Origin of the sequence: Pseudomonas sp. AFG_SD02_1510_Pfu_092 (assembly GCF_003331055.1) — a bacterium.
Lineage (GTDB): Bacteria > Pseudomonadota > Gammaproteobacteria > Pseudomonadales > Pseudomonadaceae > Aquipseudomonas.
In genome coordinates this window covers 1-48,525 of the sequence record NZ_PUQD01000038.1, presented here as the reverse complement: position 1 = coordinate 48,525, position 48,525 = coordinate 1, and the positions used below count along the sequence as shown (strand labels likewise).

The 48,525-nt window shown below is 61.0% G+C and carries 42 protein-coding genes, 2 tRNA genes, 1 other RNA gene and 1 pseudogene; 16 read left to right on the top strand and 30 right to left on the bottom strand.

Going from position 1 to position 48,525, the window contains the following annotated elements; translation table 11 throughout:
- Positions 1-197: 197 nt before the first annotated feature.
- Positions 198-611, bottom strand: a complete 414-nt coding sequence (locus C6A77_RS16600) for a VOC family protein (RefSeq protein WP_010955354.1) — start codon at positions 609-611, stop codon at positions 198-200.
- 60 nt (positions 612-671) lie between these two features.
- On the opposite strand from C6A77_RS16600, the gene C6A77_RS16595 reads away from it, so the two are divergent.
- Positions 672-974 (top strand): putative quinol monooxygenase, encoded by a 303-nt coding sequence (locus tag C6A77_RS16595; protein ID WP_114170432.1) that lies wholly within the window; start codon positions 672-674, stop codon positions 972-974.
- A 79-nt stretch (positions 975-1,053) separates the two neighbouring features.
- On the opposite strand, the gene C6A77_RS16590 is transcribed toward C6A77_RS16595, so the two are convergent.
- From C6A77_RS16590 to rlmE, 16 genes are all read right to left on the bottom strand, one after another.
- Positions 1,054-1,404 (bottom strand): BON domain-containing protein, encoded by a 351-nt coding sequence (locus C6A77_RS16590; RefSeq protein WP_025340697.1) that lies wholly within the window; start codon positions 1,402-1,404, stop codon positions 1,054-1,056.
- A 264-nt stretch (positions 1,405-1,668) separates the two neighbouring features.
- On the bottom strand, positions 1,669-3,774 hold the full coding sequence (pnp, locus tag C6A77_RS16585) for a polyribonucleotide nucleotidyltransferase (RefSeq protein ID WP_114170431.1): 2,106 nt from the start codon (positions 3,772-3,774) through the stop codon (positions 1,669-1,671).
- 249 nt (positions 3,775-4,023) lie between these two features.
- The gene (gene rpsO / locus C6A77_RS16575; RefSeq protein ID WP_003249971.1) at positions 4,024-4,293 is read right to left on the bottom strand and encodes a 30S ribosomal protein S15; all 270 of its coding nucleotides are present in this window, start codon (positions 4,291-4,293) and stop codon (positions 4,024-4,026) included.
- A 147-nt stretch (positions 4,294-4,440) separates the two neighbouring features.
- Positions 4,441-5,358, bottom strand: a complete 918-nt coding sequence (gene truB, locus C6A77_RS16570; RefSeq protein WP_114170429.1) for a tRNA pseudouridine(55) synthase TruB — start codon at positions 5,356-5,358, stop codon at positions 4,441-4,443.
- A 3-nt stretch (positions 5,359-5,361) separates the two neighbouring features.
- Positions 5,362-5,760 carry a 30S ribosome-binding factor RbfA gene (gene rbfA / locus C6A77_RS16565; protein ID WP_025340699.1) on the bottom strand — a complete coding sequence of 133 codons (399 nt, stop codon included), beginning with the start codon at positions 5,758-5,760 and terminating at the stop codon, positions 5,362-5,364.
- Positions 5,761-5,877: 117 nt separating this feature from the next.
- Complete coding sequence (gene infB, locus C6A77_RS16560) at positions 5,878-8,406, bottom strand: translation initiation factor IF-2 (RefSeq protein ID WP_114170428.1); 2,529 nt, start codon at positions 8,404-8,406, stop codon at positions 5,878-5,880.
- Positions 8,407-8,433: 27 nt separating this feature from the next.
- Positions 8,434-9,915, bottom strand: coding sequence for a transcription termination factor NusA (nusA, locus tag C6A77_RS16555; protein WP_009685349.1), 1,482 nt, complete (start codon positions 9,913-9,915; stop codon positions 8,434-8,436).
- Positions 9,916-9,974: 59 nt separating this feature from the next.
- A complete protein-coding gene (gene rimP, locus C6A77_RS16550) occupies positions 9,975-10,433 on the bottom strand; it encodes a ribosome maturation factor RimP (protein ID WP_003249960.1) in 459 nt (152 codons plus the stop codon).
- Positions 10,434-10,563: 130 nt separating this feature from the next.
- A tRNA-Met gene (locus tag C6A77_RS16545) sits at positions 10,564-10,640 on the bottom strand.
- Between the two features lie 100 nt (positions 10,641-10,740).
- Positions 10,741-10,826, bottom strand: a tRNA-Leu gene (locus tag C6A77_RS16540).
- Between the two features lie 21 nt (positions 10,827-10,847).
- Positions 10,848-11,246, bottom strand: coding sequence for a preprotein translocase subunit SecG (gene secG, locus C6A77_RS16535; RefSeq protein ID WP_015271857.1), 399 nt, complete (start codon positions 11,244-11,246; stop codon positions 10,848-10,850).
- 4 nt (positions 11,247-11,250) lie between these two features.
- On the bottom strand, positions 11,251-12,006 hold the full coding sequence (gene tpiA, locus C6A77_RS16530) for a triose-phosphate isomerase (RefSeq protein WP_114170427.1): 756 nt from the start codon (positions 12,004-12,006) through the stop codon (positions 11,251-11,253).
- 65 nt (positions 12,007-12,071) lie between these two features.
- Entirely contained in the window at positions 12,072-13,412 is a 1,341-nt protein-coding gene (gene glmM, locus C6A77_RS16525) for a phosphoglucosamine mutase (protein ID WP_114170426.1), read from the bottom strand.
- A gap of 16 nt (positions 13,413-13,428) precedes the next feature.
- The gene (gene folP, locus C6A77_RS16520; protein WP_114170425.1) at positions 13,429-14,280 is read right to left on the bottom strand and encodes a dihydropteroate synthase; all 852 of its coding nucleotides are present in this window, start codon (positions 14,278-14,280) and stop codon (positions 13,429-13,431) included.
- Between the two features lie 8 nt (positions 14,281-14,288).
- Positions 14,289-16,193: an ATP-dependent zinc metalloprotease FtsH gene (gene ftsH / locus C6A77_RS16515; protein WP_112250010.1), complete on the bottom strand. Its 1,905-nt coding sequence runs from the start codon at positions 16,191-16,193 to the stop codon at positions 14,289-14,291.
- A gap of 203 nt (positions 16,194-16,396) precedes the next feature.
- Entirely contained in the window at positions 16,397-17,023 is a 627-nt protein-coding gene (gene rlmE, locus C6A77_RS16510) for a 23S rRNA (uridine(2552)-2'-O)-methyltransferase RlmE (protein ID WP_114170424.1), read from the bottom strand.
- A 102-nt stretch (positions 17,024-17,125) separates the two neighbouring features.
- Between rlmE and yhbY the strand changes: the two genes are divergently transcribed.
- Positions 17,126-17,434, top strand: a complete 309-nt coding sequence (gene yhbY / locus C6A77_RS16505) for a ribosome assembly RNA-binding protein YhbY (RefSeq protein ID WP_003249945.1) — start codon at positions 17,126-17,128, stop codon at positions 17,432-17,434.
- 141 nt (positions 17,435-17,575) lie between these two features.
- Here yhbY and C6A77_RS16500 read toward each other — a convergent pair whose 3' ends face one another.
- The 8 genes from C6A77_RS16500 to grpE all read right to left on the bottom strand — a co-directional run bounded on the left by C6A77_RS16500 (position 17,576) and on the right by grpE (position 27,991).
- Positions 17,576-18,016, bottom strand: coding sequence for an MFS transporter (locus tag C6A77_RS16500; RefSeq protein WP_114170423.1), 441 nt, complete (start codon positions 18,014-18,016; stop codon positions 17,576-17,578).
- Positions 17,994-18,476, bottom strand: a complete 483-nt coding sequence (gene greA, locus C6A77_RS16495; protein WP_161959675.1) for a transcription elongation factor GreA — start codon at positions 18,474-18,476, stop codon at positions 17,994-17,996. The genes C6A77_RS16500 and greA overlap by 23 nt, the downstream gene beginning before the upstream one ends.
- Positions 18,473-21,694 carry a carbamoyl-phosphate synthase large subunit gene (carB, locus tag C6A77_RS16490; RefSeq protein WP_114170422.1) on the bottom strand — a complete coding sequence of 1,074 codons (3,222 nt, stop codon included), beginning with the start codon at positions 21,692-21,694 and terminating at the stop codon, positions 18,473-18,475. The genes greA and carB overlap by 4 nt, the downstream gene beginning before the upstream one ends.
- Positions 21,695-21,799: 105 nt before the next feature.
- Positions 21,800-22,936, bottom strand: coding sequence for a glutamine-hydrolyzing carbamoyl-phosphate synthase small subunit (gene carA, locus C6A77_RS16485; protein WP_016391781.1), 1,137 nt, complete (start codon positions 22,934-22,936; stop codon positions 21,800-21,802).
- 327 nt (positions 22,937-23,263) lie between these two features.
- Positions 23,264-24,070: a 4-hydroxy-tetrahydrodipicolinate reductase gene (gene dapB, locus C6A77_RS16480; RefSeq protein ID WP_112250001.1), complete on the bottom strand. Its 807-nt coding sequence runs from the start codon at positions 24,068-24,070 to the stop codon at positions 23,264-23,266.
- A gap of 13 nt (positions 24,071-24,083) precedes the next feature.
- A complete protein-coding gene (gene dnaJ / locus C6A77_RS16475; RefSeq protein WP_012274254.1) occupies positions 24,084-25,208 on the bottom strand; it encodes a molecular chaperone DnaJ in 1,125 nt (374 codons plus the stop codon).
- Positions 25,209-25,404: 196 nt separating this feature from the next.
- Positions 25,405-27,330, bottom strand: a complete 1,926-nt coding sequence (gene dnaK / locus C6A77_RS16470; RefSeq protein WP_114170421.1) for a molecular chaperone DnaK — start codon at positions 27,328-27,330, stop codon at positions 25,405-25,407.
- Positions 27,331-27,433: 103 nt separating this feature from the next.
- The gene (gene grpE / locus C6A77_RS16465) at positions 27,434-27,991 is read right to left on the bottom strand and encodes a nucleotide exchange factor GrpE (protein ID WP_114170420.1); all 558 of its coding nucleotides are present in this window, start codon (positions 27,989-27,991) and stop codon (positions 27,434-27,436) included.
- Between the two features lie 191 nt (positions 27,992-28,182).
- Here grpE and recN point away from each other — a divergent pair, with 191 nt between their 5' ends.
- Entirely contained in the window at positions 28,183-29,856 is a 1,674-nt protein-coding gene (gene recN / locus C6A77_RS16460) for a DNA repair protein RecN (RefSeq protein WP_114170419.1), read from the top strand.
- Positions 29,857-30,080: 224 nt separating this feature from the next.
- Here recN and fur read toward each other — a convergent pair whose 3' ends face one another.
- On the bottom strand, positions 30,081-30,485 hold the full coding sequence (fur, locus tag C6A77_RS16455) for a ferric iron uptake transcriptional regulator (protein ID WP_012274258.1): 405 nt from the start codon (positions 30,483-30,485) through the stop codon (positions 30,081-30,083).
- Between the two features lie 97 nt (positions 30,486-30,582).
- On the opposite strand from fur, the gene bamE reads away from it, so the two are divergent.
- Positions 30,583-31,116, top strand: coding sequence for an outer membrane protein assembly factor BamE (bamE, locus tag C6A77_RS16450; protein WP_114170418.1), 534 nt, complete (start codon positions 30,583-30,585; stop codon positions 31,114-31,116).
- Positions 31,117-31,176: 60 nt separating this feature from the next.
- Here the strand turns inward: bamE and C6A77_RS16445 are convergent, their stop codons facing one another.
- A complete protein-coding gene (locus C6A77_RS16445; protein ID WP_114170417.1) occupies positions 31,177-31,611 on the bottom strand; it encodes a type II toxin-antitoxin system RatA family toxin in 435 nt (144 codons plus the stop codon).
- 163 nt (positions 31,612-31,774) lie between these two features.
- Between C6A77_RS16445 and smpB the strand changes: the two genes are divergently transcribed.
- The gene (gene smpB, locus C6A77_RS16440) at positions 31,775-32,257 is read left to right on the top strand and encodes an SsrA-binding protein SmpB (RefSeq protein ID WP_013974300.1); all 483 of its coding nucleotides are present in this window, start codon (positions 31,775-31,777) and stop codon (positions 32,255-32,257) included.
- Positions 32,258-32,380: 123 nt separating this feature from the next.
- On the opposite strand, the gene C6A77_RS16435 is transcribed toward smpB, so the two are convergent.
- A complete protein-coding gene (locus C6A77_RS16435) occupies positions 32,381-33,148 on the bottom strand; it encodes an FCD domain-containing protein (RefSeq protein ID WP_051101249.1) in 768 nt (255 codons plus the stop codon).
- Between the two features lie 255 nt (positions 33,149-33,403).
- Here C6A77_RS16435 and C6A77_RS16430 point away from each other — a divergent pair, with 255 nt between their 5' ends.
- From C6A77_RS16430 to C6A77_RS16400, 7 genes are all read left to right on the top strand, one after another.
- Positions 33,404-35,074, top strand: coding sequence for a lactate permease LctP family transporter (locus C6A77_RS16430; RefSeq protein WP_063911803.1), 1,671 nt, complete (start codon positions 33,404-33,406; stop codon positions 35,072-35,074).
- 62 nt (positions 35,075-35,136) lie between these two features.
- On the top strand, positions 35,137-36,282 hold the full coding sequence (lldD, locus tag C6A77_RS16425; protein ID WP_114170416.1) for an FMN-dependent L-lactate dehydrogenase LldD: 1,146 nt from the start codon (positions 35,137-35,139) through the stop codon (positions 36,280-36,282).
- A gap of 71 nt (positions 36,283-36,353) precedes the next feature.
- Positions 36,354-39,164, top strand: a complete 2,811-nt coding sequence (locus tag C6A77_RS16420; RefSeq protein WP_114170415.1) for an FAD-binding and (Fe-S)-binding domain-containing protein — start codon at positions 36,354-36,356, stop codon at positions 39,162-39,164.
- 213 nt (positions 39,165-39,377) lie between these two features.
- Positions 39,378-39,674: a hypothetical protein gene (locus C6A77_RS16415; protein WP_114170414.1), complete on the top strand. Its 297-nt coding sequence runs from the start codon at positions 39,378-39,380 to the stop codon at positions 39,672-39,674.
- Between the two features lie 99 nt (positions 39,675-39,773).
- Positions 39,774-40,172, top strand: a transfer-messenger RNA (tmRNA) gene (gene ssrA / locus C6A77_RS16410).
- Positions 40,173-40,533: 361 nt separating this feature from the next.
- Positions 40,534-40,776, top strand: coding sequence for a hypothetical protein (locus tag C6A77_RS16405; protein WP_114170413.1), 243 nt, complete (start codon positions 40,534-40,536; stop codon positions 40,774-40,776).
- 23 nt (positions 40,777-40,799) lie between these two features.
- On the top strand, positions 40,800-41,063 hold the full coding sequence (locus C6A77_RS16400; RefSeq protein ID WP_114170412.1) for a DUF3077 domain-containing protein: 264 nt from the start codon (positions 40,800-40,802) through the stop codon (positions 41,061-41,063).
- Between the two features lie 284 nt (positions 41,064-41,347).
- Here the strand turns inward: C6A77_RS16400 and C6A77_RS16390 are convergent, their stop codons facing one another.
- Positions 41,348-42,349 carry a restriction endonuclease gene (locus C6A77_RS16390; protein WP_114170410.1) on the bottom strand — a complete coding sequence of 334 codons (1,002 nt, stop codon included), beginning with the start codon at positions 42,347-42,349 and terminating at the stop codon, positions 41,348-41,350.
- Positions 42,350-42,441: 92 nt separating this feature from the next.
- A complete protein-coding gene (locus tag C6A77_RS25365; RefSeq protein WP_133295894.1) occupies positions 42,442-43,101 on the bottom strand; it encodes an HNH endonuclease in 660 nt (219 codons plus the stop codon).
- A 183-nt stretch (positions 43,102-43,284) separates the two neighbouring features.
- On the opposite strand from C6A77_RS25365, the gene C6A77_RS16380 reads away from it, so the two are divergent.
- From C6A77_RS16380 to C6A77_RS25520, 4 genes and pseudogenes are all read left to right on the top strand, one after another.
- Positions 43,285-43,668, top strand: coding sequence for a nucleotide pyrophosphohydrolase (locus C6A77_RS16380; RefSeq protein WP_114170408.1), 384 nt, complete (start codon positions 43,285-43,287; stop codon positions 43,666-43,668).
- A gap of 24 nt (positions 43,669-43,692) precedes the next feature.
- Entirely contained in the window at positions 43,693-45,561 is a 1,869-nt protein-coding gene (locus C6A77_RS16375; protein ID WP_114170407.1) for a DUF2075 domain-containing protein, read from the top strand.
- A 430-nt stretch (positions 45,562-45,991) separates the two neighbouring features.
- A pseudogene (locus C6A77_RS26000) lies at positions 45,992-46,203 on the top strand (hypothetical protein).
- Positions 46,204-46,382: 179 nt separating this feature from the next.
- Positions 46,383-47,585 carry a hypothetical protein gene (locus C6A77_RS25520; protein ID WP_161959674.1) on the top strand — a complete coding sequence of 401 codons (1,203 nt, stop codon included), beginning with the start codon at positions 46,383-46,385 and terminating at the stop codon, positions 47,583-47,585.
- The last annotated feature ends 940 nt before the right edge of the window (positions 47,586-48,525 follow it).

Genomic DNA, 48,525 nt, shown 5'->3' with positions numbered 1-48,525 from the left:
GCCCCCCCGCCGCCGCCGCGCGGGGCGCGGGCCGCGGGCGCCTGGTTCCCCCTCCCACCCCCTCCCCCCCCCGGGGGGGGGGGCGCGGGGCGCCCCCCCCCCCCCGCGGGGGGCGCGGGGGGGGGGCGCCCCCCCCCCCCCCCCCCGGGGGGGGGGGGGGGGGGGGGGCCACCCCCGCGAAAGGGCCGGTACAGGCCTCAGACCAAGCGCTGCCCCGACACCGCCGGGTGATACAGCGGCTGCACCTTGTTACCTGCCGGGTCCAGCAGATGGAAACTGCGCGCCCCGTCACCATGATTGAACGGCCGATCCAGCAAGGTCACGCCATGGGCCTTGAAATACTGGTACCAGGCTTCCAGCTCCTCCACGCTATCGACGATGAATCCATAGTGATCCAAGGTCTGCAAACCATTGGCCGCCCCGGCCCCGCGCCCCAGCGACAGGTTGTCGTTACCGCAAGTAAGGTACACCAGGTCTTCATTGGCGCGGTTCAGCACTTCCATACCCAACACATCGACGTAGAAGCGTTCGCACTCCTCCAGGTTGGGTACCAGCAAGGCGATATGGCGCAGGCCGTTCAGGCGACCAGGGCGGGCAGGCAATTCGGACATTGGCGAAGCTCCATTTTTGTATACAATTCACAATTGAATTTAAAACAAAAGGAACGCCTTGTGTATAGCCTGTTCATCAAGACCCGGGTGAAGCCCGGTTGCGCAGAGGATTTTCTGAACGCGATCAAGGTCAATGCCGCAGCTTCGGTCGCCACCGAAGCCGGTTGCCTGGTATTCGATGTGTCGCAGGACCGGGTCGACCCGGAGCTGATCTACCTGTACGAGATCTATCGCGATGACGAGGCCTATGAAGCACACACCCAGACCGCGCATTTTCGTGACAGCCGGCCATTGGTCGAACCGCTGATAGTCGAACAGGAATGCTTCGAAAGCGATGTGGTTGCGCGTAATCCGGTGTTCTAGCAGCACAATGAAAAGCCCCGGCAAGAAGCCGGGGCCTGGAGCAAAGGTGGCCAAATCCGTTTGGCCGACGGGACATTCCTTACTCGGCTTTCAGGCCGTCAGACATGACGCTCTTGACGCCTTTGATGTTCTTGGTGATGCGCACGGCTTCTTCTTTCTGGGACTGAGTCACTGCCACATCAGACGACAGCGAGACGACGCCTTGGCTGGTTTCGACTTTGATGTCGCTGCCTGGAATACCTTTTTCAGTCAGCAAGTCCGCTTTCACCTTGGTGGTGATCCAGGTGTCAGAACCTTCCTGCTTGGCGTTGTCCACGGTGTTGGCGGCCAACATGACTGGAGCCTGGGTTGGCTCTGCAGCGAACGCGCCGTTGGCCATGGTCAGGGTCAGAGCGGTAGCAGTAGCGGCAGCAATGGCGAACTTCTTCATGTGAGTCACTCCTGTTTATCGAAAGGTCTGCGCCGTATGTCCTGGCGTCAGGTATGAAGGTAGTTGCATGCGCTGTGCCAGCTTTGCCGTTTCGCTTGTTTCCTTTTAAATCAATGAGTTAGGAAATTACTCAGCTTGGCGGCGTCGTGCATTCTGCAATCCGCACGATAAACCTGCATGCAAGATGCAAGTCCGCAAAAGGTTCCGCAGCGGCATAAAAAAAGGGCCCCTCGCGGGACCCTTCTTTCTACTGCGGGGCGTTTATCAGACGCCCGAAGCCTTGGCGGCAGCAACGTCCTTGATCGACAGCTTGATACGGCCGCGGTTGTCCACGTCCAGTACCAGTACTTCGACTTCCTGGCCTTCCTTGAGGATGTCGGTGACTTTCTCGACGCGAGCATCGCTCAGCATGGAAATGTGCACCAGGCCGTCCTTGCCAGGCAGGATGTTGACGAAGGCACCGAAGTCAACGATGCGCTCGACCTTACCGACGTAGATCTTGCCGATCTCGGCTTCGGCGGTAATGCCCAAGATGCGCTGCTTGGCAGCGTCTGCCGCTTCCTTGGTTTCGCCGAAGATCTTGATCGAGCCGTCGTCTTCGATGTCGATCGAAGCCTTGGTCTCTTCGCAGATGGCGCGAATGGTGGCGCCGCCTTTACCGATGACGTCACGGATCTTGTCGGTGTCGATCTTCATCGCGATCATGGTCGGGGCGTTGGCCGACAGCTCGCTACGCGACTGGGCGATGATCTGGTTCATCTGGCCGAGGATGTTCAGGCGCGCTTCCAGGGCCTGGCCCAGGGCGATTTCCATGATCTCTTCGGTGATGCCGTTGATCTTGATGTCCATCTGCAGCGCGGTCACACCCTTGGCGGTACCGGCTACCTTGAAGTCCATGTCGCCCAGGTGGTCTTCGTCACCCAGGATGTCGGTCAGAACGGCGAACTTGTCACCTTCCTTGACCAGGCCCATGGCGATACCGGCAACCGGCGCCTTCATTGGCACACCGGCGTCCATCAGGGCCAGGGAAGCACCGCAGACCGAAGCCATGGAGCTGGAACCGTTGGATTCGGTGATTTCCGAAACCACGCGGATGGTGTACGGGAATTCGCTGTCGCTCGGCAGCATCGCCTGCACGCCACGACGGGCCAGGCGACCGTGGCCGATTTCACGACGGCCGGCACCGCCCATACGGCCGCACTCACCCACCGAGAACGGCGGGAAGTTGTAGTGCAGCATGAACGGGTCTTTCTTCTCGCCTTCCAGGGTGTCCAGCAGCTGGGCGTCACGGGCGGTACCCAGGGTCGCGACGACGAGGGCCTGGGTTTCGCCACGGGTGAACAGCGCCGAACCGTGGGTCTTCGGCAGTACGCCGACTTCGATGTTCAGCGGGCGCACGGTGCGGGTGTCACGGCCGTCGATACGCGGCTTGCCGTTGACGATGTTCTCGCGGACGGTGCGGTATTCCAGCTCGCCGAAAATTTCCTTGATGGCGCTGGCGGAAGGGCCGGTCTCTTCGTTGCTCAGACGGGCGATGGCCTCGTCGCGCAGCTGGCCCAGGCGGTTGTAGCGGTCAGCCTTCTGGGTGATGGTGTAGGCCTGCGAAACGGCTTCGCCGAACTCGCCACGGACCAGGTTCATCAGCTCGACGTTGGCCGGGGCTGGCTGCCAGTCCCAGGTCGGCTTGGCGGCTTCGGCGGCCAGTTCCTTGACGGCCTGGATCACGGCCTGGAATTCGTCGTGAGCGAACAGCACGGCGCCCAGCATCTGGTCTTCGGTCAGCTCTTTGGCTTCCGATTCAACCATCAGTACAGCCGATTCGGTACCGGCAACGACCATGTCCAGGCTCGAAGCAGCCAGTTGCTCGTAGGTCGGGTTCAGCAGGTAGCCGGTGCTTTCGTGGAAGGCAACACGGGCGGCGCCGATCGGGCCTTCGAACGGAATGCCGGAAATGGCCAGGGCAGCCGAGGTACCGATCATCGCAGCGATGTCCGGGTCGGTCTTCTTGCTGGTGGAAACCACGGTGCAGACGACCTGCACTTCGTTCATGAAGCCTTCCGGGAACAGCGGACGGATCGGACGGTCGATCAGGCGCGAGGTCAGCGTCTCTTTCTCGGAAGGACGGCCTTCACGCTTGAAGAAGCCACCCGGGATCTTGCCGGCGGCGTAGGTCTTTTCCTGGTAGTGAACCGACAGCGGGAAGAAACCCTTGCCTGGATCAGCCTGTTTGGCACCTACCACGGTCACCAGCACGGTGACGTCGTTGTCGACGGTAACCAGCACGGCGCCGGTTGCCTGACGGGCAATACGGCCCGTTTCGAGAGTAACGGTCGATTGACCGAACTGGAAAGTCTTGATTACCGGGTTCACGGTTTCCTACCTTTTTCAGTGGCTCTGGGGGAACTGGTTTCTTGCGAATTCTTGGGCAGAACAGGGAATCGGCCCCGTTGACCGTCCAGATACAACACGAGGCTGGGAGCCTGGCACCAAGCGGAAAATCCGCTCAGCATTGCCAGGCTGCCAACCTCGGAGATACGCGTGGCGTGTCCAACGACAGCGCTGTAAAACAGCCCTGGCGAAGCCTGCGACACGCCATGCACACCACTGGTCAGGCCGCTATTAGCGACGCAGACCCAGGCGACCGATCAGGGCGCTGTAACGAGTGGTGTCTTTGCCCTTCAGGTAATCCAGCAGCTTACGACGCTGGTTGACCATACGGATCAGACCACGACGGGAGTGGTGGTCTTTGTCGTTGGCCTTGAAGTGGCCTTGCAGCTTGTTGATGTTGGCGGTCAGCAGAGCAACCTGCACTTCCGGGCTACCGGTATCGCCGGCGGCTTGCTGGTATTCGGCAACGATCTGAGCTTTTTCTTCAACGCTGAGGGCCATGTGGCTTCTCCTGATAACGGATCCCGCATGCGGGGTCCAATAGGCCAGGGACAAATCCCTGTATTAATAAAAAAGGTGTGACCGTGCCTACTGACAGCCACCCTTGATGCCGTGGGGCTGGGCAATCGCCTGGCCCCGCGGTTTCGGTCATTCCGACCGAATCAGCCGACGCGGCGCAATGCGCCCGTCTTCGCTCACTTCACCGATACCGATGAAGCGCGCATTGTGATCCTGTACCCGGACCATGCCAAATTGTGGCGCGTCCGGCGCGCGTACCGCCTGCCCATGCAGCCAGTAGAACGCACTGTGCTCGGACAGGCACACCAGTGGCCAGTCCAGCAGGCCGCTGTCGGAAGGCATCAGGAAGCGGTCGAGCGCTTCGTTGCCGCCTTCGGCGTGGGCCTGTTCGAGTTCCTCGAGGGTGACTGTCTGTGCCAGCGCGAAGGGCCCGGCCTGGGTCCTGCGCAGCTCGGCGACATAGGCGCCACAGCCAAGGGCCTCGCCGATATCCTCCACCAGGGTGCGGATATAGGTGCCTTTGCTGCATCCGACGCTCAACCGTGCACGGGTGCCTTCGCACTCGAGCAACTCCAGGCGGCCAATAGTAACAGAACGCGCCTCGCGCTCCACTACCTCTCCTGCACGTGCCAGCTTGTACAGCGGCTGGCCGTCACGCTTGAGCGCCGAGTACATCGGCGGAATCTGGCTGATCTGGCCACGAAAACGTGGCAGCAGCGCCTCGATGTCGGCGCGACCAACGGTCACCTCGCGGGTCTGCAGCACCTCACCTTCGGCATCGCCGGTATTGGTAGTCTGGCCCATCTGCATGACGGTTTCGTAGCCCTTGTCGGAATCGAGCAGGTACTGCGAGAACTTGGTCGCTTCGCCAAAGCACAGCGGCAGCACACCGGTCGCCAGCGGGTCGAGGCTGCCGGTATGGCCGGCCTTTTCCGCGTTGAGCAACCAGCGCACCTTTTGCAGTGCGGCGTTGGAGGTAAAGCCCAGCGGCTTGTCGAGCAGGATGATGCCGCTGACGTTGCGGCGGATACGTTTGACCTGGGCCACCGCTTACTCCTCGGCGTCCGGCTTGTCGGCATCCTTGTGCAGGCGGTCTTCGGCCACTGCACGCTCGATCAGCGCCGACAGGTGGACACCGCGGCTGACACTTTCATCGAAGTGGAAGTGCAGTTGCGGCACGCTGCGCAGCTGCATCGAGCGCCCCAGGTGCAAACGCAGGAAGCTGGCAGCGCTGTTCAGCGCCTTCAGCGACTGCTGGACGGCGTCCGGGGTTTCCTCGCCCATGACGGTGATGAACACCTTGGCATGGCCCAGGTCACGGCTGACGTCGACGGCAGTGATGGTAACCAGACCGACACGCGGGTCTTTGACTTCGCGACGGATCAGCTCGGCCAGCTCGCGCTGCATCTGATCGCCGATACGTTGGGTACGGCTATATTCTTTGGCCATTCTTGCTACCTGTAACTTAAAGCGGCAAACGCCCGGACAGACCAAAGGCCTGACCGGGCGCTACCTGAAGAGGTACCGCAAGCCGCCCTGCAGCGGGCGCTTGCGGCTCGCTCGCCCTTAAAGGGTACGAGCCACCTGGACTTTCTCGAAGACTTCGATCTTGTCGCCGACCTTGACGTCGTTGTAGCTCTTCACGCCGATACCGCACTCCATGCCGTTACGCACTTCGGAGGCATCGTCCTTGAAGCGACGCAGCGATTCCAGCTCGCCTTCGAAGATCACAACGTCTTCGCGCAGTACGCGGATCGGACGGTTGCGGTACACGGTACCCTCGATGACCATACAGCCAGCGATGGCGCCGAACTTCGGCGAACGGAACACGTCACGGACTTCGGCGACACCCAGGATGTTCTCGCGAACATCGCTGCCGAGCATGCCGGTCAGGGCCTTCTTGACGTCTTCGATGATGTCGTAGATCACGTTGTAGTAACGCATATCCAGACCTTCCTGCTCGACGATCTTGCGCGCACCGGCATCGGCACGCACGTTGAAGCCGAACAGTACTGCATTCGAAGCCAGCGCCAGGTTGGCGTCGCTTTCGGTGATACCACCGACGCCGCCGCCAATCACGCGCACCTGAACTTCGTCGTTGCCCAGGCCCGACAGCGAACCCTGCAGTGCTTCCAGGGAACCACGCACGTCGGTCTTGAGGACGATGTTGAGGGTCTTCTTCTCTTCCTGACCCATGGTCTCGAAGATGTTTTCCAGCTTGCCGGCGTGAGCACGGGCCAGCTTGACCTCGCGGTACTTGCCTTGACGGAACATGGCAACTTCGCGGGCTTTCTTCTCGTCGGCAACCACGGACAGCTCGTCACCGGCTTCCGGGGTACCGTCCAGGCCGAGGATTTCGACCGGGATCGACGGGCCGGCTTCCTTCACAGGCTTGCCGTTCTCGTCGAGCATGGCGCGCACGCGGCCATAGTTGGAACCGCACAGGACCATGTCGCCCTGACGCAGGGTACCGTCCTGAACCAGGATGGTCGCCACCGGGCCACGGCCCTTGTCCAGGCGCGATTCGACAACCACACCACGACCTGGGGCGGTCGGGGTAGCGGTCAGTTCGAGAATCTCGGCTTGCAGCAGGACAGCTTCGAGCAACTCGTCGACGCCGGTACCCATCTTCGCCGAAACCTTGACGAACGGAGTGTCACCACCCCAGTCCTCGGAGGTCACGCCTTCGACGGCCAGCTCGTTGCGGATGCGGTCGAGGTCGGCACCCGGCTTGTCGATCTTGTTCACCGCGACCACCAGCGGAACGCCAGCTGCCTTGGCATGCTGAACGGCTTCGCGGGTTTGCGGCATCACGCCGTCGTCCGCCGCCACCACCAGGATGACGATGTCGGTAGCCTTGGCACCACGGGCACGCATTGCGGTGAACGCAGCGTGGCCAGGGGTGTCGAGGAAGGTGACCATGCCGCGGTCGGTTTCCACATGGTAGGCACCGATGTGCTGGGTGATACCACCGGCTTCGCCAGCGGCAACCTTGGCACGACGGATGTAGTCGAGCAGCGAGGTCTTACCATGGTCAACGTGACCCATGACGGTAACGACCGGCGCACGCGATTCGACTTCACCTTCGAATTTCAGCGATTCGGCCAGGGAGTCTTCCAGGGCGGTATCGCTGACCAGGGTCACTTTGTGGCCCAGTTCTTCGGCGACCAGCTGAGCGGTTTCCTGGTCGAGCACCTGGTTGATGGTGACCGGGGTACCCAGCTTGAACATGAACTTGACCACTTCAGCGGCCTTGACCGACATCTGCTGGGCCAGTTCCGAGACGGTGATGGTCTCGCCGATGGTCACATCACGAATGACTGGACCGGTCGGGTTCTGGAAGCCGTGCTGGTTGCGCTTCTTCAGCTTGCTCTTGCCACCGCGGCCACGGCGTACGCCATCGCTCTCTTCATCGGTGGTGCGCGGCGCGGCACGAGGCGTCGGAGCCTTTTCCTTCTCCTTGACCTTGACCTTGATCGACACGCGCGGGGCCTCGCCACGGCGACGGTCTTCGTCACGGGTGCGGCCTTCGTTGCGACGAGCTTCGTCCTTCTTGCGCTCGGCAGCACGGGCTGCGGCGTCTTCGGACGCCGGAGCGTCGGCAACTACCGGAGCCGGGGCAGCAGCAGGTGCCGCCTCAGGCTTGGCGGCAGGCGCAGGGGCGGCAGCCGGAGTTTCGGCGGCCTGACGGCGAGCCTGCTCTTCGTTGCGCTGGCGAACTTCGGCGTCGACCTTGTCGCGAGCGGCGTTTTCAGCCGCGCGGCGCTCTTCCAGCTCACGCTTCTGCTCAGCCTGGATTTCTTCCGGGCTGCGCTGCACGAATACTTTCTTCTTGCGTACTTCTACGCTGATGCTCTTGCTACCGGCGACACGCAGGGTGCTGGTGGTTTTGCGCTGCAAGGTAATCTTGCGCGGTTCTTCCGCCTTGCTCTTGTGGCTGCTCTTCAAATGAGTCAGCAGGGTCTGCTTCTCATTGTCGGTCACTACCTGACCGGCGTCGGTGTGCGGCAGACCTGCCTCACGCATCTGCTGCAGCAGGCGCTCTACCGGTGCCTCGACCTCTTGGGCCAGTTCTTTCACCGTGACTTGCGTCATGCACTTCTCTCCTCAGGCCGCGCCTAATTACTCGAACCAGTGGGCTCGGGCGGCCATGATCAACTTGCCGGCACGCTCTTCGTCGATGCCGTCGATGTCGAGCAGATCGTCGATCGACTGCTCGGCCAGGTCTTCGCGGTTAACCACGCCGCGCACCGCCAGTTCAGCCGCCAGGTCCTTGTCCATGCCCTCGAGGGAGAGCAGGTCTTCGGCCGGGTGGGCGTCTGCCAGTTTTTCTTCGGTAGCGATGGCCTTGGTCAACAAACGGTCCTTGGCTCGAGCGCGGAGCTCATTGACGATATCCTCGTCAAAGCCATCGATGTTGAGCATTTCTTCCAACGGTACGTAGGCAATTTCTTCGAGGCTGGTGAAGCCTTCGTCGACCAGCACTTGGGCCAGCTCCTCGTCGACTTCCAGTTCATCGATGAAATTGCGCAGGATGTCACCGGTTTCGGCCTGTTGCTTGGCCTGGATGTCCTTCTCGGTCATCACGTTCAGGGTCCAGCCGGTCAGCTGACTGGCCAGGCGAACGTTCTGACCGCCACGGCCAATGGCCTGGGCCAGGTTGTCCTCGGCGACGGCGATGTCCATGGCATGGGCATCTTCATCAACGATGATCGCCGCGACTTCAGCCGGCGACATGGCGTTGATGACGAACTGCGCCGGGTTATCGTCCCACAGGACGATATCCACACGCTCACCACCCAGCTCCCCGGATACGGCCTGGACGCGCGAACCACGCATGCCGATGCAGGCACCTTGCGGGTCGATACGCTTGTCCTTGGAGCGGACGGCGATCTTGGCTCGCGAACCCGGATCACGGGAAGCGGCCATGACTTCGATCAGGCCCTCGGCAATTTCCGGCACTTCAATGCGGAAAAGCTCGATCAGCATCTGCGGCGCGGTGCGCGACAGGATCAGCTGTGGGCCACGGTTTTCAGTGCGAATTTCCTTCAGCAGCGCACGCAGGCGCACGCCGACACGGAAGGTTTCGCGCGGAATGATGTCTTCGCGGGCCAGCAAGGCCTCGGCGTTGTTGCCCAGGTCAACGATGACGTTGTCGCGGGTAACCTTTTTCACGGTACCGGAAATGATCTCGCCGACGCGTTCGCGATAGGCATCGACCACCTGGGCACGCTCGGCCTCACGGACCTTCTGCACGATGACCTGCTTGGCGGTCTGGGCGGCGATACGACCGAACTCGATGGACTCGATCTTCTCTTCGATCACGTCACCTACCTTGGCTTCAGGGTGGGTGTCCTTGATCTTGTCGAGCCAGGTCTCGATCGCCGGATCATCAAGATCGGCTTCATCGACCACGGTCCAGCGACGGAAGGTCTCGTAGCTACCGGTGTGGCGGTTGATTTCCACACGCAGGTCGACTTCGTCTTCAAAACGTTTTTTGGTTGCAGTGGCCAGAGCCACTTCCAGCGCTTCGAAAATGACGCCGGGCGGTACACCTTTTTCGTTGGATACCGATTCAACAACCAGCAGTACTTCTTTGCTCATCGTACGCCTCGCCTTGCGCAAGCCATTGGGCCCGGATAGTCCGCCGGGCCCGGCACGTCTCAGTCAAAACTGGGAATAATATTGGCCTTGTCGATCGAGTCGATCGGCAACAGGAATTCTTGATTGTCCACCTGGACCACCACATCCTGCTCCTCCACACCGCGGAGAAGGCCCTGGAAGTTACGACGACCCTCGAAGGGTGAGCGCAGCTTGATCTTCACTTGTTCGCCGGCATGCGAGGCAAACTGTTCCAGAGTGAACAGTGGGCGATCCATGCCTGGAGAAGACACCTCGAGGGTGTACTCACTGCTGATCGGATCTTCCACATCGAGGATTGCGCTGGCCTGACGGCTGACCGCTTCGCAGTCGTCCACCAGGATGCCGCCTTCCTTGTCGATGTAGATGCGCAGTACCGAATGCTTACCCTGGGAAACGTATTCGATCCCCCAGCACTGATAGCCCAGACCCTCGACAACCGGGGCCAACAAGGCCTGCAACTGTTCTAGCTTGCTCGACACCTGAACCCCCTCGTGCATGCTGTGCAAATAAAAAATGGGCGAAGCGCCCATCCCTGAAAGCGCCGTTGGACAACGACGCCGAAAACTGTTCGGTTAGCAAAAAGCCCCTGAAAAGGGGCTCCGCTGAAGCTGGTTGCGGGGGCTGGATTTGAACCAACGACCTTCGGGTTATGAGCCCGACGAGCTACCAAGCTGCTCCACCCCGCGACAAAGCTGGGGCGAAAGTATAAGACCGAACCCTCGCGGGGGTCAAATCCGAACCTTCACCTGCAAGAAAGCCCGCTAAAGCGGGCTCTCAAGCTTTAATTGGTACCGAGAAGGGGACTCGAACCCCTACACCCTATGGGCACAACCACCTCAAGGTTGCGTGTCTACCAATTCCACCACCTCGGCAATACTACTACTTGAAACCCGTTACTTCTGCTCTTGTGCCGGAGGAGGTACATCACCCGTGTTAGGAGTGGTTTCGCTCTTCTGCTGCTGGAGCACCGGTACATCATCATTAACTGCCGGTTTCTGCGGCTCTTTCACTTCTAGCACTGCTGGATCTGGAAGACCTGCTTGGCTAAGCTGGTGAGCTTGTTGCTTCGCGAAGTATCCTAACCCAAGTGCTGTCAAAAAGAAAGTGGCAGCGAGTATAGCAGTTAATTTACTCAGGAACGTTGCAGAGCCCTGGCTCCCGAACACGGTATTTGAAGCACCCGCGCCGAAAGATGCACCTGCTTCCGCACCTTTACCCTGTTGCAACAGCACCAGCACTACCAGCGACAGCGCTGCCAACAGATGAAAAACAACGATGACTGTTTCCAGCATTTGTTCAGTTTCCTGCGGCGCGACAAATTGCACCGAATTCGTCTGCGTTCAGGGACGCTCCACCAATGAGCCCCCCATCGATATCCGGCATGCCGAACAGTTCGGCCGCATTGGCCGCCTTCACGCTGCCGCCGTAGAGCAGCTGCACCTTCGCAGCCACTTCAGCATCTTCTGCCGCCAGCTGACCGCGGATGGCGGCGTGCACATCCTGGGCCTGCTGTGGCGTGGCCGTAAGGCCGGTGCCGATGGCCCATACAGGCTCATAGGCAATTACTGCGCTGGCAAAAGCCTTAACACCGAATGCTTCGATGATACTGCTTAGTTGACGCCCGACAACTTCGAGCGTTTTGCCGGCTTCGCGCTCTTCAAGGGTTTCCCCGATGCAAAGCACTGGCTTCAAACCTTTGGCCTGGGCCGCTGCAAACTTGCGATTCAGCACTTCGTCGGTTTCACCAATGATCTGGCGACGCTCCGAATGGCCAATCAACACCAACTTGCAACCTGCCTCGACCAGCTGTTCCGGAGCAACTTCCCCGGTCAGCGCACCCTGTTCGGGTTGTACTGCAGAATTCTGTGCGCCGACAGTAATTTCCTTACCTGCCAGGCCATCGATCACTTGATTGATGAACAAGGCTGGTGGAAACACAGCGACTTCCACTCCGCTCGGCAAGACGAGATTGCTCAAGCCTTCGGTCAGCTCAGCGACGCTAGCGCGGGTACCGTGCATCTTCCAGTTACCAGCTACCATGGGGCGACGCATGCTTTACCTCGTCGGTCAAAGTGGGCGCAGATAGTACCCAACCCTATCTGCGCTGGCAAGCGCCTTCAGACACAAACTTCGCCAACCAGTTTGGCCAGCGCTTCGGCGTGCCCACGCACCTGGCTTTCGTCCTCGCCCTCGACCATTACCCGCACCAACGGCTCGGTACCGGACTTGCGCAGCAGCACGCGACCGCGACCGGCCAACGCCTCGGTGACCTTGGCACTGGCCTCCTTGACTGCCGGGTGCTCCAGTGGGTCGACCTTGCTCGCGCCATAGCGCACGTTGATCAGCACCTGCGGGCACTTGCGCAGCGCCTGACGGGCCTGGGCCAGGGTTTCACCACGGCGCTTGAGCGCCATCAGCACCTGCAGTGCAGCGATGATCGCGTCACCGGTAGTGGTGTGGTTGCAGCACACCACGTGACCGGAGTTTTCACCACCGACCAGCCACTCACGCTCCTGCAGCTCGGCCATGACGTAACGGTCACCGACCTTGGCCCGCACGAACGGGATATCCAGGTCCTTCAGCGCCAGCTCCAGGCCCAGGTTGCTCATCAACGTGCCCACTACCCCGCCCTGCAGCTTGCCACGCTCCTGCAGGTCGCGGGCGATGATGAACAGCAGTTCGTCACCGTCGACGATGGCGCCGGTGTGGTCGACCATCAGCACCCGGTCACCGTCACCGTCGAAGGCAATGCCCAGGTCGGCATGGCCAACCAGCACGGCGGCCTGCAGCGATTCGATGTGGGTCGAGCCGCAGCCTTCGTTGATGTTCAGGCCGTCGGGCTGGGCGTGCAGCACGGTCACATCGGCACCCAGCTCGCGGAAGACGCTTGGCGCAACCTTGTAGGTGGCACCGTGGGCGCAATCCACTACAAGCTTGAGGCCATCGAAGCTGGTGCTACTCGGCACGCTGCTCTTGCAGAACTCGATGTAGCGGCCGGCGGCATCGTTGATCCGCGAAACCTTGCCCAGCTTGCCCGACTCGACCACGGTCATCGGCTGGTCGAGCAGCTCCTCGATCATCAGTTCGACTTCGTCCGGCAGCTTGGTCCCCTGGCCCGAGAAGAACTTGATGCCGTTGTCGTCGTGCGGGTTGTGCGAGGCACTGATGACGATGCCGGCTTCGGCATGGAAGGTACGCGTCAGGTAGGCGATGGCCGGGGTCGGCATCGGCCCGAGCAGCATCACATCGGCACCCGCCGCGGACAGCCCGGCTTCGAGCGCAGACTCGAACATATAGCCGGAGATGCGCGTGTCCTTGCCCACTAGCACCCGGCAGTGGCCTTGCTTGCGGAAGGCCATGCCGGCCGCCCAGCCAAGCTTCAGCATGAAGTCCGGCGTGATCGGGTATTCGCCGACGCGGCCACGAATGCCGTCGGTACCAAAGTATTTTCTGCTCATAGGGACTCCAATGTTCTTATTCGGCGTTTTGCACCGCAGCAATCATTCGCACCACATCGACGGTTTCGGCCACATCATGGACACGCAGGATGCTCGCTCCCTTGGTCATGGCCAACGCCGCCAGCGCAAGGCTGCCGTACAAGCGCTCGCCGACCGGACGTTCCAGCGTCAGGCCGATCATGCTCTTTCGTGAAACGCCCACCAGCAGCGGGCGCCCAAGCCGATAGAGCGCTTCCATGTGCTTGAACAGGCTCAGGTTGTGCGCCAGCGTCTTGGCGAAACCAAAGCCCGGATCAAGGATGATTCTGTTCGTGTCGATGCCAGCCGCAACGCAGGCGGCCATTCGCTGCTCGAGATAACGGGTAACGTCGGCAGTCACATCGTCGTAATGCGGGTTGTCCTGCATGTTACCCGGCTCGCCGCGCATGTGCATGAGGCACACCGGCAACCCGGTATCGGCAGCAGCATCCAGGGCGCCATCGCGCTCCATGGCACGCACATCGTTGATCAGCCCGGCGCCGAGGCGCGCCGCTTCACGCATGACGGCTGGCGTCGAGGTATCGACCGAAATGACCACATCGAGGCGGCTGTTGATCGCCTCGACCATGGGTGCCACCCGCTCCAGCTCCTCGGTCACCGACACCGCACGCGCACCTGGCCGCGTGGACTCGCCGCCAATGTCGATCAATGTAGCGCCTGCGGCGACCATGGCTTCGGCATGGCGCAACGCTTCGTCGCGCTGACTGAAGCGCCCGCCATCGGAGAAGGAGTCGGGGGTGATATTGAGAATACCCATGACATGGGTACGCGACAAATCAAGAACCCGGTTGCCGCAAGGCAACCGGGTCGGGTACTGCGCTGAGCTCATAGATGCCCTTAGTGTTGAGCCGCAGGGCCGCCGATCGGCGATTCCGGGCGATCACCCTGGGCCGCAGGCTTGCCGGAAGCCGAGTCATCATCCCAGTCGCGCGGTTCGCGAGGGGTACGGCCGGCCATGATATCGTCAATCTGCTCGGCGTCGATGGTCTCGTACTTCATCAGCGCTTCGGCCATGGCGTCGAGCTTGTCACGGTTGTCGGTGAGCAGCTGCTTGGCCGTGGCGTAGCACTGGTCGATGATGCTGCGCACTTCCGAATCGATCAGCTTGGCGGTTTCGCCGGAAACGCTGGCGTGCTGGCTGGCAGCACTGCGACCCAGGAACACCTCGCCTTCTTCCTCGGCGTACATCAGCGGGCCGAGTTTTTCCGAAAGGCCCCACTTGGTCACCATGTTACGGGCGATCTGGCTGGCACGCATGATGTCGTTGGACGCGCCGGTGGTGACACCGTCGAAGCCCAGGGTCATCTCTTCGGCGATACGGCCACCGTACAACGAGCAGATCTGGCTGATCAGTGCGCGCTTGGACAGGCTGTAGCGGTCTTCTTCCGGGAGGAACATGGTCACGCCCAGGGCGCGACCGCGCGGAATGATCGAGACCTTGTAGACCGGATCGTGCTCTGGCACCAGGCGGCCGACGATGGCGTGGCCGGCTTCGTGATAAGCGGTGTTCTGCTTTTCTTTTTCGGACATGACCATGGTCTTGCGCTCGGCGCCCATCATGATCTTGTCCTTGGCCAGTTCGAACTCTTTCATTTCGACCAGGCGTTTGTTGGAGCGCGCGGCAAACAGCGAAGCCTCGTTGACCAGGTTGGCCAGGTCGGCACCGGAGAAGCCAGGGGTGCCACGGGCAATGACGGCCGGGTTGACGTTTTCGCCGACTGGCACCTTGCGCATGTGCACCTTGAGAATCTGCTCGCGACCACGAATGTCCGGCAGGCCGACCACCACCTGGCGGTCGAAGCGGCCGGGACGCAGCAGCGCCGGGTCGAGTACGTCCGGACGGTTGGTAGCGGCGATGACGATGATGCCGTCATTCATCTCGAAGCCGTCCATCTCCACCAGCAACTGGTTGAGCGTTTGCTCACGCTCGTCGTGACCGCCGCCCATGCCGGCGCCACGATGGCGACCAACGGCGTCGATCTCGTCGATGAAGATGATGCACGGGGCGTGCTTCTTGGCCTGTTCGAACATGTCGCGCACACGGCTGGCACCGACACCGACGAACATTTCCACGAAGTCCGAACCGGAAATGGTGAAGAACGGGACCTTCGCCTCGCCGGCGATGGCCTTGGCCAGCAGGGTCTTACCGGTACCGGGCGGGCCGACCATCAGCACGCCACGCGGGATACGGCCACCCAGGCGCTGGAACTTGCCCGGGTCGCGCAGGAACTCGACCAGCTCGCCAACCTCTTCCTTGGCCTCGTCGCAACCGGCGACGTCAGCCAGGGTGGTCTTGACCTGGTCTTCGGACAGCAGGCGCGCCTTGCTCTTGCCGAAACTCATCGGCCCGCCCTTGCCGCCTGCTCCGCCCTGCATCTGGCGCATGAAGAACATGAACACGGCGATGATCACCAGGATCGGGAAGCTGGCGACCAGCAGCTGGGTCCAGATGCTCTGTTGCTCGGGCTGCTTGCCCTCGATGATGACATGGTTGTCGACCAGGTCACCGATCAGGCCATTGTCGGTAATGGCCGGGCGCACGGTCTTGAAGTTGTCGCCATCGGCACGCTTGCCGGTAATGATGTAGCCGTCGACGGTGACACGCTCGACCTTGCCATCCTTGACCTGCTGGATGAAGTCGGAATAGTTGAGGGTCTGCGGCTCGTTAGGGCTGGAGAAGTTGTTCATCACCGTCACCAGGACAGCTGCGATGATCAACCACAGGATCAGATTCTTTGCCATGTCGTTCAATTCGCTACCCTCTGAGGTCGGCGCACGACGCAGCCGTTCCTCGCATGATATTCATCGCCCTAACTTACTACATTACCTACGCAGCCGCAGGCACCGTCTGTAACCCTTTGTGAAAGCTAGACTACACGAAGTTCGGACGATCCTGACGCAGCGGCCGATTGGAAATAACTATCGGCCACCCCGCTTGCCGCCTTTCACGCCCCCTTGAAGCCCCGGCCCAGCAAGTACTGCTCGCGGGAACGGTCACGCGACGACGACGGCTTGCGCATCTGTACCTTGTCGAACTTGCTGCGCACGTCCTTGAGGTACACATCGAAACCTTCGCCCTGGAAAATCTTGATCAGGAAGTCGCCGCCGGGCTTAAGCACGCGGGTTGCCAGATCGAGCGCCAGCTCGCAGAGGAACATGGCCCGCGGCATGTCCACCGCAGGCGTACCACTCATATTGGGGGCCATGTCGGAAATCACAAGGTCTACGTGCGAATCGCCGACGGCCTCGAGAATGCGCTGCAGCACTTCATCGCGGGTGAAATCGCCCTGGATGAAGGTCACATCGGGGATCGAGTCCATTTCCAGGATATCGGAGGCGATCAGCCGGCCCTGGCCACCAATCAGACGACTGGTCACCTGCGACCAGCCGCCAGGGGCCGCGCCGAGGTCGATTACGCTCATGCCCGGGCGGATCAGCCGGTCCTTTTCCTGGATCTCCAGCAGTTTGTAGCTCGCACGCGAGCGGTAGCCATCCTTTTGCGCCTGCTTGACGAAAGGATCGTTGAAATGCTCTCGCAGCCAGTTTGCGCTGCTTTTGGAACGTTGTACCACGGGGCACCTCGATGATATGCGTCGTGATTGACTGGGCGGAGCCGGTGGCCCTCGGGTAAAATGCCGGTCAATTTTACAGAATCAGACGGAAAGGGTCAGATTATGCCGCTCAATAACGAGCAGAAGAAGCAATACAAGTCCATTGGTCATGACCTGAAGCCGGTCCTGATCGTTGCTGGCAACGGTTTGAATGAAGGCGTCATCGCCGAGCTGGAGCGCGCCCTGGTCGACCATGAGCTGATCAAGGTCGAGATTCGTTCGGAAGACCGCGAGGAGCGTGCCGAGACCATCGCCGAACTGTGCAAGGCCGGCCGCGCCGAGCTGGTGCAGACCATCGGCAAGAAAGCCCTGATCTACCGCAAGAACCCACAGCCGAACAAGCAGCTGTCCAACATCCACCGTTACAAGTAACGGCCAGGGGGCTGCTACGCAGCCCATCGCCGGCAAGCCAGCTCCCACACCGACCGCATCGAACTCAAGCCATGCGCCCTACCTGTGGGAACTGGCTTGCCGGCGATGGGCTGCAAAGCGGCCCTAGCGTTTTCGAGCCGCTTAGCGTCGGGCCTTGACCGGCACCGGCTGGGCCACCAGCACGATGCCGGAGAAGCCCAGCACCAGGAAGCACAGCATCTGCCAGCGCTCGCCTACCGCAATGCCGTAGCGCAAGGTGTAGTACCCCACGCAGGCAGCGAAGCCGAGCAACAGCATCTGGCCGCGAAACTGCCGCCACCACGCCGCCAGGCCGTCCACCCTCGCCAGCACTGCCAGCTGGGTCAACAAGCCAAGCAACGCCACGCCGATCAACCAGCGGTCGATCTGCCCGGCGATATCCTGCACCAGCAGCGGCGCCAGGCCACTGACCTTGAGCGCGGGCACTAGCCCCACGTGAAACACCCACAAGCCACCGACCCAGAAAACCTGGGCCAGTTGCCAGAGTATCCCCTCGAGGGATGGCGCCCGCAGGCGCCGGTCAGATGTGTTTGACTTCGACAATCTCGTACTCGACCGTACCGTTCGGCGTCTTGACGACAACGGTATCCCCTTCTTCCTTGCCAATGATGGCGCGGGCGATCGGCGCGCTGCTCGACAGCTTGCCTTTCTTCACATCGGCTTCATCTTCACCAACGATCTGATAGGTCACTTCTTCATCGGTTTCGGTGTTTGCCAGCACCACGGTGGTGCCGAAAATCACCTTGCCGGTGTGAGCGATGGTGGTCACATCGATAACCACCGAGTTCTGCAGACGGCCTTCGATATCGCGGATACGTGCCTCTACCATGCCTTGCTCTTCACGAGCGGCATGGTATTCGGCGTTTTCCTTGAGGTCGCCCAGCTCGCGCGCTTCGCCGATGGCCTGGCTCAGGCGCGGGCGCTCGGTCTTGCTCAGGAACAGCAGTTCCTCTTCCAGGGCGCGAGCGCCCTGGACGGTCATTGGGTACTTGGTAATGCTCATGCTTTCAGTCCTGCATGCAGATCCTGCAGGCGACGAACGGTCTTTTCCGGACCGAATTTCAGCGCCTCGCAGATGGCTTCACCGGCCGCAATGGTGGTGGTGCAGTAAATCTTGTGCTGCAGCGCATTGCGACGAATCGAGTAGGAATCGGCGATCGACTGACGGCCTTCGGTGGTGTTGATGATCAGCGACACTTCGTCGTTCTTGATCATGTCGACCACGTGCGGGCGGCCTTCGGTCACCTTGTTCACACGGCGCACTTTCAGGCCAGCCGCTTCGATGACCTTGGCGGTGCCGGCAGTAGCAACCACTTCGAAGCCCAGGGCGATCAGGTCGCGGGCAACGCCAGCCACTTGCGGCTTGTCGTCGTCACGCACGCTGATGAATGCGGTACCGCCGGTCGGCAGCACTTCGCTGGCACCCATCTGGGCCTTGGCGAAGGCTTCACCGAAGCTGTCACCGACACCCATGACTTCACCGGTCGATTTCATCTCAGGGCCGAGGATCGGGTCAACCCCCGGGAACTTGGCGAACGGGAAGACGGCTTCCTTGACGCTGTAGAAGTTCGGGATGATTTCCTGGGTGAAGCCCAGCTCTTTCAGGGTTTTACCGGCCATGACGCGGGCCGCGATCATCGCCAGCGAGGTGCCGATGCACTTGGACACGAACGGCACGGTACGCGAGGCACGCGGGTTGACTTCGATGACGTAGATCTTGTCGCCCTGCAAGGCCAGCTGCACGTTCATCAGGCCGACCACGCCCAGCTCCAGGGCCATTTTCTTGACCTGTACGCGGACTTCGTCCTGCACTTCCTTGCTCAGCGAGTAAGGTGGCAGCGAGCACGCCGAGTCGCCGGAGTGAACGCCGGCCTGTTCGATGTGCTGCATGATTGCGCCGATTACCACGTCGGTACCGTCGCACACCGCATCCACATCCATTTCGATGGCGCAGTTGAGGAAGTGGTCGAGCAGCACCGGGCTGTCGTTCGACACCTGTACCGCTTCACGCAGGTAGCGCTTGAGTTCGTCCAGTTCGTAGACGATTTCCATGGCACGGCCGCCCAGCACGTAGGACGGGCGCACCACCAGCGGGTAGCCGATGCCGCCGGCAGCGCTGATGGCTTCTTCCTCGCTGCGCACGGTAGCGTTTGGCGGCTGCAGCAGGTTCAGGCGCTGAACCATCTGCTGGAAGCGCTCACGGTCTTCGGCGCGGTCGATGGCGTCCGGGCTGGTACCGATGATCGGTACGCCGGCTTCTTCCAGGGCGCGGGCCAGTTTCAGCGGGGTCTGGCCGCCGTAATGGACGATCACGCCTTTCGGCTTCTCGACGCGGCATACTTCCAGCACGTCTTCCAGCGTCAGCGGCTCGAAGTACAGGCGGTCGGAGGTGTCGTAGTCGGTGGAGACGGTTTCCGGGTTGCAGTTGACCATGATGGTCTCGTAACCGTCTTCACGCAGCGCCAGGGCGGCGTGTACGCAGCAGTAGTCGAACTCGATACCCTGGCCGATACGGTTGGGGCCGCCACCCAGGATCATGATCTTGTCGCGGGTCGACGGGTTGGCCTCGCACTCTTCCTCGTAGGTGGAGTACAGGTAGGCGGTGTCGGTGGCGAACTCGGCAGCGCAGGTGTCGACGCGCTTGTACACCGGGAACACTTCCAGCTTGTGGCGGTGACGGCGCAGGTTTTTGTCGGTGATACCCAGCAGCTTGGCCAGGCGCTGGTCAGAGAAGCCCTTGCGCTTGAGGCGCAGCATGTAGTCCTTGTCGATCGACGACAGGGCCAGGGTCTTGACCTTCTCTTCTTCCTTGATCAGGTCTTCCATCTGCACCAGGAACCACATGTCGATGCCGGTCAGATTGAAGATTTCCTCGCAAGTCATGCCCGAACGCATGGCGTCGGCGACGTACCAGATACGCTCGGCACCTGGCACGGTCAGCTCGCGCTTGAGGATGCTGGCCGCTTCCGGGTTGGCCAGGTCGACTTTCGGGTCGAGGCCACAGGCGCCGACTTCCAGGCCGCGCAGGGCTTTCTGCAGGGATTCCTGGAAGGTACGGCCGATGGCCATGACTTCACCCACGGATTTCATCTGGGTGGTCAGGCGGGCGTCGGCTTTCGGGAATTTCTCGAAGGCGAAGCGCGGCAGCTTGGTGACGACGTAGTCGATCGACGGTTCGAACGACGCCGGGGTGCGGCCGCCGGTGATGTCGTTCTGCAGTTCGTCGAGGGTGTAACCGATGGCCAGCTTGGCGGCGATCTTGGCGATCGGGAAGCCGGTAGCCTTGGAGGCCAGCGCCGAGGAACGCGAAACACGCGGGTTCATCTCGATCACGACCATGCGGCCAGTGTTCGGGCAGATACCGAACTGCACGTTCGAGCCGCCGGTTTCTACACCGATTTCACGCAGCACCGCCAGCGAGGCGTTGCGCATGATCTGGTATTCCTTGTCGGTCAGGGTCTGCGCCGGGGCAACAGTGATCGAGTCACCGGTGTGCACGCCCATCGGGTCGAAGTTCTCGATGGAGCAGACGATGATGCAGTTGTCCTTTTTGTCGCGGACCACTTCCATCTCGTACTCTTTCCAACCGATCAGCGATTCGTCGATCAGCAGTTCCTTGGTTGGCGACAGGTCCAGACCACGGGTGCAGATTTCTTCGAATTCTTCACGGTTGTAGGCAATACCACCGCCAGTGCCGCCCATGGTGAACGACGGGCGGATGATGCACGGGAAGCCGAGCTTCTCGAGGACCGCATAGGCCTCTTCCATGCTGTGGGCGATACCGGAGCGTGGGCACTCCAGGCCGATGTCCTTCATGGCCTTGTCGAAGCGCGAACGGTCTTCAGCCTTGTCGATGGTGTCGGCGTTGGCACCGATCATCTCTACGCCGAACTTTTCCAGAACGCCGTGGCGCTCGAGGTCCAGGGCGCAGTTCAACGCGGTCTGGCCACCCATGGTCGGCAGGACGGCGTCCGGGCGCTCTTTCTCGATGATCTTGGCCACTGACTGCCACTTGATCGGCTCGATGTAGGTGGCGTCGGCCATGGCCGGGTCGGTCATGATGGTGGCCGGGTTGGAGTTCACCAGGATGACGCGGAAACCTTCCTCGCGCAGGGCTTTGCAAGCCTGGGCGCCGGAGTAGTCGAATTCGCAGGCCTGGCCGATCACGATCGGGCCAGCGCCGAGAATCAGGATGCTTTTGATGTCTGTACGTTTTGGCATGGTTGTCACTCAAATCCGGGGTCAGTCGGCAAGCCGCTTTGAACAATCTGGGTCAGGCGCTTCCGGGCGCGGCGCAAGCCGGCCCGGGGCCTTGATGCAGGATGCTCAGCGGCGCTTGGCCATGGCATCGGTGAAACGATCGAACAGAGGCGCGACGTCGGTCGGGCCTGGGCTCGCTTCAGGGTGGCCCTGGAAGCTGAACGCGCTCTTGTCGGTACGCTCGATACCCTGCAGGGTGCCGTCGAACAGCGACTTGTGGATGGCGCGGACGTTGCCCGGCAGGGTGGCCTCGTCAACGGCAAAGCCGTGGTTCTGGCTGGTGATCATGACCACGCCGGTGTCCAGGTCCTGGACCGGGTGGTTGGCACCGTGGTGGCCGTGGCCCATTTTCACGGTCTTGGCGCCGGAAGCCAGGGCCAGCAGCTGGTGGCCGAGGCAGATGCCGAATACCGGAATCTCGGTCTCGAGGATTTCCTTGATCGCCTGGATGGCGTAGTCGCACGGCTCGGGGTCGCCAGGGCCGTTGGACAGGAACACGCCGTCCGGGTTGAGTGCCAGGACTTCGCTGGCCGGGGTCTGCGCCGGCACAACGGTCACGCGGCAGCCACGGGCAACCAGCATGCGCAGGATGTTCAGCTTGACGCCGTAGTCGAAGGCGACCACGTGGTACGGCAGGTCGGCGGCTTCGATGGTCGGGTGGCTGTCGGTCTTCAGCTCCCACACGCTGGAGCGCCACTCGTAACGCTCTTTGGTGGACACGACCTTGGCCAGGTCCATGCCCTTCAGGCCCGGGAAGCCGCGGGCAGCCGCGATGGCGGCTTCTTCGCTGATGTTGTCACCGGCGAGGATGCAGCCGTTCTGAGCGCCCTTTTCACGCAGGATTCGGGTCAGGCGACGGGTGTCGATGCCAGCGATGGCGACGACATTGTTGGCCTTGAGGTACTCAGGCAGCGACTGGGTGTTACGCCAGTTGCTGGCCAGCAGCGGCAGGTCGCGAATGACCAGGCCAGCGGACCAGACACGGTTCGACTCGGCGTCTTCCGGCGTGGTACCGGTGTTGCCGATGTGCGGGTAGGTCAGGGTAACGATTTGCTGCGCGTAGGAAGGGTCTGTAAGGATTTCCTGGTAGCCGGTCATAGCGGTGTTGAATACCACCTCACCAACGGTCTGACCGTCGGCACCGATGGCTTCACCGCGGAAAATACTGCCGTCGGCAAGGGCGAGTATGGCTGGCTTTGTCAAGAAGACCTCCCGTAAATCAAGCATGAAAGGGCGATCGCAGGTTGCAAAAAAGCGGAGTGACGTATGGACACGTCACCCCGCTTTCATGTGCTGAATTCAATTCGCTGCGCGCTTTTAGTGGACACACTAAAGCTGTAGCTTACAGAAAAGTGCGTTTTCGGTCTACCGTGGATGTGCCTCTAAAACACATCATTGCGACAGGCCGACATCGGCGTTGGCTTATTCGCGGGTAAACCCGCTCCCACATGGACCGCGCAAAGGCTGAGCCCTGCATAATTCCCGTGGGAGCGGGTTCACCCGCGAAGAAGCCAGCACCGCTCCAACGGCTCAGCGCAGCTCCAGCACATCCTGCATGTCATACAGCCCAGGCTCGCGCCCATCCAGCCACAGCGCCGCACGCACGGCGCCCTTGGCGAAGGTCATGCGGCTGGAGGCCTTGTGGGTGATCTCGACGCGCTCACCCTCGGCGGCGAACAGCACGGTGTGGTCACCCACCACATCACCGGCACGCACGGTGGCGAAGCCGATGGTCTGGCGCTCACGCGCACCGGTCTGCCCTTCACGGCCATACACGGCCACTTCCTGCAGGTTACGCCCCAGCGCCTGGGCAACCACTTCGCCCATGCGCAGCGCAGTGCCCGACGGCGCATCGACCTTGTGCCGGTGGTGCGCCTCGAGAATTTCAATATCCACATCGTCACCCAGCACCCGCGCTGCGGTATCCAGCAACTTCAGGCACAGGTTGACGCCAACGCTGAAGTTGGCGGCGAAGACGATCGGGATTTCCTTGCCGGCCTCGGCCAGTTGCTGCTTCTCTTCCGGCGTGAAGCCGGTGGTGCCGATGACCATGGCCTTGCCCGCCTTGCGGCAGAACGCCAGGTTCTTCAGGGTCACCGAAGGGTGGGTGAAGTCGATCAGCACATCGAACTCGTCGACCACCTTGGCCAAGTCATCGGAAATCGGTACACCGATACGCCCCAGGGCAGCCAGCTCACCCGCATCGGCGCCGACCAGCGTGCTGTCCGGGCGGTCGATCGCCGCGGTCAGGCCCGCCTGGGGTGCCTGTTGCTGCACGGCTTCGACGAGGGTCTTGCCCATCCGCCCTGCCGCGCCCATCACTGCAATACGTCGCATAGCCATTTCCTTGTCAGAGGTCGCCGAAGAAGCGCTTCACGCCATCGAACCAGCCACTGGCCTTGGGCGAGTGGGAGCTGTCGCCTTCCAGCGAATCACGCAGCTCTTCGAGCAGCTCGCGCTGACGGCGGCTGAGGTTGACCGGGGTTTCCACCGCGACGCGGCACAGCAGGTCACCGGCACCACCGCCGCGCACCGGGGCAACACCCTTGCCGCGCAGGCGGAACTGCTTGCCGGTCTGGGTACCTTCCGGAATTTTCAGCTTGACCCGGCCATCGAGGGTCGGCACTTCCAGCTCGCCGCCCAGGGCGGCATCGGTGTAGCTGATCGGCACTTCGCAATACAGGTGCTTGCCATCGCGCTGGAAGATCTCGTGCTCACGCACGCTGATCACCACATACAGGTCGCCAGTAGGGCCACCATGGGTACCAGCCTCGCCCTCGCCCGACAGGCGGATGCGGTCGCCGGTATCGACACCCGCCGGCACCTTGACCGACAGCGTCTTGTATTCTTCGACACGGCCTTCGCCATGGCACGAAGTGCAAGGGTCGGTAATGATCTTGCCCTGGCCATGGCAGCGCGGGCAGGTTTGTTGCACCGAGAAGAAGCCCTGCTGCATGCGTACCTGGCCGATACCGCCGCAAGTCGGGCAAGTGGACGGGGTCGACCCCTTCTTGGCGCCGGAGCCATCGCAAGGCTGGCAGTTGACCAGCGTTGGCACGCGAATGCTGACCGTGGTGCCGCGCACCGCCTCTTCCAGGTTCAGTTCGAGGGTGTAGCGCAGGTCGCTGCCGCGCTGGGCACCGCCACGACCGCCACCGCGGCCGCCACCGAAGAAGTCGCTGAACACATCACCGAAGATGTCGGAGAAGTTGGCACCGCCGAAACCGGCACCGCCGCCACCCATGCTCGGGTCTACACCGGCATGACCGTACTGGTCGAAGGCCGCGCGCTTGCTGGCGTCAGACAGCACTTCGTAGGCCTCGTTGGCCTCCTTGAACTTGTCTTCGGACTCTTTATCGCCCGGGTTGCGGTCCGGGTGGTACTTCATCGCCAGGCGGCGGTAAGCCTTCTTGAGGTCAGCTTCGCTGGCGCCGCGCTCGACACCCAGTACCTCATAATAATCACGCTTGGACATAGGTCATTTGCACCTTGTTGGGCGTCTGGCATCTACGCCGCGCCATCAGCACCTGCCGTTCGCCCATCCGGGCCGCTACAGATGCTGTAAAAATTCTCGAATTCCAGATACGTCAACGCGGGAGCAAGCCCCCGCGCGGCGACATCCTACCAGCTCACCGCCAAACGGCGGTGAACCGGCCGACAACATGCAGGGATTACTGCTTGTTGTTGTCTTTCACTTCTTCGAACTCGGCGTCAACCACGTCATCGTGCTTGGCTTCCGGCTCGGCTTGCTGCGCGCCACCCTGAGGCTGTTCGGCCGACTGCTCGGCGTACATCTTCTGGGCAACCGGTGCCGAGACCTTGGACAGCTCTTCGACCTTGGCGTCGATCGCGGCCTTGTCGTCGCCTTTTACAGCGGCTTCCAGAGCAACCACGGCAGCCTCGATGGCGGTTTTCTCTTCAGCGGTAACTTTGTCACCCGCATCAGCGACCATCTTGCGAGTCGAGTGAACCAGCGCGTCACCCTGGTTACGGGCAGCGGCCAGTTCTTCGAACTTGCGGTCTTCCTCGGCGTTGGCCTCGGCGTCACGCACCATGCGCTCGATTTCTTCGTCCGACAGGCCGGAGTTGGCCTTGATCACGATCGACTGGGTCTTGCCGGTGGCCTTGTCCTTGGCACCTACGTGCAGGATGCCGTTGGCGTCGATGTCGAAGGTCACTTCGATCTGCGGCACGCCGCGAGGCGCTGGCGGAATGTCGGCCAGGTCGAACTTGCCCAGCGACTTGTTCTGCGCGGCCTGCTTGCGCTCGCCCTGCAGCACGTGAATGGTCACGGCGCTCTGGTTGTCATCAGCGGTCGAGAACACCTGCGACTTCTTGGTCGGAATGGTGGTGTTCTTTTCGATCAGCGCGGTCATCACGCCGCCCATGGTTTCGATACCCAGGGTCAGCGGGCTGACGTCCAGCAGCAGTACGTCCTTCACGTCACCGGCCAGTACCGCGCCCTGGATGGCAGCACCCATGGCCACGGCTTCATCCGGGTTGACGTCCTTGCGGGCTTCTTTACCGAAGAAGTCGGCAACGGCTTTCTGTACCAGCGGCATACGGGTCTGGCCGCCGACCAGGATCACGTCGTCGATCTTGCTGGCGTCGATGCCGGCGTCCTTCAGTGCGATGCGGCACGGCTCGATGGTACGGGTGACCAGGTCTTCTACCAGCGACTCCAGCTTGGCGCGGGAGATCTTCACGTTCAGGTGCTTCGGACCGGTGGCGTCAGCAGTGATGTACGGCAGGTTGACGTCGGTCGACTGCGCGGACGACAGCTCGATCTTGGCCTTTTCAGCGGCTTCTTTCAGGCGCTGCAGGGCCAGCGGGTCGTTTTTCAGGTCCATGCCGGACTCTTTCTTGAACTCGTCGACGAGGTAGTCGATCAGGCGCATGTCGAAGTCTTCGCCACCCAGGAAGGTGTCGCCGTTGGTAGCCAGTACTTCGAACTGGTGCTCACCGTCGACTTCGGCGATTTCGATGACCGAAACGTCGAAGGTACCGCCACCCAGGTCATAAACGATGACAGTGTGGTCGCCCTTGGCCTTGTCCATGCCGTAAGCCAGTGCAGCAGCAGTCGGCTCGTTGATGATGCGCTTAACGTCCAGGCCAGCGATGCGACCGGCATCCTTGGTAGCCTGACGCTGGCTGTCGTTGAAGTAGGCCGGAACGGTGATGACCGCTTCGGTCACTGGCTCGCCGAGGTAGTCTTCGGCGGTCTTCTTCATTTTCTTCAGCACTTCGGCGCTGATTTGTGGCGGCGCCATGTCCTTGCCGCTGGCCTGTACCCAGGCGTCGCCGTTACCGGCCTTGACGATCTTGTACGGCACCAGCTTGATGTCTTTCTGCACGACGTCTTCTTCGAAGCGGCGGCCGATCAGGCGCTTCACTGCGAACAGGGTGTTGTGCGGGTTGGTGACAGCCTGGCGCTTGGCCGACTGACCGACCAGGATTTCGCCGTCGTTGGCGTAGGCCACGATCGAAGGGGTAGTACGCGCGCCTTCGGCGTTTTCGATGACCTTGACGTTACCGTTTTCCAGCACGGAGACGCACGAGTTGGTGGTCCCCAGGTCGATACCGATGATTTTGCCCATGTTTGACTCTCCCGAAACTTTGAATTTGGTAGCAGCGGCTACTTTGGCCAACTGCGGTAATACTTGAATGCTTGACACCTAGATGGGGATGCCCCGGAGGATTTCAAGCCTTCTCATTGATCGAGGGTTGTGGCGCGCTCGGCGCCTTGCTGACCACCACCATGGCGGGGCGCAGCAGGCGGCCATTGAGCAGGTAGCCCTTCTGGAACACGTTCAGCACGCTGTTCGGCTCGACATCGGCGTTTTCCTGCATGGCCATTGCCTGATGGTGCTCAGGGTTGAACGGCTGGCCGTGCGGGTCGACCGCTTCGAGGTTGTAGCGCTTGAGGGTGTCCTGGAACATCTTCAGGGTCAGCTCGACGCCTTCGCGGATCTGCTTGACGTGCTCGTCTTCGGCGCTCGAGTGGGCCAGCGCCAGCTCCAGGCTGTCGATCACCGGCAGCAGGTCGCTGGAGAACTTCTCCAGGGCGAACTTGTGGGCTTTCTCGACATCCTGCTCGGCGCGACGGCGCACGTTCTGCAAGTCGGCTACGGCGCGCAGCGACTGGTCCTTGGCGGCGGCCAGCTGTTCCTCGAGTTCCAGAACACGGGCGTCAGCAGTGGTTTCTGCACCGGTTTCTTCAACGTTAAGGTCTTTTTCGTTCAGCTGTTCGTCAGCCATGGGGTCTCTCCTGCGCAATTTTCTGGACTGCGAGCCAGGCTCGCCTTGGATGTCGGCTATATGGGGCCGGAAAAACCAGCTTCAAGGGGCAAGGTGCTTTTGTGCGCCGAACAGAATCTGCCGAGGGGCATTGGCAGGCCTGAAAAAAGTACTGTATAAATAACCAGACCTGACTTTCGGGAGCCGCCCCCATGCTGGTGCACCTGTCCATTCACAACTATGCCATCGTCGAGCACCTCGACCTCGAGATCGCCCGTGGCATGTCCGTCATCACCGGCGAGACCGGCGCCGGCAAGTCGATCATGCTCGACGCCCTCGGCCTGGCCCTGGGCGACCGAGCCGACAGCGGCGTGGTGCGCCCCGGCACGGACAAGGCCGACATCCTCGCCACCTTCGACCTGGTGGACATCCCCGAGGCACATGCCTGGCTGGCCGAGCGCGACCTGAACAACGACGGCCTGTGCATCCTGCGCCGGGTAATCACCGCCGAAGGCCGCAGCCGCGGCTACATCAATGGCACGCCCTGCCCGCTCGGCGACCTCAAGGCGCTGGGCGAGCTGCTGATCGACATTCATAGCCAGCACGAGCACCAGTCGCTGCTCAAGACCGACACCCACCGCCGTCTGCTCGACGAATATGCCGGCGCCGTCGACCTGGCCCGCCAGGTGCAGCTGGCCGCCAAACGCTGGAACCAGACCCGCCTGAAGCTGGAGCGGCTGTCCAATTCCGGCGACGAGCAACGCGCCCGTCACCAGCTGCTGAGCTATCAGCTGGAAGAGCTGGACAACCTCGGCCTGGGCGAACACGAGCTGGAGCAGCTGGAGCAGGAACACAAGAACCTGACCAGCGCCGAAGCGCTGTTCGCCATCTGCCGCCAGGTCATCGACCAGTGCAGCGAAAGCGATTCGGGCAACGTACTCAGCGCCCTCACCTCCAGCCTCAACCGCCTGGGCGCCGCCACCAACTCGCCAAAGGCGCTGGGCGAGGCGGCCAACCTGATTGCCAGCGCGCAAATCCAGGTCGAGGAGGCGGTGGGCGAGTTGAACCGCTTCCTCGACAACTTCGATGCCGACCCGATGCGCCTGCAAGCCCTGGAAGAACGCCTCGACACCATCTATACGCTGGCGCGCAAGCACCGCGTGCACCCGACCGAACTGCCCCACCTGCAGCAGCAGTTGATGGAAGAGCTGGAAGGCCTGAATGCCAGTGACGAGTCGGTCGAGCGGCTGGGTGAAGAACTGGCGGCCTTCGCCCAGCATTACCAAGAGAAAGCCCGCGAGCTCAGCGCCCTGCGCCAGCAGGCCGCGCAGCAGCTGGCGGTGGCCGTCGAACAGGAGATCCAGCGCCTGGGCATGCCCGGCGGGCGCTTCTGCATCGCGCTCACCCCCAACGAAGGCGCCGACCTGTCGCCCCATGGCCTGGAGCAGATCGAGCTGCTGGTCAGCGCCAACCCCGGCCAACCGCTCAAGGGCCTGGCCAAGGTCGCTTCGGGCGGGGAACTGTCGCGTATCAGCCTGGCGATCCAGGTGATTACCGCGCAGACCTCGCGCATTCCTACCCTGGTGTTCGACGAAGTCGACGTCGGTATCGGCGGGCCTACTGCCGAAATCGTCGGCCAGCTGCTACGCCGCCTGGGCGAGCGCGGCCAGGTGCTGACCGTGACCCACCTGCCGCAGGTTGCTGCGCAAGGGCATCACCACCTGTTTGTGCACAAGGTACGCAACAGCGACACCACCCACACCGCCGTGGCCAGCCTGGGCAAGCGCGAACGGGTCGAAGAGGTGGCGCGGATGCTTGGCGGCATCGACCTGACCAAGGAATCCCTGGCGCACGCGCGCAAGATGGTGGTGAGCGGCAAGGCCTGAACCCCTACCAGGCTGACGCGGTAATTGTGGGAGCGGCCTTGCGTCGCGAAAGGGCCGCAAAGCGGACCCAGGATTTCAGCTTCAACCCACATATTGCTGGGGCTGCCGTGCAGCCCTTTCGCGACGCAAGGCCGCTCCCACAGGAATCTCACACGCTTTCAGCCCGGCTAAAAAGCACAAAGGCGACCCGAAGGTCGCCTTTGCCATCCATAACGATTAAATCGTTACTTCTTTTTACGCACATACAGGACCAGATTGTGGTCCACCAGCTCGTATCCATGCTCAGCCACGATTTCGCGCTGGCGTTTCTCGATCTCGGCATCCATGAACTCGATGACTTCACTGGTATCCACGTTGACCATATGGTCGTGGTGACCGCCATCGGCCAGCTCGAACACTGCATGGCCACCGTCGAAGTTGTGGCGAACCACCAACCCCGCCGCTTCGAACTGGGTCAGTACCCGGTACACAGTGGCCAGGCCTACGTCCTCGCCAGCTTCCATCAGCGCCTTGTAGACATCCTCGGCGCTCATGTGACGCTGCTCGGTGGAGTCGAGCATCTGAAGGATCTTGACTCGAGGCAGGGTCACCTTGAGACCGGCTTTGCGCAATTCGCTATTTTCAACCATGGTCAGCTTTCTCGCCGATGCTGCTTCGCAGCTTCTCTTAATACGGGTATGATCGGGGTTTACGTTGTCCAGCCAAGATAGTGGAAGTCGCCCACCGATGCAAAACACCAAGCTCTTGCTAAACAGCCTCGCCCTCGCGGGACTGCTCGCACTCGCCGGTTGCTCGTTTCCCGGGGTTTACAAAATCGACATCCAGCAGGGCAATGTCGTTACGCAAGACATGATAGACCAATTGCGCCCCGGAATGACCCGCCGGCAAGTAAGGTTTATCATGGGTAACCCGCTGATTCAGGATACCTTCAACACCAATCGCTGGGATTACCTGTACAGCCTGCAGCCAGGTGGTGGCAAACGTCAGCAAGAACGCATGAGCGTGTTCTTCAACGAAAGCGACCAGCTGGTCAACCTGTCGGGTGACTTCATGCCAGGCGTCAGCCGCGACCAGGAAATCCTCGGTGGCAGCAGCGATACCACGGTCAGCCCGGCCAACCAGCCAGGTCAGCCAACCGTGCAGCCTGAAGAAAAGCCGGCCAAACCAGGTTCGGTGGAAGAATCCATCCAGCGCGAGATCGACACCATCGAGACCACCCCGGTGCCGACCCCGGCTCCGCTGGAAACCTCGCCTCAGTAAGCGGCGAGCAGGTACAAAAAAGCCCGGACTCGTTCCGGGCTTTTTGTTGCCGCCTGCCAGTCAGGCATTGAGCTGCTTGGCCCGCTGGCAGAACGCATCCACCAGCGTATTCGCTGCCTGGTTGAACAGCGGGCCCAGGGTCGCGCGCACCAGCGGGCCGGCATAGTCGAACGACAGGTCCAGGCTGATCTTGCAGGCCTTTTCGCCCAACGGCTTGAACACCCACAGACCATGCAACTGGGTGAACGGCCCCTCTTCCAGGTTCATCTCGATGGACTGCCCCGGCACCAGCACGTTGCGCGTAACGAAGTGCTGGCTCATGCCGCCCTTGGCCACTTCGAGCTTGGCGCGCATGTGCGTGTCGCTGGCTTCCAGCACCGTGGCGTCAGAGCACCAGGGCAGAAATTCCGGGTAGCTGGCGACATCGTTGACCAGGTCGTACAGCGCCTGGGCGGGGTATGGCAGCAGGGCGGAGCGTTGAATATGGGTAGTCATCCAGGCGTCACTTCCAGGGCTGGGTGGCGTTGCTTCGCGCCGCGCCGAAAACATTTTCTGTAGCTATGACAGCGTCGGTATTGTCCGGTATTCATTGCAGTGGCTCAAGCACACCGAAATCCCATAGCGGACGACGCGCCGACTTGCCTATAATGCCGCCCCTATGGCTAAGCAAAAAAAACATCCGACCGGGACCATCGCGCAGAACAAGAAAGCGCGACACGATTACTTCATCGAACACAAGTTCGAGGCCGGGCTGGTCCTGTCCGGCTGGGAAGTAAAAAGCCTGCGAGCCGGCAAGGCGCACCTGACTGACAGCTACGTGCTGCTGAAGGACGGTGAAGCCTGGCTGTTCGGCAGCCACATCACCCCGCTGACCACGGCCAGCACCCACGTCATCGCCGACCCCATCCGCACGCGCAAGCTGCTGCTGAACAAGCGCGAGCTCGAGCGCCTGGAAGCGGCCGTGGCGCAAAAGGGCTACACCTGCGTGGCCCTGGCGCTGTACTGGAGCAAGCACCTGATCAAGTGCGAGATCGCACTGGGCAAAGGCAAGAAGGAATTCGACAAGCGCGACACCATGCGCGAGCGCGATTCCAACCGCGAGCTGCAGCGGGCCGTGCGGAACAAGGGCAAGGAAGAGTAGATCTTCTTTAGCCTGTTCTGGCCTCATCGCCGGCAAGCCAGCTCCCACAGATACAGCACAGGGCTCACAGCCGATGCGTTACCTGTGGGAGCGGGCGCGCCCGCGAAGAGGCCAACATAAGACTCAGCGCCCGCTACGCCGCTCCGCCCGCGCCACCCGCTGCGCCTCTTCATGTGCCTCTTCCAGCACCTCCTGCACATACAGAATGTGCCGGCTGGACACCTCCCGCGCATCGTCCGCCCTACCCTCGACAATCGCCAGGTAAAGCTCGCGGTGCTGGCTGATCAGCATGTCACGGGTCTCGGTGCGCTGCTGGTACATCCCACCGATGTTGGTCACCACATTGCGCTTGAGCAGGTCGAACAACCCGCGAATGGTGTGCAGCAGCACCGCGTTGTGGCTGGCCTCGGCAATGGCCAGGTGGAACCGGGCATCAGCCGCACCCTCTTCCGCCCGGGTCACTTCATCGACCCTGGCATAGCAGTCCTGCAGCGTATCGAAGGCCGCCTTCAGCCGCGCCCGGTCCGGCTCGGTGGCGCGCTGGGCGGCATAGTAGGCGCAGGAGGCTTCCAGGGTATGGCGGAACTCCAGCAGGTCGCGCTGCGCCTCGGCGCTGTGTTCCAGCAGCTGCAGCAACGGGTCGCTGAAGGTAGACCCCAGCGACTCGGCGACAAAGTTGCCCCCGCCCTGGCGGCTGACCAATAGCCCCTTGGCCACCAGCTTCTGAATCGCCTCACGCAATGATGGGCGGGACACGCCGAACTGCTCGGCGAGGACGCGCTCGGCCGGCAGCCGCTGCCCCGAGGTCAGCGTGCCTTCCAGAATCATCCCTTCCAACCGATCGACGATGTCGTCGGACAGGCGCCGTTGGCGGACCTGATCAAAAACCATCACATGCTCTCCACAACCCCCGGCAAATTTCCGGGGGCGTTCATTCTCGCCGATCCACGCCGCACAAACACCCACCAGGTGATGTTTTTGCCGGCCCATCAGACGCCCGCTCATCGGCACGCGACCAAAGTTTTGTGCAGGACAAATTGACACACCCACGACAGCGCTTTTAACCTAGCGCCCAGACATTGTAAATTGGTCTTACCAATTATCCAATGCCAGTGCCTGACCAACAACAATTAGGGGCCACCCCATATGCAAACCTGGCAACAACTCTATAGCCCGCTTGGTAGTCTTGGCCTGTCCGCACTGGCGGCGGTCATTCCCATTGTGTTCTTCTTCCTTGCCCTGGCCGTGTTCCGCCTCAAAGGCCACGTGGCTGGCAGCATCACCCTCGCGCTGTCGATCCTGGTGGCGATCTTCGCCTTCCAGATGCCTGTCGACATGGCTTTCGCCGCCGCGGGTTACGGCTTCCTCTACGGCCTCTGGCCGATCGCCTGGATCATCGTTGCCGCGGTGTTCCTGTACAAACTCACGGTCAAGAGCGGCCAGTTCGAAGTGATCCGCAGCTCGGTGCTGTCGATTACCGACGACCAGCGCCTGCAAGTGCTGCTGATCGGCTTCTGCTTCGGCGCCTTCCTGGAAGGCGCGGCGGGCTTCGGCGCACCGGTGGCCATCACTGCCGCGCTGCTGGTGGGCCTGGGCTTCAACCCGCTGTACGCCGCCGGCCTGTGCCTGATCGCCAACACCGCGCCAGTGGCCTTCGGCGCCCTCGGCATCCCGATCATCGTGGCCGGCCAGGTCACTGGCATCGACGCCTTCCACATCGGCGCCATGACCGGCCGCCAGCTGCCGCTGCTGTCGCTGTTCGTGCCGTTCTGGCTGGTGTTCATGATGGACGGCCTGCGTGGCGTGAAGGAAACCTGGCCTGCCGCCCTGGTCGCTGGCCTGAGCTTCGCGGTTACCCAGTACTTCACCTCGAACTTCATCGGCCCGGAACTGCCGGACATCACCTCGGCCCTGGCCAGCCTGATCGCCCTCACCCTGTTCCTGAAAGTGTGGCAGCCCAAGCGTTCGTTCGCCGAAGCCAAAGGCAGCGTCGGCGCCGCCGTGGTACAGCCAAGCGGCAGCCAGCCAAGCCCCTACAGCTTTGGCGAGATCTTCAAGGCCTGGTCGCCGTTCCTGATCCTCACCGTGCTGGTCACCATCTGGACCCTGAAGCCGTTCAAGGCGGCCTTCGCCCCCGGCGGTGCGATGTACAACTTCGTGTTCAACTTCGCCATCCCGCACCTCGACCAGCTGGTGATCAAGAGCGCACCGATCGTCGCCGCGCCAACCGCCATGCCAGCGGTGTTCAAGCTCGACCCGATCTCTGCCACCGGCACCGCGATCTTCCTCTCGGCGCTGATCTCCATGGCGGTCCTGAAGATCAACTTCAAAACTGGTCTGACCACTTTCAAGGAGACCTTCTGGGAGCTGCGCTGGCCGATCCTGTCGATTGGCATGGTGCTGGCCTTCGCCTTCGTCACCAACTACTCGGGCATGTCCTCGACCATGGCCCTGGTACTGGCCGGTACCGGTGCCGCGTTCCCGTTCTTCTCGCCGTTCCTTGGCTGGCTGGGCGTGTTCCTGACCGGTTCGGACACCTCGTCCAACGCCCTGTTCAGCTCGCTGCAGGCCACCACTGCGCACCAGATCGGGGTCAACGACACCCTGCTGGTAGCGGCCAACACCAGCGGCGGCGTGACCGGCAAGATGATCTCGCCGCAATCGATCGCCGTGGCCTGCGCCGCCACCGGCCTGGTCGGCAAGGAATCCGACCTGTTCCGCTTCACCGTCAAGCACAGCCTGTTCTTCGCCACCATCGTCGGCCTGATCACCCTGATCCAGGCCTACTGGCTGACCGGCATGCTGGTTCATCACTAAAGTGAAAGGGGCCGGGCGCCAGCGTGCGCCCGGCACTCCCACAAGCAACGCTGCGAGAATCCATGATCATTTCTGCCTCTACCGACTATCGCGCCGCGGCCCAACGCAAGCTGCCTCCCTTCCTGTTCCACTATGCCGACGGCGGCGCCTACGCCGAGCACACCCTGCGCCACAACGTCTCGGACCTGGCCAGCATCGCCCTGCGCCAGCGCGTGCTGAAGAACATGTCCGAGCTCAGCCTGGAAACCCGGCTGTTCGACGAAACCCTGAGCATGCCGGTGGCCCTGGCCCCGGTCGGCCTCACCGGCATGTACGCCCGCCGTGGCGAAGTGCAGGCGGCACGCGCGGCGGCGGCCCACGGCATTCCGTTCACCATGTCGACGGTGTCGGTGTGCCCGATCGAAGAAGTGGCCCCGGCCATCGACCGGCCGATGTGGTTCCAGCTGTACGTGCTCAAGGACCGCGGCTTCATGCGCAACGCCCTGGAGCGGGCCAAGGCCGCCGGGGTCAAGACCCTGGTGTTCACCGTCGACATGCCGACCCCGGGCGCCCGCTACCGCGACGCCCACTCCGGCATGAGCGGCAAGAACGGCCCACTGCGCCGCGTGCTGCAAGCCATGACCCACCCCGAGTGGGCCTGGGATGTCGGGGTAATGGGCCGCCCGCACGACCTGGGCAACATTTCTGCCTACCGTGGCAACCCCACCGGCCTGGCCGACTACATCGGCTGGCTGGCCAACAACTTCGACCCGTCCATTTCCTGGAAAGACCTGGAATGGATCCGCGACTTCTGGGACGGCCCGATGATCATCAAGGGCATCCTCGATGCCGATGATGCCCGCGATGCGGTGCGCTTCGGTGCCGACGGCATCGTCGTGTCCAACCACGGCGGCCGCCAGCTCGACGGCGTGCTGTCCAGCGCCCGCGCCCTGCCGGCGATTGCCGATGCGGTCAAGGGCGAGCTGAAGATTCTCGCCGACTCCGGCATCCGCAGCGGCCTCGACGTGGTGCGCATGATCGCCCTGGGCGCCGACACGGTACTGATCGGCCGCGCCTTCCTCTACGCCCTGGCCGTGCACGGCCAGGCCGGGGTGAAGAACCTGCTGGAGCTGTTCGAGAAAGAAATGCGCGTAGCCATGGTGCTGACCGGCGCCAAGTCGATCAGCGACATCACCCGCGACTCGCTGGTACGCGAACTGGGCGCCTGAACGCCCGCACCCACGCCTGATTGACCCGGGGCCCATGGCGCACAGACGCCACGGCCCCGCGAGGAGACTGCATGAGCCTGCCCGCCGCGTTCCTGCGTGATGCCGAGCGCCTGATACCCGCCGAACGCCGTTTCGACGACCCTACCTCCACCCTGGCCTTCGGCACCGACGCCAGCTTCTACCGGTTGATCCCCAAACTGGTAGTGCGCGTCGAGTCCGAGGACGAAGTGGTCGGCCTGCTCGAACTGGCCCAGCGCGAGCGCGTGCCGGTCACCTTCCGCGCCGCCGGCACCAGCCTGTCTGGCCAGGCCATCAGCGACTCGGTGCTGATCGTGCTCGGTGACAACTGGAACGGCCGCGAAATCCGTGGCCAGGGCGAGCAGATCCGCCTGCAACCCGGCGTCATCGGCGCCCAGGCCAATGCCTGGCTGGCCCCCTTCGGGCGCAAGATCGGCCCCGACCCCGCCTCGATCAACGCCTGCAAAATCGGCGGTATCGTCGCCAACAATGCCAGCGGCATGTGCTGCGGCACCGCGCAGAACACCTACCACACCCTGGCCGGCCTGCGCCTGGTGCTGGCCGACGGCACGCGCCTGGACAGCGAAGACCCGGCCAGCGTCGCCGCCTTTGAACGCAGCCATGCCGACCTGCTGGAAGCGCTGGCCCGGCTGGGGCGCGAGACCCGCGCCAACACCGCACTGGCCGAGCGCATCCGGCACAAGTACCGGCTGAAGAACACCACTGGCCTGTCGCTGAACGCGCTGGTGGACTACGACCAGCCGCTGGACATTTTGCAGCACCTGCTGGTCGGCTCTGAAGGCACCCTGGGCTTCATCAGCGCCGTCACCTACGACACCGTGCCCGACCACCCGCACAAAGCCAGCGCCCTGCTGGTGTTCCCCAGCGTGGAAAGCTGCTGCCGCGCGGTGACCGTGCTCAAGCGCCAGCCGGTTTCTGCGGTAGAACTGCTCGACCGCCGCAGCCTGCGCTCGGTGCAGGCCATGCCCGGCATGCCGCTGTGGGTAAAAGGCCTGTCAGACAACGCCTGCGCCCTGCTGATCGAGTCCCGCGCCGCCAGCCGCAGCCTGCTGCATGAACAACTGCAACAGGTGATGGCCTCCATCGCCGACTTCCCCCTGGAGCAGCAGGTGGACTTCAGCGAAGACCCGGCCGTGTACAACCAGCTGTGGAAGATCCGCAAGGACACCTTTCCCGCCGTCGGCGCCGTGCGCCAGACCGGCACCACGGTAATCATCGAAGACGTCACCTTCCCCGTCGAGCAACTGGCCGAGGGCGTCAACCGCCTGATCCAGCTGTTCGACAAGCACCGCTACGACGAAGCGATCATTTTCGGCCACGCCCTGGAAGGCAACCTGCACTTCGTCTTTACCCAGGGCTTCAACAGCGCCGCAGAAGTTGCCCGCTACCAGGCCTTCATGGACGACGTCGCGCAACTGGTGGCCGTGGAATTCGGCGGCTCGCTCAAGGCCGAGCACGGCACCGGGCGCAACATGGCGCCGTTCGTGGAGCTGGAGTGGGGCCACGACGCCTACCAGCTGATGTGGAAGCTCAAGCGCCTGCTCGACCCCAACGGCATCCTCAACCCGGATGTGGTGCTGAGCGAAGACGCGGATATCCACCTGAAAAACCTCAAGCCGCTGCCCGCAGCCGACGACATCGTCGACAAGTGCATCGAGTGCGGCTTCTGCGAACCGGTGTGCCCGTCCAAAGGCCTGACCCTCAGCCCGCGCCAGCGCATCGTCATGTGGCGTGATATTCAGGCCAAGCAGCGCGCCGGCATCGACACCCGCGACCTGATGCAAACCTACCAGTACCAAGGCATCGACACCTGCGCCGCCACCGGCCTGTGCGCCCAGCGCTGCCCGGTCGGCATCAACACCGGCGAACTGGTGAAGAAACTGCGCAGCCAGGCCGCCGACCACAACAAGACCGCCGACTGGCTGGCCGAAAACTTCCACACCGCCCTGGGCGGTGCCCGCCTGACCCTGACCGCCGCCAATACCGCGCGCAAGCTGCTCGGCGCCCCGCGCCTGGGCCGGCTGAGCGCCTCGCTGAGCAAAGCCAGCAAAGGCCGCCTGCCACAGTGGACCCCGGCCATGCCGCAACCCCTGCGCCCGCTGCACTTCGGCCCGGCCAGCAACGACGCGCGCCCGCGCGTGGTGTACCTGGCGGCCTGCGTGTCACGGGTGATGGGCCCGGCCTATGCCGACCGCGAGCAAAGCTCGCTGCTGGACAAGACCCGCGCCCTGCTGGAAAAGGCCGGTTATCAAGTGGTGTTCCCCGACAACGCCGACAGCCTGTGCTGCGGCCAGCCGTTCGCGTCCAAGGGCTACCCCGAACAAGCCGAACACAAGCGCCAGGAACTGATCAACGCCCTGCTGCACGCCAGCCGCGGCGGCCTCGACCCGATCTACTGCGACACCAGCCCCTGCACCCTGCGCCTGGTACAAGACCTGGGCGAAAGCCGGCTGGACCTGTACGACCCGGTGCGCTTCATCCGCACCCACCTGGTCGAGCGCCTGGAGTTCACCCCCCAGGACGAGCCGGTGGCCGTGCACGTGACCTGCAGCACCCAGCACCTTGGCGAAAGCCAGGCGCTGATCGACCTGGCGCGGCGCTGCAGCAAGCAGGTGGTCATCCCGGAAGGCATCCATTGCTGCGGCTTCGCCGGCGACAAAGGCTTCACCACCCCTGAGCTGAACGCCCACTCGCTGCGTAGCCTGAAGGATGCGGTGCAGTATTGCAGCGAAGGCATTTCCACCAGCCGCACCTGCGAAATCGGCCTGAGCAGCCACAGCGGCATCGACTACCACGGCCTGGTCTACCTGGTAGACCGCGTCACCCGCCCCCGCAGTATCTGACCCGGTGGGAGCGGGCACGCCCGCTCCCACCGATACAGCGCACACCCCGAGCCAACCCAATTCCATGTGGGAGCGGGTTCACCCGCGAACACCGGCAAAGCCGGTGCCATCCCCACCCTCATTGCACCCCGCCACCATCCCGATTGAACCCCCGCCAATCCCCCGCAGTCCACCTTACAGGCCCACCTTCCAGAGGCCCCAGAGGAGACTCCCATGAAAGGTACCGCGCTTTCGACCCTGTTCGCGGCCGCGACCCTGCTGGCTTCCCCGGTGTTTGCCGCCGAAGACCTGTGCACCACCAACCTGCAGAAGATCGACGACAGCATGGCCACCGCCGGCGCCACCTCCGAAGGTCTGGACAAGGCCATCACCGAGCACGTCGACAAAGCCAAGGCTGCCCAGGCCGCAGGCAACACCAAGGAATGCATCGCCATCACCAGCAAAGTGCTGGAGCGCCTGGAAAAAACCGAGAAAGGCAGCGGCACCAGCGGCGGCGGCAGCGGCGCGTGAGGCCAAACGCGGGCGACCGGGCCGGCAGTCGACGTCGCCCGCGCAATGGCGTATACTCCGCCTCACGTGCCGTAAGGTGCGTTAGCCAAGAGCTAGTGTGGGGCCGATTAGGATTCGACGCCGGTAGCGAAACTCTAGGTGCATGCCGAGTTGGTAACAGAACTCGTAAATCCACTGTTGCAACTTTTATAGTTGCCAATGACGAAAACTACGGCGCGGAGTACAAGCTGGCCGCTTAATGCGGTCTCTTGACCCGTTGCTTCTGGTAGCTTCGGCTCCAGCAATCACTAGGGGATGCCTGTAAACCCGAACTGATTGTCATACAGAACAGGATCGTCGCGTAGCACGTTGTGGGCGAAGTGACTAAAACTTACACAACTCATCCAAAGCACCCTGCCCGTCGGGCGGCTGCGGATTAAATCAGTAGACACGGCTAAGCATGTAGTACCGACAGCGGAGTACTGGCGGACGGGGGTTCAAATCCCCCCGGCTCCACCAAATCCCAAAAAAGAAGACGCCCTCGGGCGTCTTTTTTGTGCCTGATTTTTGGGCTGAGCGAGCCCGGAAATCAGATTTTGCCCCTTCCGTGTAGGGCGTTTCCCAAAGATACTCCCAGCGCCTGTTTTCCGTTGCGGTGGGTTTTTCAGGGTTTTAGGCTCGGTGGGTCGTTGCTCATCAACGGCATGACTTTGACAGGTCGCGACGGTAAACAACAAATGGCTCGTCGTTATGGCGGCTGTACGTGCGGGCACGCTTGCGTGCGCCGGAACTTGTTGTTTCCGCCGGTCTGTCAACCCGCGTACAGCTGCCACCCTTCTGTTTGACAGCAGAGGGTGACGGCCCTGAAATGGAAGCAATCATGTTGAAGATAGTCCCCGACCCACCCCACCCTCCCCTTTCCCTGGAAGACACCATCATGCTGGCCTCGGACTACGCGCTCTGTGCCGAAGCCGTAGCCCAGCAGGCAATGCTGATGCAGCCGCGATCGCCGGCGTCGTTATTGATCATGGCGTCGATGCACGAGCTTGAGGCCCTGCGCAAACTTCTCGAGTCAGCGCTGGCACAGATACACAAGCCAGCGGACCCGCAAGCCGTGCACTGATTCACTACCTGGGAGATCGATCAATGACCACCGAAGACATCCAATGCACCGTCGGTGAAACCATCTTCTACCAGGGTGAAAACCAGACGCACCCGCTGTTCCGGATCGAGCCCGGCATACCTTGCGAGAACGCCCGCGAGCAAGCCTCGGAACTGATGGGTTATGCGCGGGACCTGACCATCGACGGTTTGATGGAAGACAAACCGAAGCTGATTTGGGCCGCACATTACCTTTGCGCGCTGGGCAAGGCGCTGCTGGATGATGCCGAGCTGGGGATGATGCGCTAGCCACCACTTTAGGCTGTCGCGAAGCATCGAGTTCACAGGCGGGTTCGCTCATTAACCTGTGGGAGCGGGTTTACCCGCGAAGAATCCAACGCGGTGCATGGCACCGGCTACGCCGGTGTTCGCGGCCACGGCCGCTCCCACAGGTACCGTATGAACCCGAAGCCAGCGCTAGTACCTGTGGGAGCGGGCAAGCCCGCGAAGCAGGCGACGCGGTGCATGCCACCAACTGCGCCAGTGTTCGCAGATAAACCCGCCCCGACAATGTCTATGCGCGACTGGAGCCCTTACGCAGGCACGTAAAAATAACTCAACGGCACCAACCGTTTAGTCTCAGGATCAGTGGCCGGATAGTGCGCCATCAACGTACGCGCCAGTTCATCTAACGTCCACATCGTGAGATGCACATTAGCCCGCTCCCCCTCATAAAGCGCCTCTTTGGTGAATCCGCCGGTACTGACATACAGCCCGCGATCATCCTTGTGCCTACCGCCTAGAAAGCTACGAATTTCATTGCTCCCCATCCGGGCATTTCTATGCTTCACCTCGACAACAATGCGTGGTGGCTCAAATCCGAAGCCATCAGGGGACGCAATGATATCTTTACCCCTATCAGCACCAGCCGGGGATACGAGCGTCTTGTAACCCATTGCTCGCAAGATTCCAGCTACCAGTTCCTGCATTTCAGCCCAGTCCAGGCTGTTGATCTGGTCTTTAATCCGCTCGAATGCGATCTCTTGAACACCCTTCAACGGGTCTTCCAAAGCCTCTGGATCCTCAATCAGTTCTGTCGGCGTAGCAGAGACGTTCTTACCAGTAGCGAGCGCCAGTAATTCCTTCTGAGCATCCTCCGCAACATTAAATACGGTTAACGTAGACCCCAGACTGTTTCTGCTCGCGCCAGTGAGCTTGTCGCGATCAACCTCGTGCGGGTACCACTCAACAGACCTGGTTAGCGACATCCCATCGTCTGCCAGGTCGAGGCGAAGCTGGCAGGCTCCCGTGAAACGACCGACCAGATAGGTCCGGTTCGCAGGGGAGTAAGTAACGACAGCATCGCCAATGCTGATTTCGTTAACGAAACGGAATACCTGGGAGGCGCCCGATACGGCACTCGCGTCCTTTATCCCTGGCTGGAGGTCTTTATAGGCCTGAATCAATGCTTTCCGAGAAACACCTGGCTTGGCTGCAGGCGCCAATTGAGCCCAACCGATTGCTGCGATATTGCGATCTCTGAAATCGTCATAGAGACGGCCGCCGTCACCTCGGATCATCCACATCGTAGGCATGCTGACACTCATTATTTCCATGAATTCGAGGCAGAACTGTAGCAATGGTGGTCGCCGGTGTGAACGAAAACCACTACATGAAGCGCAGAAGATTACTTCCTGAGCTCTCGCCGCTTCATATATTCAGCCGCCTGCCCGCTGTCGATGAAGTCAAACGCAGACTCCTTAGCAAGCAGTAGACTTTCGTATATTTTCGACCCATGAAGATCATCAATAACAAGCCCGTAGCCACCTTGAACAGGGAGAGCGGCAACGCTAAAACCATCCTGCCTGATCATATGCCGGTCGCCATCAGCGCTCCATCTGGAAGAAGCGATGAACCGCCGAAGCCGGCCTAACCGCTTGCGATATTCAGTGGCTTCTTGCGTACCAGTTAAATTATCACAGCAGTTAGAACCTACCCCCATCTGCTCCCAATGCTCATGCTGCACGTAGTGCACATACCGGATTGGCGTATCGCAGAGTTCACAACTTCCGAAAAGGTCTCCTAAGTCATCTTCGCCAACGTATTCCCAACCCGTACTGGGCCTTATCTCGCCATGCTCCCGAGCATGACACCCGCGGCAGAGGGTCTCGCAATCAATAGGGTCGTACTCCCACGGCTTACGCCCACAGACATAGCGCTTATGGTGAACCTGCAATACAACGCCGTCCAACCTCGACCGACCGCAGCTCACACATTCACGACCATCGAGCTCTATAACTTGCTCACGAAATTCTGCCCATTTCTTGTTCGCGTAAAGGTTTGCCATTCTCTACCCCCTACAACCTTCCGCTATAAAGTGCCGCAAAGCCGAATGCGACTCAAGCATGAGCAAGGATCAGCATAGAACAACAAAAAACCAAAAAAAATCCTACGCAAACAGAGAAAACTCTTACAATCCCAGACTACGTTCCTGTGGTGTCCATCCTCCACTGATACAAGAGACAGCACCGTGAGTAACCCAGATAGCTCATCCGCGCCACTGGTTGACGTAGCGAAGCTCGCCGCATCCCTTCAGCGTTTCGCAGATGATCGCGACTGGCAGCAATTCCACTCCCCCAAAAATCTCATCCTGGCTCTCACTGGAGAAGTAGGTGAGCTTTGCGAGATTTTCCAATGGATGAGCGATGCCGACTCGATCTCCGCGGCAACAGCCCCCGAAATCGGCCAAGCCGTCAAGGATGAACTGGCGGACGTCTTCATGTACCTGGTTCGCCTGAGCAGTGTACTCGGCATTGACCTCAACGAGGCCGTGACACAGAAACTCGCCTCGAATGGCCTGAAGTACCCCGTGGATAAAGCCAGAAGTAACAGCAAAAAGTACGACCGACTCTGACCAACACGCACCTAAGGACAAACCGTGATCGTTTACGCTGCGACCAAACAGCAATTTCTTAAAGACAACGATAACGATGACATTGAGGAGGTGATCCTCAGGCATTACAAGGAAGCTACCGGCAAGAACGTTGGCTCCTCGGAAATCAGGTCGTGGCAAGGATCCCTGACGTACATGGCCAAGGTCCTTAGAGATGAGGGCCTGCCGAGCGATGCAGGCCTGGCCATTGAATTGCACATTCCACAGTCGTCGAAGCGAATCGACTTTCTACTCACCGGTCGCGACGAAAACCAGGCAAAAAAGGCCGTGCTGATCGAGCTTAAGCAATGGAGTAAGGCCAACGCCACAACCAAGGATGCCATCGTCAAAACGGCATTGGGTGGCGGCCTCATTGAGACAATTCACCCGTCCTATCAGGTATGGTCCTATGCAGCACTGCTGGAAGGCTTCAACGAGGCGGTGTATGACAAAAGCATCGAAATCCGTCCGTGCGCCTACCTCCATAACTATGTCAGCGACGGCATCATAGATTCGGCTCACTACGAGCCCCACATCAGCAAGGCTCCGTTGTTCCTGAAAGGCCCGGAGGAACTCAGTAAACTTCGAAGATTTCTGAAAAAGCATATAACTCATGGCGACAACAAAGAAGTTCTTTACGAGCTGTCCGAAGGAAAAATTCGCCCGTCCAAGGCGCTAGCCGAAGCCCTCGCTGGGTTGATGAAAGGCAAACCCGAGTTCGTATTGATTGACGATCAGAAAGCAGTTTTTGAGTCGGCTCTGGCGGCGGCAAGCGAGGCCTCGGACCAAGCACCAAAGGTGATGATCATCGAAGGTGGACCGGGCACCGGGAAGACCGTTCTGGCTATCAATCTACTGGTGAAGCTCACCGAATTGAAGCTGATGAGCAAATATGTCTCCAAGAATGCTGCCCCTCGCAAGGTCTACGAAAGCAAACTGGTTGGCACCATCAAGCGTAGCCATTTCTCGAATTTCTTTTCAGGCTCTGGGGCATTCATCGACACTGAGCCCAACACATTCGACGCGCTTATCGTGGACGAGGCACACCGGCTGAATGAGAAAAGCGGGCTTTATGGAAACCTTGGGGAGAACCAGATCAAGGAGCTGATTGACTCAGCGAAATGCTCTATTTTCTTCATTGATGAGGACCAGCGTGTAACTTTGAGCGATATCGGCAGCAAGCAGGTGATTCGCGCCTTTGCGAAAGCCAAGGGTGCGGTAGTTGACGAACACGTGCTGTCTTCGCAGTTTCGCTGCAGTGGTTCTGACGGTTACCTGGCATGGCTGGATGACACGCTAGGCATTCGCTCGACGGCAAATCCGACGCTTGAGCCCCAAGAGTACGAGTTTAAGGTGTTCGACTCACCTCAGGCGATGCATGACGCAATCAACGAGAAAAACCACGGGAACAAAGCTCGTGTAGTCGCGGGCTATTGCTGGCCTTGGTTGAGCAAGAAAGACCCCACCGCTGCTGATATCGTGATTGGCGACTACAAACGCCAATGGAACTTGGATCAGGATGGCAGCCTATGGATCATCGCTGAGAACTCCATTGAGCAAGTTGGCTGCATTCATACCTGCCAAGGTTTGGAAGTCGACTACGTTGGGGTGATCATCGGGCCAGACCTAGTCGTACGTGACGGCAAGGTCGTGACATCCCCAGATGAGCGCGACAAGCACGATAAATCGATTCGCGGCTGGAAAAAAATGATGAAAGAGCAACCTACCCTCGCGAAAAGTGAAACAGACCTGATCATCAAAAATACGTACCGAACCCTGATGACACGTGGGATGAAGGGCTGCTACCTGTACTGCACCGACAAAGAGACTGCCCATTACTTTGAGAGTCGGCTTAGCCAAAACACCAATCATTGACGGTATCGTTTGCCAAGAGCCGCTGTACCCGCGAGTGGAGACATCTACAGTCAATGGAAGAGACGCCCTCGGGCGTCTTTTATCCTTGGCTTTGGGACAGTGCAAACCCCAAAAATCAGATTTAGCCCCTTCCGCGTAGGCCGTTTCCCAAAGATACTCCCAGCGCCTATTTTCCATTGCGCAAGCCAAACGCGGACTCTAGTCTCGGCACGTCGTTGGCCTTCAACGACCGGGTCAGCCGCCCGAAAAACGTCGGACCCCGCAGCAGTGCAATACCGAGCAATCGGCATTGGCGCCTTATGGCGGCTGTGCGTGGGGCACCTTCGGGTGCGCCGGGTGCCTGACGTCCCGGTCGGCTAACCCGCGTACAGCTGCCACCCTACTGTTTAGCTGCGGCGGGTGGCTGCATCAATACGACAGGAGCAAGGCCATGCTGAAGATCGTCCCCGCCTCCTTTCCCTCGAAGACACCATCATGCTGGCCTCGAACTACGCGCTCTGTGCCAAAGCAGTAGCCAATCAGGCAATGCAGCCGCGATTGCTGATCATGGCGTCAATGCACGAGCTTGAAGCTCTACGCAAACTTCTCGAGTCAGCGCTGGCACACATACACAGGCCAGCGGACCCACAAGCCGTGCACTGATTCAGGGAGACGCCCAATGACCACCGAAGACACCCCATTCACCGTAGGTAAAACCATCTTCTACCAGGGCGAAAAACTGGCCCACCCCACTGTTCCGCATCGAGCCCGGCATTCCCTGCCAGAAAGCCCAACGCTCGTTGCATCCCATAAACACGAAAACCAGGAAGAAGCACACGCTCATGACAGCCGTATCTCCCCCCACAACCATCCCGCAAAGCCCATCCCCCGCTTCACCGCCCGACCCCTCCGCCTCCAGCAGTCCCCGGCAAGCACTATTCAAACTCCTCGCCGATATCAAATGGTGGCTGCCGGTAGTTTCAACGCTTATCTCAATCTCACTCCTCACCAAATACCTCTGGGTAATCCATCACCCCGAGTTGATCCTGAGTTCGTTAGGTAACCCTTCGAACCTCGTCGCCTGGTTATTCTTCAGCCTGCTGATACTCGCGTCGCTGCTGCTCATCGTATCGGTGCCGTCTTTAGTCTTCACGTTGAGCATGTCTGTATGCACCGTCGACAGAGAGCTGGAAAAGAGGCTCGCCTTACGCTTTGGCCTCATCGTAGGCGGGGGCTACCTACTGCTATCGCTCAACCTGCTGGGGGCCCTCTTTGATCGCACCATGGCCCCAGGCTACTTCTTCCCTATCGTCGTAGTCGCTGCCGCTTATGCCGTGATAGTTCTGCTTCGCCGCGATGCGCCCCTGCACAACAAAGTACTGGAGCTGCCGCCTGGTCCCCGCAAACCCTCGCATCGCAAACTCTATTACACAGCCCTCGTTGGCTGGCTAGGTACGCTGCTAGCGTTTACTTCGGTGAGTGGCGTCATGCCCGCCCAGCTAGCCATCATGACATGGCGAGGCGGAGAGAGCGACGAAGAGGCATTCGGGACTATCGCTCTCTGCTTATTGATAATGTGCCTCTACCTAGCGCCAGTCCTCGTCTTTTATTTGACAAACGGCAATGCGATGCAACGCACCGGCCGAGCCGCACTGGTGCTGCTCGGGTGCATTTTCGTCAATGCCATGCTGTTGCCGGCCCTCTTGGACCTGTGGGTCTATTCCGCCGCCAATCTGATCAAAATCAGGGACAATACCGAGCTGAGCTATGTGTTGAACGAAAAGGATTATCCGAAGGAGGTATTCAGTAGCGCCCCGTGGCAACTGGAGAGCTACGAAGGGCCGAATGGTTTGTACAGCGTCAGGGCGTTTCGTCAGTTCCGCTTCGGCGATACGTTGTTGATCTGTCCCGCTAACTACCGAAATATCGCTTTGAAAGAGATCGACAGCTACGCACATCGCTGTATTGCGCTGTCCGAGGCCAAGGTGCATGTAGCCGCTCCTGTATTAAGCAAGGATGCCGCGACGGTAGCCAAGCCGAATTGATCCCGCCCCCATGCCTACCCACGTTCCGGTGTTCATTGAATACCGGAACGCAAGATATAAATCTGTCCCCTTTTATTGCTCACCTTGCAGATCGGCCCGTCGTCGTCACGCGTCCACGATACCGTGACGCTGATGTTCTACCAGCCACTCAAGGTCGCCGGCAAAACCCTCGGCTGCCTCTGCGCCCCCTTTGACAGGATGATCGGACAGTATTTTTCAAGATGTGCTGAAGGCCGATGTCTTCAGCTGGCTGTCCGATTGGTGCCAAGGGCGCATGGATTACTGTGTTGGATATTTTTCGGTGCCAACCTGTTAGCTGCCGCACAGGAAAGTGCTCAAAAATTACCTTCGATCGGAATCCAGATCACGCTGCGTTCCAACTGGTATTCCAAGCAAGTTGCCCCAGAAAATTGGAAAAACAGATAGATGCCGACTTGTTTCAAATCACCCCGGCTCACCAGTCTTCAAAGAAGAAGAGTCCCCGAGCGGTTTTTTGTGCTGGATCATGAGCTGAGCGAGCCCGGAAAATCAGATTTTGCCCCTTCCGCGTAGGACGTTTCCCAAAGATACTCCCAGCGCCTGTTTTCCGTTGCGGTCGTTTTTTCAGAGTTTTAGTCTCGTCGGGTCGTTGTACATCAACGACCAGCTTTGACAGGCTGATAACGACCAAACACACGGATTTGCCTATGGCGGCTGTGTGTGGGGCACCTCGTGTGCGCCGGTTTGGTCTTCACCGGTCTGTCAACCCATACACAGCTGCCACCACTTGTTTGACAGCAAGCGCTGGTCGCTCCATTGAGGACCAAATAATGCTGAAGTTAGTCCCCGACCCACCTCCCCGTCCCCTTTCCCTGGAAGACACCATCATGCTGGCCTCGGACTACGCGCTCTGTGCCGAAGCCGTAGCCCAGCAGGCAATGCTGATGCAGCCGCGATCGCC

Excerpts from the sequence above, each read along its gene's own strand:
- C6A77_RS16415 (WP_114170414.1), top strand. The coding sequence starts at position 39,378 with ATGAAAGGTACCGCGCTTTCGACCCTGTTCGCGGCCGCGACCCTGCTG.
- smpB (WP_013974300.1), top strand. The coding sequence starts at position 31,775 with ATGGCTAAGCAAAAAAAACATCCGACCGGGACCATCGCGCAGAACAAG.
- fur (WP_012274258.1), bottom strand. The coding sequence starts at position 30,485 with ATGGTTGAAAATAGCGAATTGCGCAAAGCCGGTCTCAAGGTGACCCTG.
- folP (WP_114170425.1), bottom strand. The coding sequence starts at position 14,280 with ATGAGCTCAGCGCAGTACCCGACCCGGTTGCCTTGCGGCAACCGGGTT.
- nusA (WP_009685349.1), bottom strand. The coding sequence starts at position 9,915 with ATGAGCAAAGAAGTACTGCTGGTTGTTGAATCGGTATCCAACGAAAAA.
- C6A77_RS16445 (WP_114170417.1), bottom strand. The coding sequence starts at position 31,611 with ATGACTACCCATATTCAACGCTCCGCCCTGCTGCCATACCCCGCCCAG.
- secG (WP_015271857.1), bottom strand. The coding sequence starts at position 11,246 with ATGCTGGAAACAGTCATCGTTGTTTTTCATCTGTTGGCAGCGCTGTCG.
- dnaJ (WP_012274254.1), bottom strand. The coding sequence starts at position 25,208 with ATGTCCAAGCGTGATTATTATGAGGTACTGGGTGTCGAGCGCGGCGCC.
- ftsH (WP_112250010.1), bottom strand. The coding sequence starts at position 16,193 with ATGGCAAAGAATCTGATCCTGTGGTTGATCATCGCAGCTGTCCTGGTG.
- C6A77_RS16390 (WP_114170410.1), bottom strand. The coding sequence starts at position 42,349 with ATGCCTACGATGTGGATGATCCGAGGTGACGGCGGCCGTCTCTATGAC.
- dapB (WP_112250001.1), bottom strand. The coding sequence starts at position 24,070 with ATGCGACGTATTGCAGTGATGGGCGCGGCAGGGCGGATGGGCAAGACC.
- dnaK (WP_114170421.1), bottom strand. The coding sequence starts at position 27,330 with ATGGGCAAAATCATCGGTATCGACCTGGGGACCACCAACTCGTGCGTC.
- infB (WP_114170428.1), bottom strand. The coding sequence starts at position 8,406 with ATGACGCAAGTCACGGTGAAAGAACTGGCCCAAGAGGTCGAGGCACCG.
- C6A77_RS16600 (WP_010955354.1), bottom strand. The coding sequence starts at position 611 with ATGTCCGAATTGCCTGCCCGCCCTGGTCGCCTGAACGGCCTGCGCCAT.
- carB (WP_114170422.1), bottom strand. The coding sequence starts at position 21,694 with ATGCCAAAACGTACAGACATCAAAAGCATCCTGATTCTCGGCGCTGGC.
- C6A77_RS16400 (WP_114170412.1), top strand. The coding sequence starts at position 40,800 with ATGACCACCGAAGACATCCAATGCACCGTCGGTGAAACCATCTTCTAC.
- yhbY (WP_003249945.1), top strand. The coding sequence starts at position 17,126 with ATGCCGCTCAATAACGAGCAGAAGAAGCAATACAAGTCCATTGGTCAT.
- C6A77_RS16435 (WP_051101249.1), bottom strand. The coding sequence starts at position 33,148 with ATGGTTTTTGATCAGGTCCGCCAACGGCGCCTGTCCGACGACATCGTC.
- C6A77_RS16405 (WP_114170413.1), top strand. The coding sequence starts at position 40,534 with ATGTTGAAGATAGTCCCCGACCCACCCCACCCTCCCCTTTCCCTGGAA.
- C6A77_RS16430 (WP_063911803.1), top strand. The coding sequence starts at position 33,404 with ATGCAAACCTGGCAACAACTCTATAGCCCGCTTGGTAGTCTTGGCCTG.
- C6A77_RS16420 (WP_114170415.1), top strand. The coding sequence starts at position 36,354 with ATGAGCCTGCCCGCCGCGTTCCTGCGTGATGCCGAGCGCCTGATACCC.
- greA (WP_161959675.1), bottom strand. The coding sequence starts at position 18,476 with ATGAGCATTACCAAGTACCCAATGACCGTCCAGGGCGCTCGCGCCCTG.
- rpsO (WP_003249971.1), bottom strand. The coding sequence starts at position 4,293 with ATGGCCCTCAGCGTTGAAGAAAAAGCTCAGATCGTTGCCGAATACCAG.
- C6A77_RS16590 (WP_025340697.1), bottom strand. The coding sequence starts at position 1,404 with ATGAAGAAGTTCGCCATTGCTGCCGCTACTGCTACCGCTCTGACCCTG.
- lldD (WP_114170416.1), top strand. The coding sequence starts at position 35,137 with ATGATCATTTCTGCCTCTACCGACTATCGCGCCGCGGCCCAACGCAAG.
- bamE (WP_114170418.1), top strand. The coding sequence starts at position 30,583 with ATGCAAAACACCAAGCTCTTGCTAAACAGCCTCGCCCTCGCGGGACTG.
- grpE (WP_114170420.1), bottom strand. The coding sequence starts at position 27,991 with ATGGCTGACGAACAGCTGAACGAAAAAGACCTTAACGTTGAAGAAACC.
- glmM (WP_114170426.1), bottom strand. The coding sequence starts at position 13,412 with ATGAGCAGAAAATACTTTGGTACCGACGGCATTCGTGGCCGCGTCGGC.
- tpiA (WP_114170427.1), bottom strand. The coding sequence starts at position 12,006 with ATGCGTCGCCCCATGGTAGCTGGTAACTGGAAGATGCACGGTACCCGC.
- recN (WP_114170419.1), top strand. The coding sequence starts at position 28,183 with ATGCTGGTGCACCTGTCCATTCACAACTATGCCATCGTCGAGCACCTC.
- rbfA (WP_025340699.1), bottom strand. The coding sequence starts at position 5,760 with ATGGCCAAAGAATATAGCCGTACCCAACGTATCGGCGATCAGATGCAG.
- C6A77_RS25365 (WP_133295894.1), bottom strand. The coding sequence starts at position 43,101 with ATGGCAAACCTTTACGCGAACAAGAAATGGGCAGAATTTCGTGAGCAA.
- C6A77_RS25520 (WP_161959674.1), top strand. The coding sequence starts at position 46,383 with ATGACAGCCGTATCTCCCCCCACAACCATCCCGCAAAGCCCATCCCCC.